This window comes from Bradyrhizobium sp. AZCC 1588, from assembly GCF_036924735.1.
Taxonomy (GTDB): Bacteria; Pseudomonadota; Alphaproteobacteria; order Rhizobiales; family Xanthobacteraceae; genus Bradyrhizobium.
This window is the reverse complement of sequence record NZ_JAZHSC010000001.1, coordinates 6,767,601-6,823,361: the sequence shown is the minus strand read 5'-3', so window position 1 is coordinate 6,823,361 and position 55,761 is coordinate 6,767,601. Positions and strand designations below refer to the sequence as shown.

54 protein-coding genes, 4 pseudogenes and 2 riboswitches (1 of these 60 cut by a window edge) are annotated in these 55,761 nt (G+C 62.1%); of the genes and pseudogenes, 41 read left to right on the top strand and 17 right to left on the bottom strand.

The window, feature by feature from the left end:
* The first annotated feature begins 541 nt into the window (after positions 1-541).
* From V1277_RS31850 to V1277_RS35140, 4 genes are all read left to right on the top strand, one after another.
* Positions 542-1,210: a class I SAM-dependent methyltransferase gene (locus V1277_RS31850; RefSeq protein WP_334419684.1), complete on the top strand. Its 669-nt coding sequence runs from the start codon at positions 542-544 to the stop codon at positions 1,208-1,210.
* A 252-nt stretch (positions 1,211-1,462) separates the two neighbouring features.
* A complete protein-coding gene (gene msrA / locus V1277_RS31845; protein ID WP_334419683.1) occupies positions 1,463-2,008 on the top strand; it encodes a peptide-methionine (S)-S-oxide reductase MsrA in 546 nt (181 codons plus the stop codon).
* Positions 2,005-3,645 (top strand): acetolactate synthase large subunit, encoded by a 1,641-nt coding sequence (locus V1277_RS31840; RefSeq protein WP_334419680.1) that lies wholly within the window; start codon positions 2,005-2,007, stop codon positions 3,643-3,645. Before msrA ends, V1277_RS31840 begins: the two co-directional genes overlap by 4 nt.
* Before the next feature lie 298 nt (positions 3,646-3,943).
* A complete protein-coding gene (locus V1277_RS35140; RefSeq protein WP_442894543.1) occupies positions 3,944-4,654 on the top strand; it encodes a phosphatase PAP2 family protein in 711 nt (236 codons plus the stop codon).
* Here the strand turns inward: V1277_RS35140 and V1277_RS31830 are convergent.
* The 3 genes from V1277_RS31830 to V1277_RS31820 are packed head-to-tail and all read right to left on the bottom strand — an operon-like array spanning position 4,546 to position 6,274.
* A complete protein-coding gene (locus tag V1277_RS31830; protein WP_334419676.1) occupies positions 4,546-5,325 on the bottom strand; it encodes a succinate dehydrogenase iron-sulfur subunit in 780 nt (259 codons plus the stop codon). The genes V1277_RS35140 and V1277_RS31830 overlap by 109 nt on opposite strands.
* A gap of 26 nt (positions 5,326-5,351) precedes the next feature.
* Positions 5,352-5,915 carry a uracil-DNA glycosylase gene (locus V1277_RS31825; protein WP_334419675.1) on the bottom strand — a complete coding sequence of 188 codons (564 nt, stop codon included), beginning with the start codon at positions 5,913-5,915 and terminating at the stop codon, positions 5,352-5,354.
* 35 nt (positions 5,916-5,950) lie between these two features.
* A complete protein-coding gene (locus V1277_RS31820) occupies positions 5,951-6,274 on the bottom strand; it encodes a rhodanese-like domain-containing protein (protein ID WP_334419673.1) in 324 nt (107 codons plus the stop codon).
* A gap of 290 nt (positions 6,275-6,564) precedes the next feature.
* Here V1277_RS31820 and V1277_RS31815 point away from each other — a divergent pair, with 290 nt between their 5' ends.
* The 8 genes from V1277_RS31815 to V1277_RS31780 all read left to right on the top strand — a co-directional run bounded on the left by V1277_RS31815 (position 6,565) and on the right by V1277_RS31780 (position 13,579).
* Positions 6,565-7,944 carry an MmgE/PrpD family protein gene (locus V1277_RS31815; protein WP_334419672.1) on the top strand — a complete coding sequence of 460 codons (1,380 nt, stop codon included), beginning with the start codon at positions 6,565-6,567 and terminating at the stop codon, positions 7,942-7,944.
* A gap of 29 nt (positions 7,945-7,973) precedes the next feature.
* Complete coding sequence (locus tag V1277_RS31810) at positions 7,974-8,795, top strand: phosphosulfolactate synthase (RefSeq protein WP_334419670.1); 822 nt, start codon at positions 7,974-7,976, stop codon at positions 8,793-8,795.
* 258 nt (positions 8,796-9,053) lie between these two features.
* Positions 9,054-9,500, top strand: coding sequence for a DNA polymerase ligase N-terminal domain-containing protein (locus tag V1277_RS31805; protein ID WP_334419669.1), 447 nt, complete (start codon positions 9,054-9,056; stop codon positions 9,498-9,500).
* Positions 9,501-9,505: 5 nt separating this feature from the next.
* Entirely contained in the window at positions 9,506-10,399 is an 894-nt protein-coding gene (gene ligD, locus V1277_RS31800; RefSeq protein WP_334419668.1) for a non-homologous end-joining DNA ligase, read from the top strand.
* A complete protein-coding gene (locus V1277_RS31795; protein WP_334419667.1) occupies positions 10,396-11,118 on the top strand; it encodes a DNA polymerase domain-containing protein in 723 nt (240 codons plus the stop codon). Before ligD ends, V1277_RS31795 begins: the two co-directional genes overlap by 4 nt.
* Before the next feature lie 378 nt (positions 11,119-11,496).
* The gene (locus V1277_RS31790; RefSeq protein ID WP_334419666.1) at positions 11,497-12,324 is read left to right on the top strand and encodes a CheR family methyltransferase; all 828 of its coding nucleotides are present in this window, start codon (positions 11,497-11,499) and stop codon (positions 12,322-12,324) included.
* Between the two features lie 95 nt (positions 12,325-12,419).
* Entirely contained in the window at positions 12,420-12,734 is a 315-nt protein-coding gene (locus V1277_RS31785) for a GYD domain-containing protein (protein ID WP_334419665.1), read from the top strand.
* Positions 12,735-12,805: 71 nt separating this feature from the next.
* The gene (locus tag V1277_RS31780) at positions 12,806-13,579 is read left to right on the top strand and encodes an MBL fold metallo-hydrolase (protein ID WP_334419664.1); all 774 of its coding nucleotides are present in this window, start codon (positions 12,806-12,808) and stop codon (positions 13,577-13,579) included.
* A 100-nt stretch (positions 13,580-13,679) separates the two neighbouring features.
* On the opposite strand, the pseudogene V1277_RS31775 reads toward V1277_RS31780, so the two are convergent.
* Positions 13,680-14,221 (bottom strand): annotated as a pseudogene (locus V1277_RS31775) (SOS response-associated peptidase family protein).
* Positions 14,222-14,371: 150 nt separating this feature from the next.
* Between V1277_RS31775 and V1277_RS31770 the strand changes: the two are divergent.
* The gene (locus V1277_RS31770; RefSeq protein WP_334419663.1) at positions 14,372-14,722 is read left to right on the top strand and encodes a hypothetical protein; all 351 of its coding nucleotides are present in this window, start codon (positions 14,372-14,374) and stop codon (positions 14,720-14,722) included.
* Positions 14,723-15,077: 355 nt separating this feature from the next.
* Here V1277_RS31770 and V1277_RS31765 read toward each other — a convergent pair.
* A pseudogene (locus V1277_RS31765) lies at positions 15,078-15,365 on the bottom strand (LysR family transcriptional regulator); the annotation flags it as partial.
* Between the two features lie 709 nt (positions 15,366-16,074).
* Between V1277_RS31765 and V1277_RS31760 the strand changes: the two are divergent.
* Positions 16,075-16,446, top strand: coding sequence for a hypothetical protein (locus V1277_RS31760; RefSeq protein WP_334419662.1), 372 nt, complete (start codon positions 16,075-16,077; stop codon positions 16,444-16,446).
* A gap of 264 nt (positions 16,447-16,710) precedes the next feature.
* Here V1277_RS31760 and V1277_RS31755 read toward each other — a convergent pair whose 3' ends face one another.
* Positions 16,711-16,887, bottom strand: a complete 177-nt coding sequence (locus V1277_RS31755; protein WP_334420554.1) for a hypothetical protein — start codon at positions 16,885-16,887, stop codon at positions 16,711-16,713.
* 450 nt (positions 16,888-17,337) lie between these two features.
* On the opposite strand from V1277_RS31755, the gene V1277_RS31750 reads away from it, so the two are divergent.
* Positions 17,338-18,108, top strand: coding sequence for a protein-L-isoaspartate O-methyltransferase family protein (locus V1277_RS31750; RefSeq protein ID WP_334420506.1), 771 nt, complete (start codon positions 17,338-17,340; stop codon positions 18,106-18,108).
* Positions 18,109-19,035: 927 nt separating this feature from the next.
* On the opposite strand, the gene bluB is transcribed toward V1277_RS31750, so the two are convergent.
* The 3 genes from bluB to cobU are packed head-to-tail and all read right to left on the bottom strand — an operon-like array spanning position 19,036 to position 20,959.
* Positions 19,036-19,668 carry a 5,6-dimethylbenzimidazole synthase gene (gene bluB / locus V1277_RS31745; protein WP_334419661.1) on the bottom strand — a complete coding sequence of 211 codons (633 nt, stop codon included), beginning with the start codon at positions 19,666-19,668 and terminating at the stop codon, positions 19,036-19,038.
* Positions 19,668-20,456 (bottom strand): adenosylcobinamide-GDP ribazoletransferase, encoded by a 789-nt coding sequence (gene cobS / locus V1277_RS31740; protein WP_334419660.1) that lies wholly within the window; start codon positions 20,454-20,456, stop codon positions 19,668-19,670. The genes bluB and cobS overlap by 1 nt, the downstream gene beginning before the upstream one ends.
* Positions 20,456-20,959: a bifunctional adenosylcobinamide kinase/adenosylcobinamide-phosphate guanylyltransferase gene (cobU, locus tag V1277_RS31735; RefSeq protein ID WP_334419659.1), complete on the bottom strand. Its 504-nt coding sequence runs from the start codon at positions 20,957-20,959 to the stop codon at positions 20,456-20,458. The genes cobS and cobU overlap by 1 nt, the downstream gene beginning before the upstream one ends.
* A 145-nt stretch (positions 20,960-21,104) precedes the next feature.
* Here cobU and cbiB point away from each other — a divergent pair, with 145 nt between their 5' ends.
* A complete protein-coding gene (gene cbiB / locus V1277_RS31730) occupies positions 21,105-22,028 on the top strand; it encodes an adenosylcobinamide-phosphate synthase CbiB (RefSeq protein WP_334419658.1) in 924 nt (307 codons plus the stop codon).
* Between the two features lie 11 nt (positions 22,029-22,039).
* The gene (gene cobD, locus V1277_RS31725; protein WP_334419657.1) at positions 22,040-23,005 is read left to right on the top strand and encodes a threonine-phosphate decarboxylase CobD; all 966 of its coding nucleotides are present in this window, start codon (positions 22,040-22,042) and stop codon (positions 23,003-23,005) included.
* A gap of 4 nt (positions 23,006-23,009) precedes the next feature.
* On the opposite strand, the gene V1277_RS31720 is transcribed toward cobD, so the two are convergent.
* Together V1277_RS31720 and cobO are read right to left on the bottom strand one after the other, a co-directional pair.
* A complete protein-coding gene (locus tag V1277_RS31720) occupies positions 23,010-24,458 on the bottom strand; it encodes a cobyric acid synthase (protein ID WP_334419656.1) in 1,449 nt (482 codons plus the stop codon).
* An 11-nt stretch (positions 24,459-24,469) separates the two neighbouring features.
* Positions 24,470-25,123, bottom strand: coding sequence for a cob(I)yrinic acid a,c-diamide adenosyltransferase (cobO, locus tag V1277_RS31715; RefSeq protein WP_334420505.1), 654 nt, complete (start codon positions 25,121-25,123; stop codon positions 24,470-24,472).
* A 43-nt stretch (positions 25,124-25,166) separates the two neighbouring features.
* Positions 25,167-25,383, top strand: a riboswitch (cobalamin riboswitch).
* Positions 25,384-25,477: 94 nt separating this feature from the next.
* Between cobO and V1277_RS31710 the strand changes: the two genes are divergently transcribed.
* Genes V1277_RS31710 through cobJ form a run of 7 tightly spaced genes read left to right on the top strand, consistent with a single transcriptional unit; the run spans position 25,478 to position 33,397 of the window.
* The gene (locus tag V1277_RS31710; RefSeq protein WP_334419655.1) at positions 25,478-25,852 is read left to right on the top strand and encodes a DUF1636 domain-containing protein; all 375 of its coding nucleotides are present in this window, start codon (positions 25,478-25,480) and stop codon (positions 25,850-25,852) included.
* Positions 25,849-26,898 (top strand): cobalamin biosynthesis protein CobW, encoded by a 1,050-nt coding sequence (gene cobW, locus V1277_RS31705; protein WP_334419654.1) that lies wholly within the window; start codon positions 25,849-25,851, stop codon positions 26,896-26,898. Before V1277_RS31710 ends, cobW begins: the two co-directional genes overlap by 4 nt.
* Positions 26,898-30,143: a cobaltochelatase subunit CobN gene (gene cobN / locus V1277_RS31700; protein ID WP_334419653.1), complete on the top strand. Its 3,246-nt coding sequence runs from the start codon at positions 26,898-26,900 to the stop codon at positions 30,141-30,143. The genes cobW and cobN overlap by 1 nt, the downstream gene beginning before the upstream one ends.
* The gene (gene cobG / locus V1277_RS31695) at positions 30,140-31,303 is read left to right on the top strand and encodes a precorrin-3B synthase (protein WP_334419651.1); all 1,164 of its coding nucleotides are present in this window, start codon (positions 30,140-30,142) and stop codon (positions 31,301-31,303) included. The genes cobN and cobG overlap by 4 nt, the downstream gene beginning before the upstream one ends.
* Positions 31,303-31,932 (top strand): precorrin-8X methylmutase, encoded by a 630-nt coding sequence (locus V1277_RS31690; protein ID WP_334419650.1) that lies wholly within the window; start codon positions 31,303-31,305, stop codon positions 31,930-31,932. Before cobG ends, V1277_RS31690 begins: the two co-directional genes overlap by 1 nt.
* Positions 31,933-31,934: 2 nt before the next feature.
* A complete protein-coding gene (locus V1277_RS31685) occupies positions 31,935-32,666 on the top strand; it encodes a precorrin-2 C(20)-methyltransferase (RefSeq protein ID WP_334419648.1) in 732 nt (243 codons plus the stop codon).
* Positions 32,663-33,397, top strand: a complete 735-nt coding sequence (gene cobJ, locus V1277_RS31680) for a precorrin-3B C(17)-methyltransferase (RefSeq protein ID WP_334419647.1) — start codon at positions 32,663-32,665, stop codon at positions 33,395-33,397. Before V1277_RS31685 ends, cobJ begins: the two co-directional genes overlap by 4 nt.
* Here the strand turns inward: cobJ and V1277_RS31675 are convergent.
* On the bottom strand, positions 33,373-34,119 hold the full coding sequence (locus tag V1277_RS31675) for a cobalt-precorrin-6A reductase (RefSeq protein ID WP_334420504.1): 747 nt from the start codon (positions 34,117-34,119) through the stop codon (positions 33,373-33,375). The two genes, cobJ and V1277_RS31675, sit on opposite strands and share 25 nt — an antisense overlap.
* Between V1277_RS31675 and cbiE the strand changes: the two genes are divergently transcribed.
* From cbiE to cobT, 8 genes are all read left to right on the top strand, one after another.
* Positions 34,118-35,299, top strand: coding sequence for a precorrin-6y C5,15-methyltransferase (decarboxylating) subunit CbiE (cbiE, locus tag V1277_RS31670; RefSeq protein WP_334419645.1), 1,182 nt, complete (start codon positions 34,118-34,120; stop codon positions 35,297-35,299). The genes V1277_RS31675 and cbiE overlap by 2 nt on opposite strands.
* Positions 35,296-35,664 (top strand): cobalamin biosynthesis protein, encoded by a 369-nt coding sequence (locus V1277_RS31665; RefSeq protein WP_334419644.1) that lies wholly within the window; start codon positions 35,296-35,298, stop codon positions 35,662-35,664. Before cbiE ends, V1277_RS31665 begins: the two co-directional genes overlap by 4 nt.
* Positions 35,661-36,443, top strand: a complete 783-nt coding sequence (cobM, locus tag V1277_RS31660; RefSeq protein ID WP_334419643.1) for a precorrin-4 C(11)-methyltransferase — start codon at positions 35,661-35,663, stop codon at positions 36,441-36,443. Before V1277_RS31665 ends, cobM begins: the two co-directional genes overlap by 4 nt.
* Positions 36,443-37,753, top strand: a complete 1,311-nt coding sequence (locus V1277_RS31655; RefSeq protein ID WP_334419642.1) for a cobyrinate a,c-diamide synthase — start codon at positions 36,443-36,445, stop codon at positions 37,751-37,753. Before cobM ends, V1277_RS31655 begins: the two co-directional genes overlap by 1 nt.
* Entirely contained in the window at positions 37,750-38,481 is a 732-nt protein-coding gene (gene cobA, locus V1277_RS31650; RefSeq protein ID WP_334419640.1) for a uroporphyrinogen-III C-methyltransferase, read from the top strand. Before V1277_RS31655 ends, cobA begins: the two co-directional genes overlap by 4 nt.
* A 102-nt stretch (positions 38,482-38,583) precedes the next feature.
* Positions 38,584-39,261: an energy-coupling factor ABC transporter permease gene (locus V1277_RS31645; protein WP_334419639.1), complete on the top strand. Its 678-nt coding sequence runs from the start codon at positions 38,584-38,586 to the stop codon at positions 39,259-39,261.
* 46 nt (positions 39,262-39,307) lie between these two features.
* Positions 39,308-40,057, top strand: a complete 750-nt coding sequence (gene cobF, locus V1277_RS31640; RefSeq protein WP_334419637.1) for a precorrin-6A synthase (deacetylating) — start codon at positions 39,308-39,310, stop codon at positions 40,055-40,057.
* A 49-nt stretch (positions 40,058-40,106) separates the two neighbouring features.
* Positions 40,107-41,162 carry a nicotinate-nucleotide--dimethylbenzimidazole phosphoribosyltransferase gene (cobT, locus tag V1277_RS31635; protein WP_334419635.1) on the top strand — a complete coding sequence of 352 codons (1,056 nt, stop codon included), beginning with the start codon at positions 40,107-40,109 and terminating at the stop codon, positions 41,160-41,162.
* 7 nt (positions 41,163-41,169) lie between these two features.
* On the opposite strand, the gene V1277_RS31630 is transcribed toward cobT, so the two are convergent.
* Positions 41,170-41,742: a histidine phosphatase family protein gene (locus tag V1277_RS31630; RefSeq protein WP_334419633.1), complete on the bottom strand. Its 573-nt coding sequence runs from the start codon at positions 41,740-41,742 to the stop codon at positions 41,170-41,172.
* 130 nt (positions 41,743-41,872) lie between these two features.
* A riboswitch (cobalamin riboswitch) is annotated at positions 41,873-42,073 on the top strand.
* Positions 42,074-42,188: 115 nt separating this feature from the next.
* On the opposite strand from V1277_RS31630, the gene V1277_RS31625 reads away from it, so the two are divergent.
* The 8 genes and pseudogenes from V1277_RS31625 to V1277_RS31590 form a co-directional block, all read left to right on the top strand.
* Positions 42,189-44,552, top strand: coding sequence for a TonB-dependent receptor (locus V1277_RS31625; RefSeq protein WP_334419631.1), 2,364 nt, complete (start codon positions 42,189-42,191; stop codon positions 44,550-44,552).
* Positions 44,553-44,565: 13 nt separating this feature from the next.
* The gene (locus V1277_RS31620) at positions 44,566-44,967 is read left to right on the top strand and encodes a hypothetical protein (RefSeq protein WP_334419630.1); all 402 of its coding nucleotides are present in this window, start codon (positions 44,566-44,568) and stop codon (positions 44,965-44,967) included.
* Positions 44,968-46,121: 1,154 nt separating this feature from the next.
* Positions 46,122-46,490, top strand: coding sequence for a VOC family protein (locus tag V1277_RS31615; RefSeq protein WP_334419628.1), 369 nt, complete (start codon positions 46,122-46,124; stop codon positions 46,488-46,490).
* A 245-nt stretch (positions 46,491-46,735) separates the two neighbouring features.
* Entirely contained in the window at positions 46,736-46,897 is a 162-nt protein-coding gene (locus V1277_RS31610) for a hypothetical protein (protein ID WP_334419627.1), read from the top strand.
* A 138-nt stretch (positions 46,898-47,035) separates the two neighbouring features.
* On the top strand, positions 47,036-47,524 hold the full coding sequence (locus V1277_RS31605) for a hypothetical protein (protein WP_334419626.1): 489 nt from the start codon (positions 47,036-47,038) through the stop codon (positions 47,522-47,524).
* A gap of 64 nt (positions 47,525-47,588) precedes the next feature.
* A pseudogene (locus V1277_RS31600) lies at positions 47,589-48,022 on the top strand (hypothetical protein).
* A gap of 417 nt (positions 48,023-48,439) precedes the next feature.
* A complete protein-coding gene (locus V1277_RS31595; RefSeq protein ID WP_057855957.1) occupies positions 48,440-48,622 on the top strand; it encodes a hypothetical protein in 183 nt (60 codons plus the stop codon).
* A gap of 1,054 nt (positions 48,623-49,676) precedes the next feature.
* Positions 49,677-50,844: pseudogene (locus tag V1277_RS31590) on the top strand (IS1182 family transposase); the annotation flags it as partial.
* Between the two features lie 241 nt (positions 50,845-51,085).
* On the opposite strand, the gene V1277_RS31580 reads toward V1277_RS31590, so the two are convergent.
* On the bottom strand, positions 51,086-51,835 hold the full coding sequence (locus V1277_RS31580) for a cupin domain-containing protein (protein ID WP_334419625.1): 750 nt from the start codon (positions 51,833-51,835) through the stop codon (positions 51,086-51,088).
* Positions 51,836-52,473: 638 nt separating this feature from the next.
* Between V1277_RS31580 and bfr the strand changes: the two genes are divergently transcribed.
* Complete coding sequence (gene bfr, locus V1277_RS31575) at positions 52,474-52,956, top strand: bacterioferritin (protein WP_334419624.1); 483 nt, start codon at positions 52,474-52,476, stop codon at positions 52,954-52,956.
* A gap of 273 nt (positions 52,957-53,229) precedes the next feature.
* On the opposite strand, the gene V1277_RS31570 is transcribed toward bfr, so the two are convergent.
* The 3 genes from V1277_RS31570 to V1277_RS31560 form a co-directional block, all read right to left on the bottom strand.
* Positions 53,230-54,684 (bottom strand): acetamidase/formamidase family protein, encoded by a 1,455-nt coding sequence (locus tag V1277_RS31570; protein WP_334419623.1) that lies wholly within the window; start codon positions 54,682-54,684, stop codon positions 53,230-53,232.
* A gap of 537 nt (positions 54,685-55,221) precedes the next feature.
* The gene (locus V1277_RS31565) at positions 55,222-55,605 is read right to left on the bottom strand and encodes a hypothetical protein (protein ID WP_334419622.1); all 384 of its coding nucleotides are present in this window, start codon (positions 55,603-55,605) and stop codon (positions 55,222-55,224) included.
* A 62-nt stretch (positions 55,606-55,667) separates the two neighbouring features.
* Positions 55,668-55,761, bottom strand: partial view of a hypothetical protein gene (locus V1277_RS31560; RefSeq protein ID WP_334419621.1) — the 3' portion only. The gene runs 692 nt beyond the window's last position; the window shows 94 of its 786 coding nt (coding positions 693-786); its start codon lies beyond the right edge, outside the window — the gene reads right to left on this strand; it ends in the stop codon at positions 55,668-55,670.

Sequence of the window (55,761 nt, the reverse complement as noted above, 5' to 3'; positions counted from 1 at the left end):
GGATTGCCGTTACTCATTCTCTCAGAGGAAGGTCGATAGTCGTTGGCGGTGACTTTACCCAATCTTCCGAGTGAGCCGAACGCCGAGCGTGAGAGTCTGCCTGCTTGGCTCTCGGCGCAAGGCCGATCGGCAGCGATCCATTCGGTGGCGCGCTCACCCCAGCTAAATGTTTGCTCCGAGTCAACGAGTCCTTTTGGCCACGAGACTTCCGTTGTGGGTCAGCCGCGTCGTTCTGACGGCGCGCAGGCCACTTCCGGTCTACCTCAAAAAGCAGACATGTTTAGAGTCCGGAGGCACGTCTCAAAGGGGCCAGAAGGCGACTTCGCGGCCAACTGGGGTATCTGAGGCGCGGCATTAACCTTCAGATCGTCGTCGATTCCGTAGCCCTCTTGCTCGATGCGCTGCAGCACGCTTGGTCGCCCCTATTCAGAGACTTTCATGTGCTTGGCACCCGATCGACCATGGATTGCGATAGCTCGCGACAATTGTCTGAGGAACAAATAGACTCCTTGATCGGAGTCGGATCCGGTGGGTGAGCCATATGAGCAAAGAGACCAGCATCGACCACGTGGCGCAGAACATGGAGACGTACGATAGCATCGCCGAGCACTATTACGTAACTGCGACCCCTGAGCTTCGCGCATGGAAGGAAGAGTCGATGCAGCGCTTTGCCACCTTTCTGCCGGGAGCCCATGTCGTCGTGCCAGGCTGTGGCGATGGCCGCGACTCTCGGTTCCTGGCGTCCTTGGGTCTACAGGTCACATCGTTCGACCTGTCCGACGCGATGCTTCGCATTGCGCGAGAACGAGATCCATCGGGAAGCTATCTCAAGCTCGATTTCCGCGACATGATGAACCTTTGCGGACCGCTCGACGGCATTTGGGCCAGTGGCTGCTTGTACCATCTCACCAAGGCAGAATTCGTGCAGTGCGTAACGACGTGCAGATCTTTGTTGTCGGATTCGGGGGTGTTGTACGTGAGCATGAAAGAGGGACAGGGGGAACGTTATGAGGAGACGCTGGGGCCTCGCTACCCTGGGGGCGTTGAGGCCAGATCTCTTCTGCATGGTAGACGCTTCTATGCGTATTATGAACACGGTGAGTTACTGAAAGTACTCGATGGCTTCGCTTTGCTTACCGAACGGCGTGTCGAGCCCGCCGAGGGTGGATTTGAGTTGTGGCTGCGCAAGACTCGAGAGGCTGACGCATAGCCAAGCTCAGCTTCTCCATACCCTGCACCGGAGCTTGGTCCGGTTTGGATCACAAGCGGCGGTCGAAGGATCGCTGATGCGAAGTCCGGAGTGCCCTCAATACCAGACCAGCCGAAGGCGACGAAGTTGGTCGGCTTGGGGCGCAAAGCAGACGTTCTGGATCATTGCGCTTCTGCATCGTTCGGCCTCATTATGCGTCCTTGATAGAGTTCGGGAACGACGCCCGCAGCGTATCATCCAGGGAGGACGGACATGACAGTTTCGACGGAACGCGCAGTCCTGGCTGGCGGCTGCTTCTGGGGGGTGCAGGATCTGCTACGCCGCTATCCCGGCGTGATTTCAACCAGGGTCGGCTACACCGGCGGCGAGGTGCCAAACGCGACCTATCGCAACCACGGCAATCACGCCGAAGCGATTGAGATCACGTTCGATCCGCAGACCATCAGCTATCGCAAGCTGCTGGAGTTCTTTTTTCAGATCCATGATCCGTCGACGCTGAACCGCCAGGGCAATGACCGGGGCGCGAGCTACCGGTCGGCCATCTTCTATACCAGCGACACGCAGAAGCGGATCGCGGAAGACACCATCGCCGATGTCGATGCTTCCGGCCTTTGGCCGGGCAAGGTTGTCACCGAGGTGGCTCCTGCCGGACCGTTCTGGGAGGCCGAGCCCGAGCATCAGGATTATCTGGAAAAATATTCTGACGGCTACACCTGTCACTTCATTCGCCCGGAATGGACTTTGCCGCGTCGGGCGGAGAAAGCTGCAACAGGCGCGAGCGGAGTTTCGGCTGCGTGACAAAAGCCTCCGATCTGCTGGTGGCCGCCCTTGAGAGCGAGGGCGTCGGCTACATCTTCGCCATTCCCGGCGAGGAGAATCTCGACGTGCTGGAGTCGCTGCGACGCTCGAAGATCAAGCTGGTATTGACACGGCACGAACAGGCTGCCGGTTTCATGGCGGCCACCTACGGGCGCCTCACCGGGCGCGCGGGCGTCTGCCTGACGACGCTGGGTCCCGGTGCGCTCAATTTGACGACGGCTGCGGCCTACGCGCATTTGGGCGCGATGCCGATGGTCATGATTACAGGACAGAAGGCGATTCGAAGCAGCCGCCAGGCGCGCTTCCAAATCGTCGACATCGTTGCGACCATGCGGCCGCTCACCAAGATGGCGACGCAGATCGTCTCCGCGCAGAGTATTCCGACCCTGGTTCGCGACGCCTTCCGGGTCGCGCAGCAGGAGCGGCCGGGTCCGGTGCATCTCGAACTACCCGAGGATATCGCGGCCGACGAAGCCGCAGCCGACATCATTCCCCCGCATGTCGTCGAGCTTCCGGTGGCGCCTGCAGCGGCCATCGAGCGCGCCGCAGCCATGATCATGGGCGCCAGCAGGCCGCTCGTCATGCTGGGCGCCGCGGCGAGCCGCCCGCATCTCGCCGAGCCGCTGTCGGCGTTCGTGCGACGATGCAGGATTCCATTCTTCAACACCCAGATGGGGAAGGGCGCGGTCAATGCCGGCTCCAATCTCTATATGGGCACAGCCGCGCTGTCGGAGCGGGATTGGATTCACGAGGCTGTCGACCAGGCCGACCTGATTATTTCGATCGGCCACGACACCGTCGAGAAACCGCCTTTCCTGATGGGCCATGATGGACCGCAGGTTATCCATGTCGGCGCCACGCCGGCGACGGTGGAACAGGTATACTTCCCGCAGGCGGAGATCGTCGGCGACGTCGGCGTGAGCCTCACGAGCCTGGCCGATCGCCTCGAAGGCAAGCTCCCCAATGGTCAGGCATTGCTGGGTTTGCGGGAAGGGATCCTTGCCCACCTCGCCGAACGGTCGACGGAGGATCGGTTTCCGCTGACGCCGCAGCGCATCGTGCACGACGTCCGCCAGGTCATCCCGCCGGACGGCATCGTTGCCCTCGACAACGGCATGTACAAGATCTGGTTCGCCCGCAACTATCGCACCAGCGTCGCCAACACGCTGCTGCTCGACAACGCGCTCGCGACCATGGGGGCGGGTCTTCCTTCGGCGATCGCAGCGTCGCTGATCCATCCGGATCGGCGCGTGCTCGCCGTCTGCGGTGATGGCGGCTTCATGATGAATTCGCAGGAGCTTGAGACGGCCGTGCGGCTCAAATTGAATCTCGTCGTGCTCGTGCTCGAAGATCGTGCCTACGGCATGATCCGATGGAAGCAGGAAGTCGACGGATTTTCCGACTTCGGTCTCGACTTCGGTAATCCTGATTTTGTGGCTTATGCGAAGTCATATGGCGCCAAGGGCTCCCGCGTCGGGAAAGTCTCGGAACTCGCGACGACGCTGGGAGCGGCTTTCGCGGAAGGCGGCGTCCATCTCGTCGTAGTGCCCGTGGACTACAGCGAGAACATGCGCGTGCTCGTCAATGAGCTGCACTCGATAGCCCAGACCGGGTGACATTTTAAATCACCGCGTCAGGGCAAAATGCCACAGGCTATCCTCGGTGCTGCCATTTCCGGCACAGGGAAAGCAATGAGCAACGACGTCATCGCCAATGGCACCTTATCAGAAGACCCGAAGGCAATATTCGTGAAGACGATTTCCGCTTTGTAGAGAGAGCTCGATACCGACACCCGATCAGGGGTGGCCGTTTGGCAAAGCGCATTATCCGCATTGCCAATGCTCGCTTAGCCGCCAAACCTCACTTCGTATCTTTGGAGATTGATGGAAGTTGAACTCCCCGGAGGCGACGAAGATGAGAACAACTGAATCGCAGAATGCTGCCAGGCATCTGAGGTCTTGGGCTCCGACCTTGTTCGTCGCCGTTCTTCTGTTCGGTTTTGCGTTCATCGCTCTGAAAGTGACCGAAGGAGAGCCTATCGCGTTCGACCGTTGGTTGATGGTCGTCTTTCGTCACGCGTCCGACTTGTCGCGGCCAATCGGGCCGCCATGGTTGCTTGACGTTGTGCGAGACATCACCGCACTGGGCAGTACCGCGGTACTTGCACTGCTGGTCACGGTTGTGACCACGTTCCTTTTTGCCATAGGCAAACGTCACGCCGGTTTGTTCGTCCTGACGACGGTCCTGAGCGGCGCCATTCTCAATACCCTTCTCAAGCTTGCCTTTGCGCGAGCGCGCCCCGATCTCGTCGCTCAACTCACTCAGGTCTCTACGCTGAGCTTTCCGAGTGGGCACGCAGCGATTTCGGCTGTCTGCAATCTGACGCTCGGCTTGATGCTTGCTCAAACGCAAGCTTCCCGCTCTGTTCGCATCCATCTTATAATGACTGCCGCGACCCTTACCCTGCTGGTCGGAGTCAGCCGCATATATCTCGGCGTTCATTACATGCAATGCGGTCACACTTGTCGCTCGACGAGCATCTTTTTGATCTCCGCGATGGCCTTGGCGGGGTTGAGATCTTTCGGGCAGACCTTGGCGCAATTCATGATGGTGTGGCAGCGGTAGAGGCGGAACGGATCCTCAAGATTATCGAGCCGCTCGCCGCTTCCCTCGTCGCGGCTGTCCATGATCCAGCGGTGCGCTTGCAGCAGGGCTGCTGGCCCGAGGAAGCGCTCGCTGGTCCACCAATAGCTGGGACATCCGGTACTGCAGCAAGCGCAGAGAATGCATTCGTAGAGGCCGTCGAGCTTGGCGCGGTCGCTGGGCGATTGTTTCCATTCTTTTTCCGGCATCGGTGTGACTGTCTTGAGCCACGGCTCAATCGAAGCGTACTGGGCGTAGAAGTTGCCAAGATCGGGAACGAGATCCTTGATTACCGGAAGATGCGGCAGCGGATAGACCCGGACCACGTCCCTGATTGCGTCCGTCGCCATGGTGCAGGCGAGCGTGTTGGTGCCGTCGATGTTCATCGAGCACGAGCCGCAGATTCCCTCGCCGCAGGAGCGGCGGAAGGTGAGGGTCGGATCGATGACGTTCTTGATCCAGATCAGCGCGTCGAGCACCATCGGCCCGCAATCGTCGAGATCGACGAAGTAGGTGTCCATGCGTGGGTTCTTCCCATCGTCGGGATTCCAACGATAGATGCGGTACTCGCGTGGATTCCGTGCGCCCGCCGGCCGAGCCCACGTCTTACCTGCGCTGATCTTCGAGTTCTTGGGAAGTGTAAATTGGACCATCAGCGCCTCGTCGAGAGCTTCAAACGCTATTTGAATCTAGATAACCCCAATTCTTTCCAGGCTTGCCGTAAGTCGACGACCGCCTGACGCCAAGCGTCGCCGTTTCTCCCGCCGAAGCGGCGGACGTAGGCTGGGTGAAAAGTGATGCGCAGCGGATGGCCTTCAAATTGGCGCTTTGCCTTGCGGGCCATTCGAATCGACGGCGACTCGCCGAATAGGCGAGCCGCTGTGCTGCCAAGGGCAACGATCACGTCCGGCCTGGAACGTCGGATGTCAGTTAGCACCGCTGCACCATAGAACTGGATTTCCTCAGTCGTTGGGCTGCGATTGCGTGGCTTGTGGTCTTTGGAATGTTCGATGGGCCGAAATGGAATGACATTTGCCAAACGGAGCTGGCCAGGGTCGATCCCACTCTCCTCCAGCATCTTGCGCAATGCGTTGCCGGCCAGCCCGACGAAAGGCTTGCCCTGCGCGGCTTCCTCGCCGCCTGGCGCTTCACCAACCAAGTATAGCCGCGGTCGCCGGAAGAGACCTTCAGGCGCGACACGACGGTGATCGAGAAGTTTGTTTGCGGCACTTGTCTTGGCCATCGGTTCCGGCACTCGCCAAGCCAAAGGCACCTTGCTCAGCCGGCTTCGGTTCGCAGGCTCGCTTTCTGCCAGTCGGCTTTGCCGGCCTTGTAGTCGAATACTTTGGTGTAACCCAGCCGATCCAAATGTTCAGCAGCCTGAGGCGACAGCTGACACTCGCCATCAGCGCAGTAGACAACCACCGGGACATTCTTGTCGGGAATTGCATTCTGGATGTGCTCGTCGAATGCTTCATCGAAAGGAACGTTGATTGCCCCAGGCAGATGCCCTTTTCGAAAATTCGGCTCCGGAAGCACTTCGACGATGCTGGCATGTCGCCGCATCAGCGACCGTACCTGCTCACGAGAAATTTCCTGCATCGTTGCTCTCCTGGCACGCTCTTTTACGGGCAACTCGTCGCCAATAGAACCGTTCCGTCGCCGTTTGGAACTTCGCCGTCCACATAGCGATTGCGGGACTGGGGGAGGATGAGGAAGTAGCGCAGCGCAACGTCGGTGCGCCATGGCCATCGTTCGGGCGACCGCGATCAATGCTGCGATGGAACCCGACCTAGGGGCCTTCCGGGCCCAGCGCGATGAGGTCCTTGTCGAGCAAGTGTGGTTTGATCATTCGATCCTTCCATACCACATCTAAATCAAGGAGCCCGGCTATGACCCAGGTGCAGATACTGGCCGGTTTTGTCGAGCGCGCGCGTTTTGCCGACCTCAGCATTGCGGCCGTGGAGCAGCTGAAAATCCGCGTGCTGGACACCATTGGCGTCGCGCTGGGCGCACTTGACGCTGGCCCCATCGGCACCATTCGCAAGCTTACAGACGAGCTCGGTGGCCGCCCTCTATCGACCCTCATCGGCGGCGGCAGCACCGCTCCGGACCGGGCGGCCTTCTTCAACGGCGCGCTCAGCCGGTATCTCGATTTCATGGACAGCTATCTCGCTGAAGGCGAGACCTGTCATCCGTCCGACAACCTCGGCGCGGTTCTGGCGTCAGCCGAGATGCAGCAGGCAAGCGGCGCGGACTTCTTGACCGCGCTCGCAGTCGCATATCAGGTCCATACCCGTTTGAGCGATGTTGCTCCGGTGCGAGACAAGGGGTTCGATCACACAACCCAGGGCGCCTACGCGGCGGCGGCCGGAGCAGCCAAGGCGCTCGCTCTCTCGCGCGATCAGATTGCCAACGCAATCGCCATCAGTGGCACTGCGAACAACGCGCTACGCGTGACCCGCACCGGCGCGTTGTCGCACTGGAAGGGCCTCGCCTATCCGAATACAGCCATGGCGGCGACATATGCGGCGTTGCTTGCGGCACGCGGCATTACCGGACCGGCGGCGGTTTTCGAGGGCAATAAGGGATTCATGGACACGATCGCTGGGCCATTCGAGATCGATTGGTCAAAGGAGGACATGGAGCGGGTGCGCCGCACCATATTAAAGAAGCACAATGCCGAAATCCATGCACAATCTGCTATCGATGCTGCCCTCGATATTCGTGCGGATCCGCACTTTGCAGCCCGCGCGGTGCGGGCCGTGCGGCTCAAGACCTTTGCGGTGGCCCATCAGATCATCGGTGGTGGAGAGGAAGGCGATAAACGAATTGTGCGAACAAAGGAGGAGGCCGATCACAGCCTTCCTTATATGCTGGCGGTTGCCCTTATTGACGGCCAGGTGCAGCCTGAGCAGTACGCGCCCGATCGCATAGCCGCCACCGATGTTCAGCAGATGCTGCGCAACGTAACCATTATGCCGGAAGCACGGCTATCGGCACTGTTCCCGCAGCGCTTGCCAGCCGAGCTCGAAGTGGAGCTGGAGGATGGCACCGTCTTTTCCGTGCAGCGGGAAGCCTATCACGGCTTTCACACCAGCCCCTTCGATTGGACGGCCGCGCGAGCCAAGTTCGATCGCGTGAGCCGCACGCTGACCACCGCAGCGGAGCGCGCGGCGATAGCCGACGTGATCGCCACGCTCGACGAGCGTCCGATCGCCGAGCTCACGGAGCTGCTCGGCTGTATTCGCTGGCATATCGCTGCCACATGATTTTCTGCGCGCATAGAAGGACGAGATCGATGACCGAGACCACATTTTCTTTCATCCCCCGGGCGGCGCGCTCGGCAAAGCCGCGCAAGACCGGACTTACCGAAGTTCGGGGCCCCTATTACAGCGCTTATGGTCCGCGTCATCTCGCCGATGTCTTGGAGACGGTCGGCGCCTGGGTCGATGGGATCAAGTATGCGGGAGGGTCGTTCGCGCTGATGCCCGCGGACGCTGTGAAGAGCATAAACAGGCTGGCACACGATCATGATGTTTACGTGTCGACCGGCGGCTGGATCGAAAATGTGCTGCGTTTTGGGCCGGAAGTGGTTGATCGCTACATTGAGGAAGCCAAGGCCCTCGGCTTCGATGTCATTGAAATCTCGACCGGCTTCATCAGCTTGCCGACGGATAGCCTCCTAGGCCTGATCGAGAAGGTGAAAAGCGCCGGGCTGAAAGCCAAGCCTGAACTCGGCATTCAGTTCGGCGCTGGGGGTAGCACCCCGGCCGAGGAACTCGCAGCCGAGGGCACCAGGGATGTCGGCTGGCTGATCGCCCAGGCCGAGCGCGCGCTCGACGCCGGCGCCGACATCATCATGATCGAAAGCGAAGGTATCACCGAAAATGTGAGCGCATGGCGCACCGACGTGGTGGCCCGTATCATCAATCAGCTTGGGCTCGAAAAGGTCATGTTCGAAGGCGCCGATCCCGCAGTATTCGAATGGTACATCAAGAACTATGGAAATGAGGTCAATCTGTTCGTCGATCACAGCCAGATCATACAGCTCGAGGCGTTACGGTCCGGCATCTGGGGCACCAAGAGCACCTGGGGCCGCATTCAAAACCTTGCTCCATGAGTCGTGCACGATATTTTGCCGTTCCACAGCCGGCCGTGGGGAGATCCCCCTATTCATGCGAATCGCAGAAATGGGTGGCTGCAGGGGCCGTCCCCGAGTTGACCTGCGCGTGTTGCATTTGCACACTTGTGCTCGGATTGTTGACCTACGCGTAGCAACTTTGCCGAGCATAGCGCAGGAGGACTGGCAGCATTACTGCCCATTTTTCGGAACCAGTGGTCGCTAAGCGGCGTTTTCCCGGAACGAAAGCCGCGAATCATGATGGCGCTGACCGCCTATCGCAGGAAGCGTAATTTTCGGAAGACGCCAGAGCCGTGGGCGAGGGCGCATCGAAGGGCGAAGGAGCTGATCTTCGTCGTCCAAAAGCATCGCGCCTCGCACGTGCATCATGATTTTCGGCTGGAGCTGGACCGCGTGCTCAAGAGCTGGGCCGTCCCCAAAGGCCCGCCCAGAAGGTCTGCGGACAAGCGCCTCGCCGTGAAGGTTGAGGATCATCCCTACGCGTACAAGGATTTCGAGGGAACGATACCCGAGGGCGAGTACGGTGCCGGGACCGTGGAAAAATGGGACGCAGGAACCTACGCGGCGAAGGCGCATGAGCTTCATTCTCAATGGGAGCAAGCTCAGGGAAGCGTATTCGCTCGTGCGCTTGAAAAGCCCGAAGCAATGGCTGCTGATCAAGAAGCATGCGAAAGAGTGACCTGAGGCCAATGCTTGCAACCCTGATCGACGCGCCATTCGACGATAAGGAGTGGGTTTTCGAGACGAAATGGGATGGCTTCCGACTGGTTGCAAAAACCGGAGGCGGAGACGCTTCCCTGTATTCGCGCAATGGCAATGACGTGACCAGACGTTACGCCGCGATCGCCGAAGCGCTCCACATTATCAAGCGCAACGCCGTGATCGATGGCGAACTGGTGGCCCTCGACGCGCACGGCCGATCCCGGTTTCAACTGTTGCAGAACGCCCTGAAGGGCAAAGCGCGCCTCCGATATTACGTCTTCGATCTTCTCTTCCTCGACGACAATGATTTGCGCGGCGCACCACTGGTCGAGCGCAAGCAGCGCCTGCACGCTATTCTGGGCCGCCATCCATTGATCCGTTTCAGCGTCCATCGAAAGAAACACGGCCAAGCAGCATTCAACAAGGCAAAACGGGCGGGCGAGGAAGGTGTCATCGCCAAGCGTGTGTCCAGTCGGTATTATTCCGGCAAGCGCACGAGGGAATGGCTAAAGATAAAGACCGGCCACGAGCAGGAAGCTATCATTGTTGGCTTCACCGCACCGCGCGGCAGCCGCAAGCATTTCGGCTCACTGGTGCTGGGCGTTTACGAGAAGGGTAAACTCGTTTACGCCGGTCACAGCGGCGGGGGCTTTTCGACCGAAATGCTCGCGACGCTGCACGCCCGCATGGTGAAGCTGAAGACCGGCCAGCAGCCGTTCACGGACGTTCCGCACGAAGCCCAGACGACGTGGATCAAACCGCGGCTCGTGTGCCAAGTGAAGTTCACCGAATGGACTCGCAAGGGCGAGATGCGTCATCCCGTGTTCCTCGGCCTGCGCACGGACAAGCCTGCGCGGCAAGTCAGGCGAGAGCGAGCATGACCGCAAATTTTACCAATCTTGACAAGATTTTCTGGCCGAAGGAGCGGTACTCCAAGGGCGACGTGATAGCCTATTACGAGAAGATTGCGCCTTATCTGCTACCTTATGTCAAAGACCGGGCCGAAGCCCTCAATCGGTTTCCTGACGGCATCAAAGGCAACCATTTTTTTCAGAAAGACGTCGATCCCAAGCGACTGCCTCGATTCGTCAAGAGCGTTTCGCTGCGAGCCAAAAGCGCTGGAAAGACTGTGGACTACGTGGTCTGCAACAACAAGGACACTCTTCTCTATCTCGCCAACCTCGGCTGCATCGAAATCAATCCATGGTCTTCGCGCATCGCGCATCCCGACAAGCCGGATTTCATGATCCTCGACCTCGATCCGAGTAAAGGTGACGTTTTCGACGACGTTATCGCCGTTGCACAAACGGCGCGCCAGGTCCTGGAGGGGTTGCGCGTGAAAAGCTACTGCAAGACCTCCGGGAAGAAGGGGATCCATGTATTGGTCCCATTCGGCGGGAAATATACCTTTGCGCAAGTCCGTCACTTCGCGAAGCTGTTGGCTGAACGGATCGAAGCCGAAATACCCGCATCGTCCGCAGCCTTGAGAGGGACTCGAAGGCGCGCGCTCGCACCTCGCGACCATAAGCCAGGCCAAAGCGATCTCGCCCGGGCGCGCCCCGCCAGATTGCCGCCAGGAGGCCGCTCAAGAGCTCGCTGACAAAGAGCTGCTCGCCGGTATCGCCGCTGTCAGAGTTGGGAGAGGCGACTACGACGGTGAAACGTTGCTTTGCCAATCAGAGGCATCCGCGATCTCCCAGCAGGGATTCGCATGCGCCCCTAGGCTGAATTGGCATCCAGGACGAGTCGGGGCCGACGACGCCCTTGCCTAGTAGCGCCTAGACTGGATGCTCGACTTAACGAGCCCGGCTATCACTGATACTGCCATTGTCGGCGTTCCGGGACCCGCATCATCGCGTTTGCCGGCGCGGCTATTGCTGGTACTTTTGATATGTCTCTGCTGCCGGTGGCAACAACGGGTATTCGCCGCCGGCGAGCGGTCCGCCAGGCAGTTTGACCACGCTTGATCGGCAGTTCCATGGACGATCGAGATTGCACCGGTTTTCTCCAGTGGGCGCTCGCGCAGCGCGATTTCCGCTGGCCCGGTTTTCGTAGGGTGCGCCGCCAAGTCTGCAAGCGCCTGAACCGGCGAGTCCGCGAACTCGGACTTGCCGATTTTGCGGCCTACCGCCGCCGCCTCGAGGCCGATCCGGCCGAGTGGATGGCCTTTGATAATTGCTGCGTCGTGACCATTTCCCGTTTCTATCGCGACAGGAGCGTGTACGAGGCCTTGCGCGAACGCGTGCTTCCTGAGATCGCGGCGCGCGCCGTTCGCGAAGGAAGAATGGTCCGCATCTGGTCTGCCGGCTGCGCGTCTGGCGAAGAGCCATACACGTTGAAAATCATCTGGGACTACGATGTAGCGCGTGAGTTTCCCGATGCGTCGGTGTCAATCGTGGCGACCGATATCGATGAAACCGTTCTCGCAAGGGCGCGGCGAGGGTGCTTTGAGCCAACCAGCCTCGGCGAATTCCCGCCGCGGCTGATTGAGCAGGCATTCGACCGGGTCGGGCTCCTCTACTGCATCAAGCCGAAACATCGGGAAGGGATTGAATTCCTGCCTCAGGACTTGCGGAGAGGGGGACCAGCATGGACGTTTGATCTCGTTCTTTGCCGCAACATCGCGTTCACCTACTTCGCGGAACCGTTGCAACGTCATGTGCTGAGGGGCATCATGGATCGCCTTGCGCCGCACGGCTATCTCGTCATTGGCACGCATGAGCGGCTGCCGAGCGTCAAGCAGATGTTGAGACCCCTGTGTGGCGCGCCACAGATTTTCGAACGGACTGAGGTCGCCGAGCGTTGAGTTTCGTACCAATCCTACGATCGATTGCCGCAACTAGGCGCGCACCGGCGGATTGATTGAGCTGGCGGTCTCGTCCTTGCCAAGGAGATGGTGTCATGCCGACATTCATCATGCTCACCCGCCTAAATCCGGATGCCGTTCGTTCGCCGAAAGGACTGGAAGCCCTCGAACGCGACGCCATGAAACGCGTCCGCGAGCAATGCCCGGAGGTTGAATGGCTCAGCAGCTATGCTGTGCTCGGCCCGTACGACTACCTCGATATCTTCGTCGCAAGGGATATCGAAACTGCAGCCAAGGTTTCAACGCTCATCCGTACTTTTGGCCATGCCCAGACCGAAATCTGGTCGGCGACTGAATGGGACCGATTCAAGGAAATCGTCCGGACGCTTCCGGGCGCGGCCCGCGCATGATTCATGCCTGCCGGCCAAAGCGGCGAGGGCGACTGCTGAGGTGACGGCTGCCCAGGGCAGCGTCTGGTGACATGAAACTGACATTTCTTGGAACGCGCGGCGAAATTGAAACACGTTCACGCCAGCACGGACGTCACAGCGCGCTGCTGATTGAGCACGGTAGCTCGCGCATTATGATCGACTGCGGAACCGATTGGCTACATCGTCTTCGCGCAATCGGCCCGACGGCGATTTTCCTTACACATGCGCACGACGACCATGCGGCAGGCCTCGCCGATGGCGCCCCTTGTACAGTCTATGCGACTGCGGCAACCTGGAGATCGCTCCGTCGCCTGCCGATCGCCGAGCGGCAGAGGCTGCCGTTGCGAAGGGATGTGCGGATCGGCGACGTGCGCTTCAAGGCCGTCCCGGTCCAGCATTCGGTCCGTGCTCCCGCCGTCGGCTATCGGGTGTCGGCGCACGGCTGCTGCTTCTTCGTGCCGGACGTTGCCGAACTGCCCAGGCCTTCCGATGTGCTTGATCGGATTGACCTCTACATCGGCGATGGCGCGACCGTGAGCCGCTCAATGGTACGGAGCAAGGATGGTGCGCTGGTAGGGCATGCTCCCATTGTTCGTCAACTCAAATGGTGCGCCAAGGCGCACGTTGAACGAGCCATCTTCACACATTGTGGATCGCAAATCGTACGAACCGGCGCGCGGGCCGCCCAGTTTTTGGTGCGCCGGCTGGGCCGCGAGCATGGGATTGATGCACGTGTTGCTCGTGACGGAGACCGCCTGGCCTTCGGGTCTAGATCGGATAAACTGATGCACCGAAATCAACGCGCACGAGTTGACCGTAGCTGATTCTGCCGCAAGCGTTCGTTACTGCATAAAGGCTGCGCGCTTGGACGGGTGCTTTAGATGTGGTCGGCGATGTTCCGCAAGCGGAGCCATGCCTAGGTTGCTAGGTCGATCTGCTCGTCTTCATTCGAACTGCGGATGATCGCGGCCGCCTCCGTACGAGCAGGGTGTCCTCCTTGTCGCCGCCCCGCGCAACGATAATGGCCGCGTCGTCGGGCAATGGCCCGTGCAGCGCCTCGCCTCATCCCACAGCGCACGCATCCAGACGTCGCGTTCTTCATCCGTGGTCAGGATCACCGGCATTGCCTTGGGATGGATCGGCTCGACCACCGCGTTCGGCGAGGTCTTCAGAAAGCCTGTTGAAGGGCACAAGGCAGCGATTTTCTGGCTTGAGCCAGCCGCGCCAGTGGGGAGACGACCTATTGCGGACTTTGGTCACGGGCGGACCCCGGTCCGGGGAGGCGGCGGCATTCCCCAGCGCATCAGGGCCAACTCGCACTCAGCGCCCGCGTTGCGGATGACCGGCGCCGGATAATCCGGAAACACGCCGGGCATGCGCGGCAGGTTGCCGACGTATCGATTGACGACCCGAAATAGCTGACGGATGGCTTCCCTGTTGGTGGTGATTGAATAGCGATTGCACATTGACAAGGCCGTGGTGAGACCGAGCGGTTCGAGGCTACCACGCGCATTGCAACCGCATTCGTTCCGCTGAATGGCCACACGAAAATCAGACGCTAACCAAATTTCGCCGTTATGAGACTTGCTGGGCTTTCTACCTGGAAAGGAACCATCATGCGCATCCTAACGGCATCGGTCATCGTTGCAGCCATCTCGCTGGGGACGCCGGCCTTCGTGCAGGCACAGGGAGGCCCGTCGCAATCCGAGGCACCGGCTGCTCAGTCGAGCACTGTCATACGCGCCATACAGGTCGTCGACGTCAAGGAACTGCAACCGGCGGTTCGCTCGAAGGTCGAGGAGATTGCTGGGCAGGCCAGCGAGAAGGATATGCAGTCGCTCCGGGAGTCGATTGACGCGATGCCTGAGGCGGTATCCGCTCTTAAGTCCAAGGGCCTGAGTTCCTCACAGGTCGTTGCCATAAATATCGCCGACGGCGTTCTGACGATGTTCGCGAAGGCAGCTTGAGATCAGGATTGCCGGTGTGACAAGCGAGAAGCCGCCGAGCGCGAACCGGCGGGCGATCTGCGGGCGGGTGCCGATAATTCGTGTGTCCGCCCGCGCGCGGCGAACCAAATCAAAGCTAATCGGGGCCAGTGACGCTCCCTGGCGAAGGGCGATATGCGAACGAGGTCAACCGGTTTGCCACTTTTCCGAAGGCAAATTCGCGCATTGATACACATGGTCTTTTTCGGCTGTTGGCAAACTGCAAGGGAGGTAGCGTCGCGCGGGAATTGCCAATAGACGATTGCGGGCAACCGGGCCAGACACGCGAACTCCAAACACTTATATCCAGGCGGTGCGTCCGCATCAGATTCAGAGCTTAACGTTCCGCCACCAGCGAACCACGGTCTGACGGCAACCACGCATGAGCTGCATTGTGATCGTAGGAAGCATGCCACAGCAATGAAGCCGCTACCTCGCGCAACTCCACTGGAGGCGGACTGAGGCTGAGCCCGAGTTCGGTGGCGAACAGGCGAGCCAGTCGCGCGTGCATGGTTACGACGACGGGTGCGCGCGCCACCAGGGACGGGACCGTGAGGAAACGTGGCGTGGTCAGGATGACCGAGCGCCGCAATCCGAGCTTTTCCAGAGCCTCGTCGACCACGCCGCGCGGCGGGAAAGCACCCACGTTCCCATATACGAACTTATTGAACGTCCAGACAGAAAGACCGAGTGACAGAAAGTTAATAGTTTTACTCTGGCCCTTCTCGGGATCGCGGCATATTTCGTTATAGCCGTACGGATATTACGGTATCACCGCTCGGTGCTTGGCTTTCATCGTTGATGGGACCGCCAGTCGCGCTCCCGAATGGATGGAGCAGCGCATGCCAAGGCGTCGCCTTTTCAAACAAACTACATCGCTTAAAGAATGCCTTGCAAAGGAGGCAACGCAGTTGCGCAAGCAGGCTCAAGGCAACCCACCGGGGTTTGAGCGCGAGCTCCTGGTTCGTAAAGCCCGCCGAGCCGAGGCCGCTTCTCATATGATCGAGTGGCTGGCCTCTGCCCCCAAGCAACCAAGATAGGATCAAATAGGAATGGCTATTTATCGCCTATTAGAGAACTCTGCCTTAGGGCTGGGGCGAAAGAGGTTAACTGCATCATAGAGGCATACGAGCGAGCGCTGCACACCCTCTGCGTCAAGATGCGGCGCAGCTTTCGGCTCTGGCAATCAAAGAACTAAGCGTCCGCTAAAAGTCGCCGCATTTGGCGGCCTCGTATATTTCGAATGTCGCCTGTTGGCCCAATTGCGTGCTGTTCAGGCGGGAGCATCTGGAGAGCGGCGAAGCGAAACCACCCGCCCAAGAGGGAGCACCCTCATGAGATACGCGCTTCTGTTGATTGCTACCGTCTTGTTCGCAATTGCGGCCTCCGCCGAAGAGTATAAAAAGGGTCCCAACGGCGGCCTGATGCTCGACGTTGCCGGCGTCGATGCCGAACTCATGACCGCGGGGAATACGGTCACGATCAACGTCTTTGTTCTAAACGCCGCGAAGCCCGTTCCGACAGACGGTTTCACGGCAACGGCGCTTATGGTCAGCGGCAGTAATCGCGAGACAATCTCACTTACGCCGCAGGGTGAGAATTTGCTGAAGGGCGACGCGAAAAGCCCGATAGCGCCGGACGCTACGATCACCCTCACCATCAAAACGGCCGAGGGAAAATTGGGTCAGGTAAAGTTCAAGAAGTGATTGACTGCGAGAGCACCGGCTATCGTATTTTCGCCAAGAGCGGTCGGCACCTTCTGTGCGGAAGCGTTCTACCCATTTGGCAACTGTCTTCGCTGTGGTGCTGAATTGGCCTGCGGCGGCAGTCCTCTGCTCCAGCCTAGCGACGGCTTCTTCATGACTTGTTGGACATGCCAGTCGAAGATGCTGCCGTTGCCGGGTGCGCGCGCTTGGCCTGCACGATGCTACAGGTCGCGCGGCAGGCGGCGATGGATCCCGGAGACGGCGTCAAGCTCTGACATGGCGAAGAAACTCCGTCTCTCCGTCTATCTCGACGTTGCGGGAGAGCGCCTCGGCGCGCATCACGGCGGCGTTCGGATTGAAGCACTCGACGGCCTCGCCGGGCGCGATGCCGTCGTCGGCGGCGACGAAGGGCAGGGCGACGTAGTAGATAACCTCGGACATCTCAGTCGTCCCTTCGATTGGGTGCCTGCCGCCTGTCAGCTGCCGCTCCTTCCGGCGCGGGAAATCAGCGGGACCTTGAGGGCTTCTTCAAGCGTGGCCGCGGTCGCGCTTCGGGAGATTACTCTGTCGAGCTCGTCCTGCGACAGCGTCTGAAGCCGGTCGTTCAATTCGTTCGGTAGCTGCCCGAAGCGGGCGTGACCGCGCCAATATCCGAAAATGACCCGAGCGGAGGTTCCGAAGTCGTCGGGTGGTTGGCGGCAAACAAGAACACCCAAAGCACTGACAACGCTTGCCAGTGCAACGGAAGCAACAATGATACGTAGGATTGTATTCGCAATTCCCGGTGAGAGGTTTTCGCCAAATGCGCCGCTTGAGGAGGCCAAATGGTGGATGGGTCGGAAAAGTATCGAACGTTCTATGCCAACCTGATTTGCACCGCGGCCAAGCTTGATGATGCTCGCATTGAGGAAGCATTTTTGCTCGGTGGAACGCGAGCCCTTCGTCGGACTCGGGCCGTGGTGGCTAACCTTCGGAGGTCACCCATACGTGCAGACACCTGACGATGATCCGGCATTCATCTACCATAACCTGCTCCTCGCATTAGATCGCGAGCGCGGGATCAATATCGGCCAGCCCAGCGCTCACGCCTGGTGGCTGGGGGCCTGCAACATCAAGAAGGCGGAGACCGTGGTGCAGGTCGGGGCTGGCAGCGGCTACTACACGGCGATCCTAGCGCACTTGGTTGGCGAGGACGGCCGGGTGTACGCCTATGAGATCGATGAGGCGTTGGCGGCGCGAGCTCGCGAGAACCTCAGAGACCAGCGTCAGGTGGAGGTGCGAATGCAATCGGGCGTCGCGTCGGACTTGCCGCAAGCCGACCTGATCTACGTTTGCGCTGGCGCCGGGCAACCAAGCCGCATGTGGCTCGATGCATTGCGGCCCGGAGGGCGCCTGTTGTTTCCGTTAGCTCCCCAGGGTGTCTTTGGAGGCATGCTCCTAATCACGCGTCCCGACCAAGGCTCCGCGTGGCCAGCGACGTTTGTCACTCGCGCCGCATTCATCGGCTGCGAGGGTCTTCAAGACGAGGAGGCAGGTCGTCGGTTGACAGAGGCGTTTTCGAAATGTTGGGATCGCGTGCGTTCGCTCAGGCTCGACGGATCACCCGATGATAGCTGCTGGTTTGCGGGCGAGGGCTGGTGGCTTTCAACGGCGGAGGCCTGACGGGCAGCAAAGGCCGACGTCCCCTTGTGACCGATAGTGTTGAAAAAGTCTTTTTGGGGTGACGACCAAAATTTTTCAGGACCGCTGATGCCTTTCGCACGCGGCGATATGAGGGAACCACATCGTCTCACACAAAAACGACCACGGAGCTTCGTATGGGCGCTACGCAGTATTGCAGTGGTGGAGTCTGTGTATCGGCTCCGAACTTTGACCCCTATAGGCGTCCAACAGTGACCCCAGCCAACTGCTGCTTTCCTTCGCAGTACCAATAACTTCGAGGTGGGGTCTGCGTTGGACGCCGATTGGGGGTCAAACGGCTCGCCGATTTACAGTAAGACAAAAGAAAGATAGTCGGGCTCGGGTCGGATGGTAAGGCCTGTCTATGTCGAGACCTCGAGGTGCAGGCAGAAGGTGTTCGACCCGCTCGCTGATCGACCTCTCGGCGGTCAATGACCTGCGCAGGCGACCGGACAACCCGCACTGAGGGACAAAACCGACATCTCGGATGTCCACTTGTGGCGAATTGTGTTGATAAAGTCCTCTCTAGCTGATGAGTGAAAATTCTCTGGACCGCTGGTGCGTCTCTCTCTCTCTCTCTCTCTCTCTCTCGCTGCGAGGTGAGGGACCATATCAATTACCGCAAAAACTATCGTGGGCCCTCGTATCGATTCTACAGCGCCTTGCAGCGGCTGAAATCGCCAATGCGCTACATTTGCGAGATTTTCGGAGCCCGGCGATTTTCGAGTGTTTCAACAGTATCGGCGCAAACCGGACATACTTACGCGGTGTCGTCGGGCCTAGCGCATGTGCCTTGCGATGCGACCGCGTCACTTAATTTGGTGAAGTCCAACAGCACCGATATTGGCTGAGTCTGCCATCGCTGGCGCAATCGACCACGCTTCCTTTCGATCACCGTCGCGCGACGGGTTAGCGTCGGACCGTGAATTCGGTCGACGAGCGTCGATATTCCCAATTCGTTAGCTCAAGCTCGGGACGATCGAACGCCATCTGGGGATAGCCGAGGCAAAGATAAGCGATGAGTTTTTGAGAGCTCGGCACGTTTAAGATTTCCTTGATGCGCGCAGGGTTCAGGATCGAGACCCATCCAAATCCGATTCCTTCGGCCCGCGCAGCGAGCCACATCGAGCAGATGGCTGCGACGACGGAATACTCCAGCATTTCTGGCATTGTGGCGCGCCCAAGGTCATGACCCAAGTCGCTTGCCTTCTCCATAAAAACGGCGAGGTGACCGGGCGCTTCTTCGAGGCCCGCGAGCTTTAGCGTTGCGTACCGCGCCGCGCGCTCTCCTGAATAGGACGCCAGGGCGTCGGCATTGCAGGCCTTGAAGTCATCGATTACGGCGCGGCGCCGCGCCTCGTCCTCGACGATGACGAACCGCCAGGGCTGGCTCAGCCCGACCGATGGCGACAGGCAGGCGATCTCGATGAGCCGCTCAAGCGCGCCATCAGGAAGCGGATCGGTCCGGAATCGCCGCACATCGCGCCGCCAGATGAAGAGCTCGCGCAATTGGTGACGAAATTGATCGTCGAAGGCGACCATCAGAGTTGCAGGCTGGAGTGAAGGAGGGATGCTGCCATCAGCAGGATAGCGGTCTCGGCAAGCTGCTCGAACGCACCCAATATATCCCCCGTCTGCCCACCGATCTGTTTAATTGCGAGCCGGGCCATCATCAGTCCGATCAAGGCGAGCAGGGCCATTGCCAGGATCGCCTTGCCAGGCCCAAAGCCGAGAGCGAGCACGAGAGTGCCCAGGCCAAGCGCAATAGCGGCGTTTTGCGGTGCTGGCTGTCCCGCGCGTGCCGAAAGGCCGTCGGGCCGTGCCGGCGGCACAAACGCCATGAAGGTAGGCGCTCCTGCACGCGCGGCAGCGTGTGCGAGGAGGAGTGCGATCATGACCGATCGCGGCGCGGCGATCGCCGCCAACGCGCTCCAGCGCAGAGCCAGCGATATGATCAGCGCACACGCCCCATAGGTGCCGATCCGGCTGTCGCGCATGATGTCGAGCTTGCGCTCGCGTGTCCGGCCGCCGCCAAGTCCGTCCGCGGTGTCGGCGAGCCCGTCCTCATGGAGCGCGCCGGTCACAATGACCGTACTTGCGAGCGCCAGCATCGCGGCCGGACCCGGTGTCAGGCCAAGCGCATAAGCGATCGTGTACACCGTTGATCCCACCAAGCCGACGAGCAATCCTGCAATGGGCAGCGACCAGCTTGCGCGCGTAACTCCGCTATCGTCCAAAGCGTTGGGCGGACCGAAGGGAAGAATCGTGGCGAAAGAAATGCCGATCCTCAAATCGGCGAGAATGCTGCGGAGTTGCGCGACCTGAAACATTACTTGACCTTTATCGGCAATCCCGCGACCACGAATTCGACCTCGTCGGCCACCGCGGCAACGTTTTGGTTCAACAGACCGGCCGCATCGCGAAAGGAGCGCGCCAGCGCGTTGTCCGGCACAATCCCGAGGCCGACTTCGTTGGTCACGAGAATGACCGGGCTGCGTTGTCGGCCAAGCGCGGCAGTCAACAGGGCGGCTTCCTCCAGCCAATTGCGTCTGGCGTGCAAGAGGTTCGACAGCCAAAGTGTCAGGCAATCGACGAGGCGGGCGCCGCCGTTGTCCGTGTCGGTCAGCGCCTGCACGAGATCGAGCGGAGCCTCGCGCTCGATCCAGTCGTTGCCGCGGTGCGCGCGGTGCTGGGCGATCCGCTCCTCCATCTCCGCATCAAGCGCTTCGGCGGTCGCGATGTAGACAGGCCGGCCGGGATAGGCGTGCGCGCGCGCCTCGGCGCGCCGGCTTTTCCCCGACCTGGCGCCTCCCGTGATCAACACAATCGCCATCGAATTCTCCGTTCCGACCCCGCACTAACCATCAATCGCCGGTAAAGACAAAGCCGATTTCTCCTCTGAGGGCTTGCGTTCCGTTGCAATTCTTGCGCATCAGGGCGGGCGTAACAGGACACGACGCGTGGGTTTTGCCAGGGCAATGGCGGTGGCGATGATGGTGGACGCCCTCTTGGGGTGGCCCGGCGCGCTGTTCGCGCGCATCGGCCACCCCATGACCTGGCTTGGCCGGCTTATCAGTTTGCTTGACCGCAGCTGGAACCGATCCGCCGCCGGGCCGGCGATCCGCCGCATCGCAGGCCTCGCCGCCGCGCTTCTGGTGATCGGGCTGTGTGTTGCATTGGGCTGGATCGTGCAGGCCGCGCTGCCTCCGGGATGGGGTAGCGTCATGATCCTCGGAATCCTCGCGTGGCCCATGGTCGCGCTTCGCTCGCTTTATGATCATGTCGCGGCGGTGGCGCAGCCGCTGCAATCTGGCGATATCGATGCCGCGCGTCTCGCGGTCGCACAGATCGTGGGGCGAGATCCCGCAACGCTTGATGAGGCGGGGATCGCGCGCGCAGCCATCGAGAGTCTTGCCGAAAACGCGTCCGATGGCATCGTCGCGCCGGTGTTCTGGGGCGCGCTGTTCGGCCTGCCGGGAATTTTCGGCTACAAGGCCATCAATACGCTGGACTCCATGATCGGCCATCGTTCCGAACGTCATCTGTATTTCGGCTGGGCGGCCGCGCGCATCGATGATGTCGCCAACTTCATCCCCGCGCGTTTGACAGGCTTTCTTTTCGTGCTGGTCTCCGCGCGTGTCTCGGAGGCGCTGTCCTGTATGGTGCGTGACGCGAGCCGCCATCGCTCAATCAACGCCGGCTGGCCGGAGGCTGCCATGGCAGGCGCGCTCGGTGTGCGACTGAGCGGGCCGCGCAGCTATCATGGCACCATGACCGAGGAACCCTGGTTGAACGAGGGTGCACGCGATCCGCTTGCTGCGGATCTCCGGCAGGGCCTCAGGCTCTACGTCCGCGCGATGGCGTTGCTCGGCGGTTCGCTCGTGGCGTTGGCTCTGGCATGACGAGGCAGGCGATGCGCGAGCATGGTGGCAATCTCGATCGGGCAGTGCAGCGTTTCGGCGGGCGCGTGCAGGACTGGATCGATCTGTCGACCGGCATCAATCGGCAACCCTATCCGGTCGGCGAGATAGGACAGCTGCACTGGAGCGCGCTTCCGTCGCATTCCGATATCGAATCCCTGCACGAAGCCGCGCGGCAGGCCTATGGGATCAGTGCATCAATTCTGGCTATGGCCGGTGCGCAAGCGGCCATCCAGCTCTTGCCGCGGCTTGCGCCACATGGCCGAGCCCGCGTTCTCGCGCCGACTTACAATGAATACGTTGCGGCTCTCTCGGCCGCCGGTTGGGACGCGGCCGAAGTCCCCACGCTCGATGCGTTGGCCGGAGCCGACCTCGCCGTGGTCGTCAATCCAAACAACCCCGACGGCCGACACCATGACAAGGCTGAGCTGCTCGCGTTGCTGACACGCGTGGGTCGTCTCGTCATTGACGAAAGTTTTGCCGACGCCACGCCCGAACTGTCGCTGGCAGCGGAGGCGGGACGACCTGGTCTCCTGATCCTGCGCTCGTTCGGAAAATTTTATGGGCTCGCGGGCCTGCGTCTCGGCTTCGTGCTCGGTGGGGAAGAGGACATCGCGGCGCTTTCCGCGATGGCTGGCCCGTGGCCAGTTTCCGGCGCCGCGATTGCGGTCGGACGGCGTGCCTTGCTCGATCGCGATTGGGCCAAGGCGACTGCGACCCGCCTTGCGCGCGATTGCCTGCGGCTCGATGCCGAAGCGAAACCACAGGGGTGGCGTCTCGTCGGCGGCGCTCCGCTTTTCCGTCTCTATGAGACCGAGGACGGGCGTGCTGCGCAGGAGCGCCTCGCCGGCGCGCGTATCTGGTCGCGCGTCTTCGAGCAACAGCCGGGGTGGTTGCGGCTAGGCCTGCCAGGCGACGAGACCGAATGGGCGCGCCTGGCCGCCGCTCTATCGCGCTGATCCCTCAACGCGCAAGCGCAAGCAGTCCTTCGACATCTAGATGCGCCTCGATGTGATCGGCGAGCGCATCGAGTGCACTCTCTACTCTTACGCGGTACTGCTGGCCCGTGACCGGAATGTCCAATTGCCCGAGAAACAAGCTGCGAAAGTTGTCGGAGGCGAACAGGCCGTGCAGATAGCTGCCGTACACGCGGCCGTCACGTGAGATCGCTCCTTCCGGCGCGCCATCGAGCATTGCGAATGGACGCGCGCGATCAGGCCCATCAGTTCGCCCGATATGGATCTCATAGGCATCGATCGGTTGCCTCGTTTCCGCGTGCTGCGCGGTGACGCGGGTGAGCGTCTTCTCCCCGGTCATCACCGTCGTTACATCTAGGAGCCCGAGCCCGTCCGTTTCTCCCGCCGGTCCCTCGATCCCTTCGGGATCGGCCACGCTGTGCCCGAGCATCTGGTAACCGCCGCAGACGCCGAGCACGTGACCGCCGCGGCGGTGATGCGCGAGCAGATCGATGTCCCAGCCCTGCGCGCGCAGGAAGGCGAGATCGCCGCGCGTCGACTTCGAGCCGGGAATGATGACGAGCCTGGCGTCGCCGGGAATGGCCTCACCGGGGCGGACCATCACGAGGTCGATACCGGGCTCGAGCTTCAGCGGATCGAGATCGTCGAAATTGGCGATCCGCGACAATGCAAGAAACGCGATCTTGCATTGGCCGGGCTTGCGCGCTTCGCCGAGGCCCAACGCATCCTCGGCCGGAAGCTCGCTCGCGCGGGTGAAATAGGGCAGCACCCCGAAGCCGCGCCAGGATGTCCTGGCTTCGATCAGCCGATAACCGTCGCCAAACAGCGTGGGGTCGCCGCGGAATTTGTTGATCACAAAGCCTTGGATCATTGCGGCGTCTTCAGGATCGATCACGGTCTTGATACCGACGAGCTGAGCAATGACGCCGCCGCGGTCGATGTCGCCGATTAGCACCACCGGGACGGCGGCTTTTCGCGCAAAGCCCATATTGGCGATGTCGGCTTTGCGCAGATTGACCTCGGCCGGGCTGCCGGCGCCTTCGACGAGCACGAGATCGGCACGATCCTTCAGTCGCGCAAAACTCTCGAGCACCGCCCCCATGAGCGACGGCTTCAAAGAAGCATATTCGCGCGCGCGCGCCGTCGCGATGCGCTTGCCATGCACGATGATCTGCGCGCCGACATCAGTTTCCGGCTTAAGCAGGACAGGATTCATGTCGGTGTGCGGTTCGACGCCAGCGGCCAACGCCTGCAAGGCCTGCGCGCGGCCGATCTCGCCGCCGTCGACCGTTACCGCCGCATTGTTCGACATATTTTGCGGCTTGAAGGGGAGCACGCGCAAACCACGGCGCCTCGCGGCGCGCGCGAGTCCTGCGACAATGAGCGACTTGCCCACGTCCGAGCCTGCTCCCTGGATCATCAATGCGCGCGCCATCGAAATTGTCTTCAGAACTCGACGCCCGGCTGCGCCTTGATGCCAGAGCGGAAGGGATGCTTCACCAGTGTCATCTCGGTGACGAGATCGGCGATCTCGATCAACTCGTCCTTGGCGTTACGGCCGGTGAGAACGACGTGCGTCATCGGCGGCTTGTGTGCCCTCAGGAAATCGACGACCTCGGCGATCTCCAGATAGTCGTAGCGGAGCGCGATGTTGATCTCGTCGAGCACGACCATGCGCAAGGTCGGATCCAGAATCAGTTGCTTCGCCTTGTCCCAGCCGGCTTTCGCGGCGGCGATATCGCGGGCGCGGTCCTGCGTTTCCCAGGTAAAGCCTTCGCCCATCGCATGAAATTGGCAGAGATCGCCGAAATGGCCGGTGAGAAGGCGGCGTTCGCCGGTATCCCAAGCCCCCTTGATGAACTGCACGACCGCGCAAGGGAAGTCATGTGCGACACAACGCACGATCATGCCGAAGGCGGAGGATGACTTTCCCTTTCCCGCGCCGGTGTGGACGATAATCAGTCCCTTTTCGCCGCTCTTGGTCGACATGATCTTGTCGCGGGCGGCCTTTTTCTTCGCCATTTTCGTTGTATGGCGGGCGTCGGCCGAGGCCTCGGAGGCGACAATTTGCTCGCCTTCGGCGGCATCTTGTTCAGACATCATCTGACGTGGTCCTTCGGCTTGACAAGTCGCGGCCCAAAGCAAATGGTAGGCCTGCGTTGGTTCCTGTCCTACGACAGGCGAAGAGGGAATGCGATAGGGCTCAAATCGAGAGGTTTGGGTTCGAAAAGCAGCCGCCCCCGCGACCGTGACCGGAGAGATGCCCGAAGCCACTGCCCCAACGGGGTCGGGAAGGCGGGCATCGAAGGAAGAAATCCTGCTCCGCAAGCCGGGAGACCTGCCAGCGCAACGTTTTGGACCGGCGGACGGGGTGTTCCGCGACGGGGAAGCGAGCCTTCCTTCGGATGGGTTCGCGCGCCTCATCGCCTCCCGCTAATTATCCTGGAAGGGGCGATGACTGTCACACTTCACGTCTGCATTACCTGCCGTGCCGGCCAGACGCTGGCGGAGGGCGAGACCGCGCCCGGCAAGCGCCTGCATGCCGCCATTCTCGACGCCGGCGTGCCCGAAGGTGTCAGCGTGGTTCCCGTCGAATGTCTGTCCGCGTGCAGCCAGGGCTGTTCGGTCGCGCTCAGCGCGCCGGGACGATGGTCCTATGTCTATGGCCGCCTGTCGGATGCCAACGCACGCGATGTGATTGCCGGCGCATCGGCCTATGCGACGGCGCCCGATGGCATCGTGCCGTGGCGCAGCCGCCCCGAAATTTTCCGCAAGCAATCGCTTGCTCGCATTCCGCCCATTGCCGTCGTGCCGGAGGCCGCCGAATGAACTCCCTCGCCAAGGTCCCCGTCACCGTCGTCACCGGCTTTCTTGGATCGGGCAAGACGACGCTGATCCAGCATCTGATCACCAACGCCAACGGCAAGAAGCTCGCAGTGCTCGTCAACGAGTTCGGCAGCGAAGGCGTCGATGGCGAGATCCTGAAGTCCTGCGCCGATGCCAATTGTCCGGCGGAAAATATCGTCGAACTCGCCAATGGCTGCATCTGCTGCACCGTGGCCGACGATTTCATTCCGGCCATCGAGCAGCTGCTCGCGCGCCAGGTGAGGCCGGATCACATCCTGATCGAGACATCGGGACTGGCCTTGCCAAAACCGCTGCTGAAGGCGTTCGACTGGCCGAAGATCCGGTCGCGGATCACGGTCGACGGCGTAATCGCGCTGGCTGACGCGGAGGCCGTAGCTGCCGGTCGCTTTGCGCCGGATCCGGACGCCGTGGAAGCGCAGCGCGCGGCCGATGACAGTCTCGATCACGAGACGCCGCTGTCGGAAGTGTTCGAGGACCAGATCGCCTGCGCCGATATCGTGCTGCTCACCAAGGCAGACCTTGCCGGCTCGGCCGGGCTCGAAGCGGCAAAGGCTGCGATCGAGGCCGAGATGCCGCGTCGCGTGCCGATGCTGACGGTCGTAGATGGCGCCGTCGATGCGCGCGTGATCCTCGGTCTCGAAGCGGCCGCCGAGGACGATCTTGCCGCGCGCCCCTCGCATCATGACGGCGAGGACGAGCACGAGCACAATGATTTTGCCTCCATCGTCGTCGATCTTCCGGAAGTGACGGATATCGATGCGCTGGTTGTCGCGATCCAGCGGCTGGCGCGCGAGCAGAATGTATTGCGTGCCAAGGGCTATATCGCGATCGAAGGCAAGCCGATGCGGCTGCTGCTGCAATCGGTCGGCGAGCGCGTGCGGCATCAGTTCGACCAGCCATGGGGCACGCGGGCGAGGCAATCGAAACTGGTTGTGATCGGTGAACACGGCGACATCGATGAAGCCGCGATCAGAGCAGGACTTGGTATTGCGGGACTAGGCATCTGATGCACGTCGTTTTTCGCGAGAGCCGCGGCCTTGAGGAGACCGCGACGCCCAGAGACATCGGCCAGGACACGGCCGATCTCGTGGTGCTCTCGTTCTCGGACAGCGATCTTGCAGCCTTCGCGTCAGGCTGGCGGCGAGGGCGGCGGGCCGACCCGCCGTCGCTGAGGCTCGCCAATCTTGCGGAGCTGCGTCACCCGCTGTCGGTGGACACCTATGTCGAGCGAACGCTGTCGCAGGCGCGGGGAATCCTCGTGCGCCTGATTGGCGGGGAGTCCTACTGGTCGTATGGGCTCATGGCGTTGCATCAGCTCGCCAAGGATCGCAACATCGCTCTAGCGGTGCTGCCGGCGGACGGTCGCGACGATGAACGGCTGGATGCTTTCTCCACACTGCCGGTCTCAACGCTGAGGCGGCTCAAGGTTCTCTGTGACAAGGGCGGTCCGGTCGCCGCACAAGCGGCGATCGCGCAGCTTGCGCTGGCGTCGGGCCTTTATGCGGGACCTGTCGTCGGTGAGATCGATATTCCCGAGATCGGTTTCTATGACCCTGCTCGCGGTGTTGTGGCAGAGCCGACAGGAGATGGACGGCCGCGTGCGCTGGTTACGTTCTATCGCTCCTATCTCACGGCCGCCGACACAGGTCCGGTCGACGCGCTGATCGCAGCGCTGCGGCAGACGGGCTTTGACGCATACGGTGCATTCGTCACCTCGCTGAAAGCGGTGGGCGTCGCGGATTGGTTGCGTGCGCATTTCGCGCAGCATCCTCCGGCGGCCATCGTCAACGCGACCGCGTTCTCAGCAATCGGTGACGACGGCACGACACCATTCGATGCTGCTGCGTGTCCGGTGTTCCAGGTCGCCTTGTCCACGGCCCGGCGCGAGGATTGGGCGGAGTCGCTTCGCGGCCTCCCGCCAGGTGACCTCGCGATGCATGTAGTCTTGCCGGAGGTCGATGGCCGGTTGTTCGCCGGTGTCGTGAGCTTCAAGTCGCCGGGCGAGCGCGATCCCGATCTGCAGTTCGCCCATCTCGCGCACAGAGCCGACGACGAGCGCGTGAGCGCCGTCGCTGCGCGGGTCGCGGCCTGGCATCGGCTCGCGAGCAAGCCGGCCAACGAAAAGCGGTTGGCGATCGTGCTCTCGAACTATCCGGGCCGTCCGCATCAGATCGCTCATGCGGTCGGGCTCGACGCGCTCGCCTCCGTCGAGGCGCTGCTCTCCGATCTCGGCGAAGCCGGTTTCGATGTCGAGGCGGCGGAGGCGCTTGGCGGTGTTTTGCTGCGGGAGCAGTTGACCTGGAGCGTCGCCGAGTACCGTACGGCGCTGTCAGGCCTGTCACGCCGGTTGCAGGATGACCTCGCGCGCGCCTGGGGCGCACCGGAGGAGGATCCGAGCTGCCGTGGCGGCGCGTTTCGCTTCGCCGCGATCCGCTGTGGCAAGGCCGTCATCGCGGTTCAGCCGGAGCGTGGCGAGGTCGGTCAGCGCGATGCTGACTATCATGATCTCTCGCGCACGCCACGCCACGCCTATGTTGCGTTCTATCGGTGGCTTAGACAGCAAGGCATCGACGCCGTCATCCACATGGGCGTGCATGGCACGCTCGAATGGCTGCCAGGCAAGTCCGTTGCGCTGTCGCCCGCATGCTGGCCGGAAGCGCTGATTGGCGACCTGCCGGTGATCTATCCGTTCATCGTCAACGATCCCGGCGAGGCGGCACAGGCCAAGCGGCGGATCGGCGCGGTCACAATCGGCCATCTGCCGCCGCCTTTGGCGAAGGCCGAACTGCCGGACGGCCTGCGTCGGCTGGAGCAGCTCCTTGATGAATACTCGACGGCCGACGGCCTTGATCCCGCGCGGCGTCAGCGCCTGATTGCGGCCATCCGCGATGAAGCGCGTGCCGCCGGGGTGGAAGATGATCTGGGCCTTGGCGCTTCGGATGGACCAGCCGAAGCCATTCCTTTGATCGATCGCTTCGTCTGCGATCTCAAGGAAAGCCAGTACGGTGACGGCCTGCATGTGTTCGGCCGCGGCGCTTGCGGCGAGGCGGAGAAGGCGGCGCTGCTCGGGGCACTTGCCGGAAGGCGCGTTGCGCCGGGGCCGGCGGGCTCGCCATATCGCGGGCGCCAGGACGTGTTGCCCACGGGCCGCAATCTGTTTGCCGTCGACCCCCGCGCCGTACCCACGCCGTCGGCGCATTCGCAAGGCATCAAGCTCGCCGAGGAATTGCTGCGCCGTCACTTGCAGGATCACGGCGACTGGCCGAAGGGGCTCGTCGTCGATCTCTGGGGCTCCTCGACCATGCGTACCGCGGGCGAGGATTTTGCGATGGCCCTGCATCTGGCGGGCGTCGCGCCGCGCTGGGATCACGGATCGGGCCGCGTGACGGGTTACGACATCATCGCGCCAGCCGAGCTCGGCCGTCCCCGTACCGACGTCACGCTGCGCGTATCCGGCCTGTTCCGCGACGTCTTTGCCGGTCTGGCGCAATTGTTCGAGGCCGCGGCCGAGGCGCTCTCCGGGCGCGAGGACGAGGGCGAGGAAAATCCATATCGTCATCGCGCGTCACGCGTGTTCGGACCGCCTCCCGGGCAGTATGGCGTCGGCTTGTCGTCAATACCTGACGTCTTCACGCAGGAATCGCGCGATGCGGCCGGCGAGGCCTGGCTGTCGGCATCGTCCTGGGCCTTCTCGTCCGATGGCGCGATGCAGCCCGACCGCGCGGGTATCGAGGCACGGCTCTCTGCCGCCGATGCCTTTGTCCATACGCAGGATCTGCCGGAGACAGACCTGCTGCTCGCCGCTGATTATGCGGCGCATGAGGCGGGCGTTGCGGCGGCCGCGGCGCGGCTCGGCACGGCGGTGAAGCTCTATCATCTCGATGCCACGCGTCCCGATCAGCCGGGGGCCCGCAAATTGACCGAGGAGGTATCGCGCGTGGTGCGCGCGCGGGCCGCCAATCCGGACTGGATCGCGGGCATGATGCGCCACGGCTTTCGTGGCGCGGCCGAGATCACGGCGACGCTCGAGCATATGGCCGCCTTTGCACATCTTGCCGATGCCGTGCCGCCGCATCTGTTCGACCTCTACTACGACGCGACGCTGGGCAACGACGATGTCCGCGCCTTCATGTCGCGCGAGAATTCGGCAGCGCTCGCCGCGATGGAGACCTGCTTCACCCGTCTGCATGAGGCGTCGCTGTGGAAGACGCGCCGCAATTCGATCGCGGCCGCGCTGCGCGAGGCGTCATGAACGCGGTTGCGATCAAGGGGTGGTGCCCTGGCGCCTTGCGGCCGATGCTGTCAGGCGATGGGCTGGTGGTTCGCGTGCGGCCCTTTGGCGGGCGGCTCGATGCAAGGCAGGCGGCCGGCCTTGCTGATCTGGCCGAACGTTACGGCAACGGCCTGATCGATCTCACCAGCCGCGCCAATCTCCAGGTCCGTGGTGTGAGCCATGACTGTCATCTGCCTCTGCTCGACTGGCTCGCGCGCTTGGAACTGCTCGATTCAAATACGGAGACCGAATCGCGGCGCAACATTTTGGTGACGCCGTTCTGGAGCGCCGGCGATGATTCATCTTCGCTTGTCATCGAACTCGAGCGAGCGCTTGCCAACAGCGCACTCGATCTTCCAACCAAGTTTGGCTTTGCGGTTGATGACGGGAAGGAGCGTGCGCTCACCACCGCGTCGGCTGATGTGCGCATCGAGCGCGATCCCGCGGGCGGACTCATCGTGCGCGCCGACGGTGCAGAACTCGGTCGCTCCGTTACACGGACGGAAGTGGTCAGTGTCACGCTTGCGCTGGCCGAATGGTTCGTGACGTCGGGCGGAGCAAAGGGCGGGCGAGGGCGGATGGCGGCCCATCTTCGTGCCGGCGCGCGGCTGCCCGAGGCGCTACGCGGCCATGCCAGACCCACATCAGTGACCGTCGCACCGCTGCCCGACCTTTATCCGCAGGGTGCACTGGTCGGCGCGACGTTCGGACAATTAACTCATTCGGCGCTTCGTCATCTCGCCGGTTACGGGCAGGCGCTTCGCATGACGCCGTGGCGGATGATGCTGGTCGAGGGTTTGCGTGAGATGCCTCGCCGCGACGACCTCATCACGCAAGCCGATGACCCGGCGCTTCGTGTGGTCGCTTGCAGTGGTGCTCCGCGCTGTCGCGAGGCGCATGCCGATACGCGCGTGCTGGCGACGGAACTCGCCCCGCACATCGCCGCCGACGCCCGGCTTCACGTCTCCGGTTGCGCGAAAGGCTGCGCCCATTCCGGCCCGGCGTCGATCACGCTGGTTGCGACCAGCGAAGGATTTGATCTTGTCCGTGACGGCTCGACGCGGGACACGCCTGTCAGGTCTGGCCTGAGTGGCGCAAGAATCGTCGAAAGTCTCTGCGTCTTGGCGGGAGCACGCTGATGCCGCATGTCTATGAGACTGACGGTGTGGCGATCTACCGGCAATCCTTTGCCACCATCCGGGCCGAGGCGGATCTTGGCCGCTTCACGGCCGACGAGGAGCCGGTGGCCGTGCGCATGATCCACGCTGCCGGCATGGTGGGTCTCGAAGCGCATATCCGTTTCACGCCCGGCATGGCGAGGACCGCGCGCTCCGCCCTTGAGAACGGCGCGCCCATTCTCTGCGATGCGCGGATGGTGTCGGAGGGAATTACGCGTGCGCGACTGCCGGCCGGCAACGCGGTCATCTGTACGCTCGGCGACCCCACCGTTCTCGCGCTCGCGCAGTCCATGCGCAATACTCGTTCCGCCGCGGCGGTGGAGCTGTGGCGGCCGCACCTTGAGGGCGCGATTGTCGCGATCGGCAATGCGCCAACCGCGCTGTTCCATCTCCTCAACATGCTGGAGGACTGCGATTGCCCGAGGCCGGCGGCGATCATCGGTTGCCCCGTTGGTTTCGTGGGCGCGGCTGAATCAAAGGCCGCGTTGATGGCCGATCCGCCCGTGCCGGCGCTGACGGTCGAGGGTCGCCTCGGCGGCTCGGCGATCACAGTTGCCGCCGTGAATGCGCTGGCGAACCGGAGCGAATAGCGATGGGGCGTATCATCTGCTGCGGGCTCGGGCCAGGCGATCCGGACTTAATGAGCGTACGCGCCGATCGCGAGGTGCGCGCGGCAAAGCATGTCGCCTATTTCCGCAAGAAAGGGCGGCCCGGCCAGGCGCGCCGCATCGTCGAGGGGATGCTGGCGGCGGATGTCTCCGAGTATCCGATGGAATATCCGGTTACGACGGAGATCGCCTTCGACAGTCCGGAGTACGTTCGCCTGCTCTCGGGCTTCTACGACGAATGGGCGGAACGCCTGGCGCGGCTTTCGCGTGCCGTCGATGTCGCCGTCCTCTGCGAGGGCGACCCCCATTTCTACGGCTCCTTCATGCATCTGCACGCACGCTTGCAGGGACGGGCCGAGATCGAGGTGATCGCCGGTATTCCCGGCATGGCGGGCTGCTGGAATTCGGTCGGCCAGCCGATCGCCCTTGGCGACGACGTGACGACCGTCTTGATGGGCACGCTGGCAGAGGATGAACTGGAGCGGCGGATGCTCAGTTCCGACGCGCTCATCATCATGAAAACCGGACGCAACCTGACAAAGGTGCGTCGCGCGCTTGCCTCCGCAGGCCGTCTGGCGGACGCGTGGCTGGTCGAGCGCGGGACGATGCCGGGCGAGCGCGTCGCGCGACTGATCGATGTCGACGAAGCCGACTGTCCCTACTTCGCGATCGTGCTGGTGCATGGGCAGGGGCGGCGCTTGGTTTCAGCCGAATGACGGGCACGCTGACCATAGCTGGACTTGGGCCGGGCGACGACGCACTGGTCACGCCGGAAGTCACAGCCGCGCTTGCGGCTGCCACCAACATCGTGGGCTATGCGCCCTATGTCGCGCGCGTGCGGCCGCGCAACGGGCTGACGCTGCATCCGTCCGACAATCGCGTCGAATTGCAGCGCGCGGGTGAAGCCTTGCGGCTTGCATCCGAAGGCCATCATGTTGTCGTGGTGTCCTCCGGCGATCCCGGCGTCTTCGCCATGGCCTCTGCCGTGTTCGAGGCGCTCGAAGAGAAGCCGCAATGGCAGGGGCTTTCCATCCGCGTTCTGCCCGGCGTGACCGCGATGCTGGCCGCGGCCGCCCGCGCTGGCGCGCCGCTCGGCCATGATTTCTGCGCGATCAATCTCTCTGACAACCTCAAGCCGTGGCCGGTGATCGAGAAGCGCCTGCGGCTTGCCGCCGAAGCCGACTTCGCAATCGCGATGTACAATCCGCGCTCGGCGAGCCGGCCAGAAGGCTTTGGGCGCGCGCTGGACATCCTGAACGATGCAGGCTGCGGCGAGCGCATCGTTGTCTTCGCGCGGGCGGTCAGCGCGCCCGACGAGCGGATCGAGACGGTCAGGCTGGGTGACGCTAGGCCCGAGATGGCTGACATGCGGACGCTCGTGATCGTCGGCAATTCGGCGACGCGCCGCGTCGGCCGCTGGGTTTATGCACCGAGGCATACCCGATGACCGAGCCATTGCATGACCTCGGCGACGCTTTCTACCCGCAATCGGTCGGGCAATTGCGGGCGCGCGAGCATGATGACGGGAAGACCGAGCGCGCGCGCGGCATCGATCTTGGCGTGGGCACCACTTCCCCCGGAATTGCGGGCGACGATCCATTCGATGCCGTGCGCTTGCATCATCTCCAGTTCGGCGTCGAGGGTGAACGGCCCGCGCGACACGATCACGTCTGCATCGAACGGAAGCGCGCCCTCGGGCGGATCGACGAACCTCAATGTGTAGGCGTGCTGCGGCCTCGCACCGAAAGGCGCGATATGCTGCCGCCCGATGGCGAGAAACACCCGAGCGCGGTGTTCTGGCAAAGCCGCCACAGCAGAAGCGATATCGGCAACCTCGATCCAGTTGTCGTCGGACGTTCTGGCCCAGGGTGCGCGTTCGAGCGCAATCAGCGGCGTTCCGGTTTCTGCGCATGCCGCAGTCGCGTTGTGGCTCATCTCGGCGGCGAACGGATGCGTTGCGTCAACCACATGCGTGATGCCCTCGCGACGGATGTAGTCGGCAAGGCCACTCGCGCCGCCAAAGGCGCCGATACGGGTCGGCACCGGCTGGTTCGCGGGTGCACGGGTGCGACCGCCGTAGGAGTAGATCGCGTCGAATCCGGCGCGTGCCACCTTGTCCGCGAGCAGATTGGCGTCGGCGGTTCCGCCCAGGATGAGGGCGCGCATCATGGCTAGTCCCTGGTTGACCATCATCGGCATCGGCGAAGATGGCCTTGCTGGGCTCTCCGAGGCAAGCCGAAAGGCGCTTGCCCAGGCCGAAGTCGTCTTTGGCGGCGAGCGCCATCTCGCACTTGCAAGCGTTGGCAACCGCGGCCGCCCTTGGCCGGTGCCGTTCGATGCGGACGGCGTGCTGAGCTGTCGCGGTCGTCCGACCGCGGTGCTCGCGTCGGGCGATCCGTTCTGGCACGGCGTCGGCGGAACTCTTGCGGAGAAGCTGGAGGCAGGCGAGTGGATCGTGCATTCCGCGCCTTCGACATTCTCACTCGTGGCGGCGCGACTGGGCTGGCGTCTCGAATCTGTCGTCTGTCTCGGACTCCACGCCGCGCCCTTCGAACGGCTGGTGCCGCATCTGGCGCGCGGCGCGCGGGTCATTTGCCTCGTGCGCGACGGCAAGGCGGGCGGCGATCTCGCAACATGGCTGACGGAGCACGGCTGGGGCCAGTCAATGATCTGGGGCCTCTCGGCCCTTGGCGGCCCGCGTGAACGCGTCAGGCTGCATCGCGCCGACAGTTACGCGGCCGAGTCCGGCGACGGTCTCGTAGCGGTTGCGCTGGAGGCGAGGGGATCGCAGGGGATCGCTCGCAGCTCTGATCTCTCGGATGATCTCCTTGCGCACGACGGCCAGATCACCAAACGGCCGATGCGCGCGCTTGCGCTTTCGGCGCTTGCGCCGCGGCCTGGCGAACGATTGTGGGACATCGGCGCAGGCTCCGGCTCGATCTCGGTCGAATGGGCCTTGTGCGGGGGAACGGCGATTGCGATCGAGGCACGCGAAGATCGTGTTGCAAACATCCGGAGCAATGCAGCGGCCTTTGGCCTGACGCATCGGATCACTGTCAAGGAGGGAACGGCGCCTGGCATCCTTTCGGGCTTTGATGCGCCGGACGCAGTGTTTATCGGCGGCGGCCTAAACACGGCGATGTTCGATTCCGTCTGGTCGCGCCTAAAGACAGGCACGCGATTGGTAGCGCATGCCGTGACGCTGGAGACCGAGGCGCTTCTCACGGACCTTCATCAACGCCACGGCGGCGAGCTAATGCGCGTCGAGATTGCTCATGCCGCTCCACTGGGTCGGTACCGTTCCTGGGAGGCGGCACGACCGGTCGTGCAATGGAGTGTGGTCAGATGAAGGTCGCAGGCCTGGGATTCAGACGCGACGTGACGCTTGCCTCGCTGCGCGAGGCGCTCGTCGCCGCCGGCGGCCGCGAGGGCATCGCTGCGGTCGCGACGGTGAGCGACAGGGCGGAATCGGATGTGCTGAAACTCCTGGCGCGTGAGCTCGGTGTGCCAATCAAGGCCGTTCCGGCGGATGTGCTGGCTGGTATTGCGACGCCGACGCAATCCAAACGCATCAAGGAAAGAGTTGGCACGGGGTCGGTCGCCGAAGCCGCAGCGCTTGCGGCCGCCGGGCGCCGCGCGCGCCTGATTTCGACGCGGGTGGTTTCGCAGGATCGAATGGCCACCGCGGCGATTGCCGAAGGAGAGGGCAAATGACGGTGCACTTCATTGGCGCCGGCCCGGGTGCCGCCGATCTACTCACCCTGCGTGGGCGCGATCTGATCGCCGCCTGTCCCGTCTGCCTCTACGCCGGCTCGCTCGTGCCCGAGGGTGTTCTTGCGCATTGCCCGCCCGGTGCGCGGATCGTCAACACTGCGCCGCTGTCGCTCGACGGGATCATCGCCGAGATCGCTGCCGCGCATGCGGAAGGCAAGGACGTCGCGCGGCTGCACTCTGGCGATCTCTCGATCTGGTCGGCGATGGGCGAGCAATTGCGCCGCCTGCGCGCGCTTGGCATTTCCTACACGGTCACGCCGGGCGTGCCGGCTTTCTCGGCCGCAGCCGCAGCGCTTGAGGCCGAGCTCACGCTACCGGGCCTTGCCCAATCCGTCGTGCTGACGCGCACACCGGGCCGGGCGAGCGCGATGCCGGAGGGCGAGCAGCTTGCTGCCTTTGCCGCGACCGGCGCGGTGCTCGCCATCCATCTGTCGATCCACCTGCTCGACAAGGTCATCGCGGAACTTACGCCGCATTATGGCGCGGACTGCCCCGTCGCGATCGTCTGGCGCGCGAGCTGGTCGGATCAGCGCATCGTGCGCGCCACACTCGCAACGGTCGACTCGGCCATCGGCACCGAGCTCGAACGGACCGCACTCATTCTGGTCGGCAAGACGTTAGGCTCGGAAGAGTTTGCCGACAGCCGCCTTTATGCGGTCGACTATGACCGCCGCTACCGGCCGGTCGGAGCGGCACCGCGCTTTCCGGAGGTGTCGTGATGGCAGCAGGCCTCGTCATATCGGCGCCCGCATCCGGGGTCGGCAAGACGACGCTGACGCTGGCGCTCGCGCGCGCCTGGCGCGGTCGCGGGCTGACCGTGCAGTGCTTCAAGAGCGGTCCCGACTATATCGATCCGGCGTTTCATGCGGCCGCAACCGGGCGCGCCTCCGTCAACGTCGATAGCTGGGCCATGGATCGCGAGACGGTCGCGCGCCTGGTCGGCCGCGGAGCGGATGCGGATATCGTGCTCGCCGAGGGCTCGATGGGTCTGTTCGATGGCGTCGCCGCGCGCGGTGTCACAGGCACCGGTGCGACCGCAGACATTGCGGAGATGATGGGTTGGCCTGTGCTGCTCGTGATCGATCCGTCCGGTCAGGCGCAGACGGCCGCGGCGATCGCCGCCGGACTGCGCGATTTCCGCGCGGGCGTCCGGCTTGCCGGCGTGGTCCTCAATCGCGTCGCGAGCCCGCGGCATGAGGACCTCGTGCGGCGTGCGATGATGGACGCCGGCATTGCGGTGTTCGGTGCGCTCCCCCGCCATGCCGAGATTACCTTGCCGAAGCGGCATCTTGGCCTAGTGCAGGCGGAAGAGCAGGTGGAGGTGAGCGGCTTGATCGCCGAGGCTGCGCGCTTCGTCAGCGAGCGCATCGATCTCGATGCCGTGCTGCAATCCGCTGGCGCCTGGTCGTCGTCGACGCCGGCGCGCGACTTGAAGGTTTCTCCGCCGGGGCAGCGCATTGCGCTCGCGCGCGATCCGGCGTTCTCCTTCGTCTATCCGCACATGCTGGAGGCCTGGCGCGCGGCGGGCGCGGAGATCTCGCCCTTCTCGCCGCTGGCCGATGAAGGGCCTGATGCGAGCGCCGACGTGTGCTGGTTGCCCGGCGGCTATCCCGAACTGCACGCGGGCCGAATTGCGGCTAACGCGCGGTTTCGCGGCGCATTGCGTGCATTCGCCAGGACGCGTCCTGTGCATGGCGAGTGCGGGGGCTATATGGCGCTCGGCACCGCCCTGACCGATGCCGACGGCGCACGCCACGAGATGGTCGGCCTGCTTGGCCTTGAGACGAGCTTTGCCCGGCGTCGCATGCATCTCGGCTACCGGCTCGCGGAGCTTGCTGCGCCGATACCCGGGCACAAGGCCGGCGCACGCCTGCGCGGCCATGAGTTTCACTATTCGACGATCATCGCGCAGCCCGATACGCCGCTCGCGGTCGTGCGTGATGCGACAGGCGCGGTGGTCGCAGAGACGGGCTCGCGGCGCGATAACACCTCCGGTACGTTCTTCCATCTGATCGCGGAGGACCGGTGAGCGGGTTCGTGTCCTTCATTTCCGCCGGTCCCGGCGATCCCGAGTTCCTGACGCTGAAAGGGGCCGGTCGGCTACGCGAGGCCGACGTCGTGCTCTATGACGATCTGGCCTCCGGCGCGATCCTCGATCTTGCTCGCCCCGGCGCCAACCTCGTCGCGGTTGGCAAGCGCGCCGGTCGCTCCTCGACCAAGCAACCGCACGTCAACCGGCTGCTCATCGATTATGCGGGAACCGGCGCACGCGTGGTCCGGCTGAAATCGGGCGACGCAGGCATCTTCGGCCGCCTGGAAGAGGAGATCGACGCACTCCGCGCGGCGGGCATCGGCTACGAGATCATCCCCGGCGTCACCTCGGCCTGCGTCGCCGCGGCACAGGCCGGCATTCCCCTGACCCGGCGTCACACGTCACGCCGGGTGCAGTTCGTGACTGGCGCCGACGTCACCGGCGAGTTGCCCGCGAACCTGAACTGGGCGGCGCTCGCCGATCCGGACGCGACGACGGTGGTCTATATGGGCCGGCGCACATTTCCGGCTTTGGCCGCCAAGCTGATCGAGCACGGCCTTGCGCCGAACACGCCGGCGCTGTTTGCGGAATCCCTGGGCCGCGCCGATGAGCGGCTCGTCCGCACGACGATCGCACAGCTTGCGGACCAGCTTGCAAGAGGAGGCGCCGCGACGACGGCCGCCGTAATCCTGTTCGGTGCCTTGGCGGGAGAGTCTTCGTCATGACGCCGCTGCTGAGCCTCGCTCGCCCCTTTACGCATGCTCTTCCGAAGGGGCAATTTTTTTCACCAACGCCGTCGGATGTGACGGCAGGAAGGACGTAAGGCCATGCATATCGAACCGGAAATCGTGACGGGCGCAAAACTCGTGCTGAGCTATGCAACGGGAATTGCCGCGGGCGGTGTTGCGCTCAAGCTTGCGTTCGATGCCGTGCGCGAGCAGGGCGTCGCTTCGTTCGTTGTGCGTACAATTGCGACGACCGCGCTGGTGTTCTCATTTTTCGAGATCCTTCCGCACTTCCGGGTCGGAGTCTCCGAGGTGCACTTCATCCTCGGCTCCACACTGTTCCTGCTGTTCGGTGCCGCACCCGCCGCGTTTGGGCTGGCGCTCGGTCTTCTGCTGCAAGGCCTGTTCTTTGTACCGGCGGACCTGCCACAATACGGCATGAACGTGACGACGCTGCTGGTGCCGCTGTTCGCGATCCAGGCGCTGGCCCAGCGCGTTATTCCCCGCAACACCGCCTATGTTGATCTCCAGTATCGCCAGGCGCTGGCGCTTTCCACCGCCTATCAGTCCGGCATCGTGGCATGGGTCGCGTTCTGGGCGCTCTATGGTGCGGGCTTTGGCGCCACCAACCTCGCCAACATTGCGACCTTCGCGGGATCCTACGCGGTGGTCATCGTGATCGAGCCGCTGGCGGATCTCGCCGTGCTCGCGCTGGCAAAGTCACTGCGCGGCGTTACGGCCGATGGCTTTGTTACGCCGCGCCTGCACAACGCTGCATAGAGACGACGTGAGGGGCGGTCGTTTACGGCCGCCCTTCGCTGAAGGCATGCTGACGCTCTCCTTGATAGGCATCGGCTGCGGCGATCCCGGGCAGCTCACGCTTGCCGCGATCCGCGCGATCAACGCCGCCGATCTCGTCCTCATCCCGCGCAAGGGCACCGCGAAATCCGATCTCGCGGAATTGCGGCGGACGATCTGCGCCGACGTGCTCACCAACGACAAGACGCGCATCGCGGAGTTCGACCTGCCTGTGCGCGACGCCGGTGAGGCGGATTACCGCAAGGGCGTCGACGACTGGCACGATGCCGTCGCCGCGACCTGGTCGCAAGCGATCGCGGGCGATCTTGGAAGCACGGGACGCGTTGCGCTGCTGATCTGGGGCGACCCGTCGCTCTACGATTCCAGCCTGCGGATCGCGCGACGGCTTGACCCGTTCCCGACGGTCGAGGTCGTTCCGGGCATCACGTCGATCCAGACGCTGTGTGCAGCGCATGCGCTGCCGCTCAACGACATCGGCGAGCCCTTCCTGGTCACGACAGGCCGGCGGTTGCGCGAAGGCGGCTGGCCTGATGGCACCGATACCGTGGTCGTGATGCTCGACGGCGGCGCGGCCTTTCAGTCGCTGGAGCCGAAGGGACTGCACATCTGGTGGGGCGCCTATCTCGGCATGCCCGATCAAATCATCATCTCCGGTGAGCTCGCCGAGGTGGGGCCTCGCATCGTCGCTGCGCGGCAGGAGGCGCGCGAGCGGCAAGGCTGGATTATGGATAGCTACATTCTCAAACGCGGGTCGTGACGCGGCTGACCGGCCCGCGCGAACGCAGATCATTCAGAGGCAGGACAACATGCTCCCCGATTGGGTTTACCAAAAATGCCCCGGCGTCTCGGCCGTGCATCGCGAGGCGGCGTTGGCCCGCCAGGCGCAGCTGACAAAACCGATCGGCGCGCTCGGCCGGCTCGAGCACATTGCGATCGAACTTGCCGGCTTGCAGCAGACGGAGCGCCCGCGGGCGGGGGGCGTGCGGATCGTCATTTTTGCCGGTGATCACGGGATCGTGGCGCAGGGCGTGTCGGCCTATCCACAGGAGGTGACCATCGCGATGATGGCGAACTTCGCCGCGGGCGGCGCCGCGATCTCGGTTCTGGCGCGCGAATTGGGTTCGAGTCTCGAGGTCGTCGACGCCGGCACGCTGGCGGAATCGCCGCTGGCGGGCATTGTCACCGACAAGCCGCGCTGCGGCAGCCGCGATTTCAGCGTGGAGGCGGCGCTTGAGCCGGCGGAGTTGGCCTTTGCGTTCGAATGCGGGAGGCGGGCCGTGTTGCGCGCGGAGGCCGGGCAGCCAGATCTTCTCATCTTCGGCGAGATGGGTATAGGCAATACCACGACATCGGCGGCGATCGCCTCGGCCTTGCTCGGCGTGAGCGCGGAGGAGGTTGCCGGCAGTGGCACAGGTGTCGATGCCGCCGGCCGGGTCCGCAAGGCGCGTTTGATCGATGCCGCGTTGGCGCGGCATGGTCTCACGGGTGCCTCTGCCGAAAGAATCCTGTGTGCGGTCGGCAGTCTCGAGATCGCGGCCATTTGCGGTGCAATCATCGCGGCCGCGCAGCGTCGCATTCCAGTCCTGATCGACGGCTTCATCGTCTCGGTGGCGGCCTTGACGGCGGTGCGTCTCAATCGGTCGTGTCAGCCCTTTCTTCTGCCCTCGCATCAATCGGCGGAGCAGGGACACCGCTTGGTTCTTGGGGCCCTTAATGTACATCCGCTGGTCAGTCTGGATCTCAGGCTCGGCGAGGGATCGGGTGCCGCGATCGCATTGCCGCTGGTGCGGCTTGCATGCGCCCTGCACAACGGCATGGCGACTTTTGCGCAGGCCAATGTGCCGGATCGTCCAGCCGGATGACGGCGGTTTAGCCAACGCGCTGATTGACCGACACCACCCGCCACCCCATCGACAGTCGGTCGATGCGGGTGAGGGACAATGGGTCGATCACGAAGCGCAAGGCGGACTCTGGCGTGAGGTCGAGCGCGATGCACAGCGCGGCGCGGATGGTGCCGGAATGGACGACAAGGGTTGCCGAACCCGCCGCGAGCTGGCCGAGGCCCCGCTGAACCCTGACGATCTGGTCTTTAAAGCTCTCGCCGCCCGGCGGCCGCGAACGTGCGGGGTCACTCCAGAATCTTGCGTAGCCTTCGCCGCCGGCGGCCGCGAGGTCGTCATGGCGTTTTCCGGTCCAGTCGCCAAAATCCTGCTCCCGGAGTTCGCTCACCAGGATCGGATCAAGCCCCAGCGCGCGGGCCGTATCGACGGTGCGCCGCGACGGGCTTGCGTGGCTCGCAGCGCCCTTCGGGAGATGTTGTCGCAGCGCGTCCAGTTGCGTCCGGTCGCTGAGATCGGCCGGAGCGTCCGAAGCGTGAATCGTCCCTGCGATGCCGTCGACGACGGCATGCCGGACCAGCCAGAGGAAGGATTCACCTTCCATTCAACGTCTCCAGGGATGTCTGAACTGCGATGCCTGCGATAGCACTTTTGGCTGAGCCGTTGTCAATGCAGGCCGTCGCTCCATACGAACGTCGCACCGGCGACTGCACATTGACTCTGCGTTCGACTTAATCCTAGATGGTTCCGACGGTTTCCCCTTACGGGGATGAAAAGGGAATGCGGTGCGAGGAGGTTTCCTCAATGCCGTAGCTGCCCCCGCAACTGTGAGCGGAGAATCTTGCGTCACGCGCCACTGGGCATCTCGGTCCCGGGAAGGCGACGCAAGGTAACGACCCGCAAGCCAGGAGACCTGCCGTCAGCCGTGGTCACACGCGAAAATGTCGGTCGGGGAGTACAGACATTCGGCTTCAGCTGAGGCCTCACAGGCCGAAGGTTGAGACCTGGTTCGCTGTGACGTGCCACTGACGTCATACCGAGGTCTCAGCCATGTCCTGTCTCCGTGCCGCGCGGCCGCGCAAGTTCCTGCTCGCGTCCGGCGTTCTCTCTTCTTTTGCTGCCTTCGACATCTCCGCGGTCTGCGCGCAACAGGCGGGCTCCCGCGAGCCATTGCCACCGGTCGAAATTTCTCCGCCCACCGACCAGAAGCGCAAGCAGGCCAAGCCGTCCGGCCGCGACGAGCAGGGCGCGCGCCGCGCGGCGGCAAATAGAGCTGCTTCGCCAGCGACCGCACCGAAGCCGACCGGGGATACGACGCAGACACCGCTCAACACGAACGCCATCGCCGCAAGCGCGTCGCGCCTCGGCCTAGCTGTGCGTGAAGTGCCTGCGACCGTGGAGGTGATCTCGGCCGAGACGATCCGCGAGCAGGGCTATCGGACCGTGTCGGAAGTGGCGCAAGGCGCGGTCGGCGTGACGTCCGGCGACAATCCGGCCGAGCCATCGGCCTTCTCGATGCGCGGCTTTACCAACAGCCAGATCAACGTGCTCTACAACGGCATCAAAATCGGCCCCCAGAACATGACGTCGCGTATCATGGACACGGCCAATCTCGAGGCCGTGGAGTTTCTCAAAGGTCCGGCTTCGCTGCTGTCGGGCGAGGGGGCCAGCGGCGGCGCGATCAATTTCGTCACCAAGCAGCCACACACCGGGCCGATCCGGAACGAGGCCCAATTCTCCTATGACTCGCTGAACTCGTTCCGCAGCTATTATGGCTCCGGCGGTAGCACCAACGTTCAGGGGCTCGACTACCGGTTCGACATCAGCCGCTCCTCGCTCAACGGCTTTGCCGATGATACCAACACCAAGACGCTGGATATCTCGGGTCAGCTCAACTACCGCATCTCCGACAATCTCAAGGTCTGGGGCGCGATCGAATACCGGGAGGATCGCGGCAAGGCCTATTGGGGCGTACCGCTGGTCCCGGTCGCCTTCAGCGGATCGCATGTCACGACCGGCATCGTCTCGGGAAGCTACGTCTCGAACTACAATGGATCGAACCTCGGCCCGGTTACGATCGACGATCGCACCTTCAACACCAACTACAACGTCCTCGACAATCGCAATGTCGCGAGGGAGGTGTGGCTGCGCGGCGGCTTCGAGCTCAAGCTCGCGCCCGGCCTGACGCTGAGGAGCCAGGCCTACGGCTATGGCGCAGAGCGGGAGTGGTTCAACAACGAGGTCGAGGCGTTCAATGCCAATGTGAACCTGGTCGACCGGGAACGCTTCTACGTGGCGCACAGCCAGAAGCTCGCCGGCAACTTCACCGACCTGACCTGGGATACGAACATCGCCGGCATGGACAACCGCCTGGTGACAACAGTTGCCGCAAGCGGCCTTGATTTCGTCCGACCGGGGGCCGCCAATTTCCCGCACGATCAGGTCACGCTGGTCGATCCTGCCCGCGGGTACTACGGCCTGCTGACGACGCAGCAACAGGCGGCGCGGATTGACAATGAATCGCTGTCGTTCGAGGATCGCCTGAAGATCACGCGGACATTCGCGCTGGTCGGTGGCCTGCGCATGGAGCATATCGGGCTCGATCGTAACTCGACCGATGTGAATGGCGTGGTGAAGGCGGGCTTTCCCTTCTCCAAGTCCTGGACGCCGGTGACGGGGCGCATCGGTTACACCTGGGAGGCGGTCCCGGGGCTGACCTTCTTCAGCCAGTACGCGACCGGCGCCGACGTCTCAGCCAACAACATCTTCCTGCTAGGGCCGCGCCAGCCGCTCGACCTGACGACGTCGCAGACCTACGAGACCGGCGTGAAGCATCTGTTCTGGAATAGCAGGGCGGAGTGGTCGTTCTCGGCGTTCGACATCGAGCGGAAGAACGTCTATGCGGCCGCCGGCGGCATGCAGCTCAACGTTGCAGGCCGGCAGGAATCGAAGGGCGTCGAACTCGCGGCTGCCGTGCGCGTCACGGAGGCATTGCGGGTCTGGGGCAACGTCGCCTATGTCGATGCGCGGTATGCCGACTACAACTTTGCCGGCGGCTCGTTCTCCGGCAATACACCGCCGAACGTGCCGCGCGTCGTCGCGAACGCCGGCGCAGCGTACCGATCCTTCACGCCCTGGCTGATTGAGCTTGGCGTCGTCGGCCGTCACGTCGGCGATCGCTATAATACCGATGCCAACACAGTGACCATGAACGCCTATACCGTCGCGGACCTCTATGCCTTCGTCGACATACCGAAATCGGTGTTCAACGCCGTCGACCAGACGCGGCTGACATTCCGGGTGCGAAACGTCACCGACAAGCGTTACGCGATCTGGGGCGATCCGTTCTATCCCGATCAGATCCTGTTGGGGGCCCCGCGCACTTATGAGATCTCCGCTGCGTTCAAGTGGTAGGGGCGTAACCCGCATGATGGGCGGAATAGTCCTGTTGCACCGATGGCTCGGTGTCGCGTTCTGTCTCCTGTTCGCGATGTGGTTTGCGACCGGCATCGTCATGTATTTCGTTCCGTTTCCGTCCCTGTCGGAAGCGGAACGCTTTGCCGGCCTTGCACCCGTGGACAGCACGCGTGTGACCATCAGTCCGTCAGATGCCGTCAGGGCCAGCGGGATCGAGGATGCCGCGCGTGTTCGCCTGATCCAGCGGAGCGACGGGCCGGTGTACGTCGTATCAGGGTCGTCGCAATGGCAGGCGATCCGTGCGTCGGACGCGACGAATGCCGCGGTGAAATCTCCCGACATTGCTCTCGCTGCGGCGAGGGGGTCATGCAGGCGGGCCCGGCCTGGATATCTCGCGCGCGTCAGTCGTTGAGCTCGCGGATTATGATCAATGGAGCGTGCCGAACGGCTTTGAAGATTTCGATTTTTCTGTTGTCGATTAGGCGACTGCGACAAACGGGTGTTCTCCTTCGTTCGAGGATAGTTGCGTACTCAATGCCCGCGAAAGCTCTTCACCCCTCGAATAGGTCGGCGCTGATGAGGATGACCGGCTCGGACGAGGCAGGCATCGCAATCAAAACCGACGCGCGTGTCTATTATATTGCATGATTTTGTTACATCTCGTTTTGTTACATCTCGTTACGGCAGTTGCGGCCTTCTTAGGCACAATCATAAAGAGAGCGCAGGTTTTATGGCAGCAGCACTGTCTTGAAGTCGCCTCGCGACTGCACCATGTTGGGGTGGTCGATGAGACGCGTAGGACTTATCGACATCACGGTAGGCAACGCGGTGCGCCTCGGCGCATTGCAACGTTCCGCCACGCGACGCTGCGCGTCGCAACACATCGCTACGCAACGCTTGAGCCGCTGGGGAAGCCCGGCGGCTCCCGCGCGTTTAGCGCGGACGCTCCCCTCAATCGCCTGTGGCTCCGAGACGCCTACCGCAGCCAGCCGGAGGCTGAAACCGAGGATATCTGACAACGAGGGCGCGAGCTTATCCGCCGGTTCATGCCGGCGAGCCTTATTTCGGTGAGTGCAAATCGCCTTGAAGCCAGCGTCCAAGGCCCTTGGACTTCATGGGGTCTTCGAACGCGGCAAAGCTCGTAAGTACCTGATTGCAGACAGCGCATTCAAACGTTTGCAAGTCGACGCCCCGGGCGCGTGCTGGCTCGATGCTAACGAGCATCATCTGGGCCTTGCACTTCGGACAGGCGGGGCGCTCAATTGCAGCGAATGGAATGACGGACGAGAGGCGTTGAGATTGGGGCATGATGCTTCCCTCGAACAGGCGGGAGCGCAACACTCTCTGTCACCGGTAATGCCTAGGAGGCGGAGCGGTGATTGCCTGAGTATGCGCCTGAGGGATCGCAAACGCGAGTTAATTCGCAGATATTTGGAAGGAAGGTAAGCGCCCCGCGGAAGTTGCGAAACCGGAAGCTCCCGCCCGATGCGGCGAGCGTCCGCCGCCAGCTGCCGGTCTGGGGCCTGTGGCAACGGCGCGGGGAAATGAAACGGGAGAGTTCTGTCCATGATCGAGGGGATCAGCGCGGTTACACTCGGCACCCACGAAATGGCACGAGCCGTCCGATTCTACTGCACGCTGGGGTTTGAGGTCCTGCACGGCGGCGAAGATTCGTCATTCACCAGCTTTCGAGCGGGAACGAGCTATCTCAACCTCATCACCCAGCCTAACGAGCGGCGCTGGTCCTGGTGGGGGCGGGTCATCTTCTACGTTGCCGATGTTGACGCACTTTACGACCGTGCACTCGCAGCGGGATACCAGCCAGCTACCGTGCCCAAGGATGCCGAATGGGGTGAGCGCTTCTTCCACCTAATTGACCCCGATGGCCACGAACTCAGTTTCGCTCGGCCTTTGCTCCCGGCTTCCGGCCAATAGCAGCTCGAAGCAGGATTTCGCCACACTCGGTCGAGGCGATACTCCAGAAAATGCTGTCGAATTGTGGATGAAAGAGGCTCCTCGGCTAATCCGTTTCACTTACCTCGATGCGACCGAGCATGCCGGGACCGTCCAAGAGTACAAGATCATGTCGACCCCGGAATCGTTATCACTTACACGATCCGAAGCTCCTCGATAAGCGGAAGCACAAAGGAATTGGCAAGTTCGTCGCATTTGAGGTTCCAGTGTCGCTCGCTAGGGAGCGCTACGGCGGGCATTTTCAAGCAGTCGAGAGCGATCTGCACGAGACCGATGATTTGAGAGTGCTCGACTTTAATGGCCAGCGGGTGTTTCAGCTCTTTCGTTTCGATGAACTCGGTGCACCGATTCTTCAAGAACAGCGGTGATCCGGTTTTGTCTTAAAGCATGATCCGAAAGCAGCCTGGGAATTTCCTGTTCAGGTGCGAAAAGCCGACTCGCCATCTCATTCGATCACCTCATCGGCGTGGGCAAGCAGCGACGGCGGGATGACGAGGCCAAGTGCCTTGGCATTCTTAAGTCTTAAGGTTGATAACCAGCTCGAACTGGGTCGGCTGCTCGACGGGCAGCTATTCCACGACGTAGATGGCAAGCACGTTCGTGGCCTGGTCCCCGACCTTAACTTCGTGCACGGCGCCGGGGCACCGAAATCTAAAATTCAATTTAATGGTGTCGGCGGATTGCTAACCTACATCAGCTTCGCGTCCGAGCTAGGTCCGTTCATCCCCGATAACGGACATCGCAGTACGGCTTCTGCACGTCCGCTTGGTGCCATTGTCGAACTCCTTGAGGCGCTCGTTGACGGCTCTCAGTTCTTCCGGTCTGCCCTCAACAGCGGACCTTGGCGAAAGCGTGGGCGAGTCCGGTTCGTGCCGTTAGTCGGATTAACGATGCCGGCCGGCAAGCCCTTAATTTGGTCCAGCGCGCTTGGCGGCTTCGGCGCCAGGGCAAATCCTGGCGCGCCAAGCCAGCGCGAGGTCAACCGAGATACCTAAGCGAACCGTCCAAAGATAGCCAAGAAAGCCGGCGAGTTTGGGCGGGCGAACCAATCGGACCACCATGTCCTCTAACTCCAACGCCAGTATCGTTAAGAAAGCTCGCACGAAAGCCGAGGCGGATTTTGCCACTTGGCTCATGATGGCCAAGCTCGGTGGTTTCGATGACCTTCCGTCAAACGCACAGGGCTTTCTGACTAACTATCGAACCCGACTCGAGACGATGAGCGAGGCCGAGTCCACGGCCCTGGCCGTTCGCGAGGTCTACAGCGCTTATTACAGCGAGATGGGAGGCGTGGGCGCGGCGCCGGAACCAAAGGCCCGCACACAACGACAGAGGGCAAAGTCGTGCGCTTCCAGAGACGGCCTAAACCTCAGCCCGCTCCATCGGCTGCCCGCCATTCGACGAGGCCAATGATCCGAAAATCCCTCTCGGCACTGCTGATTTTCGCGAGCATGGTGGCTCTGATTGTCGCATATAGATATCTGACGCAGTAAAACCGCCCGCGGATTGTGTGCGGGGAAGAAATGCGCTCACAGCAACCGCGCGGAACCTGGGCGGCTCGCCAAGCTTCTCTACCGCGCCCGCCACGCCACCTCTAGCAGCGGCCCGCCTCGTATGACCTCCGCATCTACACAAACGCGATGTCCGCGACGTCCGCTTTTCCGCTGATAGCGACCAAATAGCGGAAAGCGCGCACTGCCAACAGCGGTCATTCCGCAACCGCGTAGATGAGTGCCGCCCTCACCGGGAAGCGAGGCGGCGCGTCGGGTGGAGCGGGCACAAACGCCACAAGCCATTTGAAGCCTCGCCTTTACGCTTTCGGTACACAGGCTTGACCTTGACGCCCGCGCGTCGCAGGTTTCGGGGCGCTGCGCGCGGCTCGCGCGCCCAACAGGCAGGATCGATCCTTCATGGCATTCGTGCAGTTCACGCAACCGGACGATCAGCCCATCGTCATCAACACGGATAGGATCGTGACCGCCACACCACTGCCCGACGGACAAGGCACGCGCATCACCTTCAACAACGGTGGCCATCAGGACGTGAAGCAACTCATCGCTGACGTGCTGCGGCAGTTGAACATAAGCGCGTAGGCTCAGGACATCGCCGCCTGGGCGAATCATTCCGCCGATCAAGTGAGATCGTGCACTTTCTGGAGTGCTGCCCAGTGTCGCAGATTGGGTCATTTCCAGACTTGGAAGCGGCTCCAAAGGAGGTCCGCTCTGCCCCGACAAGCCGACATCGGCTGCCGGTTTGCGCGCTTGTCTGAGATCATTAGTCAATCTCAGCACCATTCCGCAGCACAACAGACAACGCCATCATGACATCGCCTAGGGCAACCTCGACAGGTTAGCGGCACGATAGTCCGGCCTCTATTTCGGTCCAAAAGCCGCAGTGCGTCCGAGAATCTGCATGCCGTGGTGGGTCGAGTGGAGCAGAAGCCCAATCGTGACCGCCACCAATGCGACAGAAGCGACGAAGATACGTAGCATTGTTTATGCGCAGTTCCCGGTAACGTGCTCACGCAGAATGCGCGCTCGTTTATCTCAGCTTCGGCGGTACGAGCCCATCTTTAGCGGAGGACGAAGGGGCGCGACCGCCTAACTCTCGCGCTTCGGTGCGTTAGTCAGGTTCGCGCTGTAACGCAGTGTCGCCAAAAGCTAGGAAGCCCTCGGAGAGATCATCTCCGGGGGCTTCTTGGATCGTCAATTGGGTACATCCGCCAATTCAACGATACTGCTGTCGCAATCTTGCCACCTGATCATGTGCAGTATGTGGCAGCGGTGCGTCGCCAGCGTGATCTTATTCCGCCAGAAAGGCGCGGGCAGACAGCTCGCGACGCGTCTACACCGTTGAACAGTTCGCCAAGACAATGGTGGATGAGATATGGTCAGTTCCTCTTAAAGGTTCTGGCGTTCTCCAGACGCCGCTCCCAGTCGCGGCGACGCTCCCGTTCAGCCGCCCGATCAAAGCTGTGGAACGTCCGCTTGTGTGACGTCTGAGACGTGCTGACGTACCCTGCGAATGTCCGCTGATCGGGGTGGACCGGAAGTGGCTGACCGACCGCCAAAGCGACGCGATTGACCCTGGCTGTGTGAAAAGCCGCGAGTCGGCTACGATTCCTCCGTTTCCTGATGGGGGATACGGATGGGATGCTTCGTTGAAGGCGCGGACAGATCCCAGCTGACGCTCTTGCCGGAATGTTTGGAGGATTGGGTAGGCGAGGACAACGCGGTCCATGTGATCGATGTGTTCGTCGAGGCGCTCGACCTGCATGGAATGGGGTTTGAGCGTGCGATCGCCAAGGAGACGGGCCGGCCCTGCTATCATCCGGCAGTCCTTCTGAAGCTTTACATCTACGGTTATCTCAATCGGGTGCAATCCAGTCGCCGCCTGGAACGTGGGTCGTGCCGCAATGTCGAGGTAATGTGGCTGATCGGGCGCCTGGCTCCCGATCACAAGACGATCGCCGATTTCCGGAAGGACAATGGCGCGGCGATCCGGAAGGTTTGCGCGAAGTTCGTTGCGCTATGCCGGCAAATGGGCCTGTTGCAGACCCCAAGCGTCGCAATCGACGGCAGCAAGTTTAAGGCGGTGAACAACCGCGACCGCAACTTCACACACGCCAAGATGGCGAGGCGGATGGCGCAGATCGAGGAAAGCGTCGGTCGATATCTTCGTCAACTCGATAGCGCCGATCGGCAGGAGCCATCGGAAGCGATCAGCATCAAGACGACGAGGATCAAAGAAAAGATCGCTCGGCTGAAGCAGGAGATGAGCCGCCTGGAAGCGCTCGACGCGCAGATGCGCAACACGCCGGATCAACAGATATCGCTCACCGATCCGGATGCCCGTTCGATGGCCACCAGCGGACGCGAATCGGGCGTCGTCGGCTACAATGTCCAGGTCGCCGTGGACACCGAACACCATCTGATCGTTACGCACGAGGGTCATCAACGTCGGCAACGACCGTGGACAGCTTGCTCGGATGTCGAAGCAGGCCAAAGAGACGCTCGACGTGGACAAGCTCGATGCAGTCGCAGACCGTGGCTACTTCGACGGACAGGAGATACTGGCCTGCGAAGAGGCTGGCGTGTCAGTCACCTTGCCCAAGCCGATGACGTCGGGCGCGAAGGCGGAGGGCCGGTTCGGCAAACAGGACTTCGCCTATCTGCCTGAAGAGGACGTCTACCGCTGCCCATCGGGCCAGCTGCTGCCTTATCATTACACCAACGTCGAGCATGGGATGACGCTGCGCCGTTACTGGTCGACGGCAGCTTGCCAAGGCTGCGCGATCAAGAGCCAATGTACGCCGTTGCCCCTGATCCGGATGCCTTGACGCGATCCGAACGGGAAATCCGCGAGAGCGCAGATGCCGAACGATGCGGCGGCCGAGAAAGCCGGTTCCGCCGAACACGGTGACGGTGCGACCGTTCGTTGCCATCCTTTGATTTTCTCGGTGCTCAGAGAGACCGTAGCATAGCCCCAGCCGAAGCTGATGTCAGGATGACGGCCCTTCTGTCTCAGCAAGCCCCCCAACTTCCTGAACAAAGTCGCTATTGATTTGCAGGCGAGCTCGGAAGCACGGCTGCCATACCTTCCGGATTGATGTTGAAGGCCAGGAATATCAACGGCTCGTTGCCTGGGTTTCCCCATTGGTGCACGAGGGCGTACGGTTCATAGATCAAGGAACCCGGTCCCCTTGCTTCCGTCTTGCCATCGACCGTGTTGGCCCCGGTGCCGGAGACGATAAAGTATAGCGCCGCGCCCGACCGATGGTGTGGCGGGTTGGAGGGCATCCCCGCCGGAAATATGACTCGCGTGAGATTGAGATCATAACTACCTGGCTTCAGGTCGGGAATTGGGTTCGCTGAGCGATATAATTCTGTCACGGCCGCAGGTGCCGCTTCGGCAGGCCGATCCAGGTCTGCGGCGGCAGCGAGCAAGAAGTGAAGGAAAGTAGATGGCCCGTTGGCGCCTGCCCTTAGCGCCGCGATCTTTCCGCGGGCGATAAACAGCCCCTCACCGGGGTTGAGCCTTTTGGCCCCACCATCGAGCGCGACCTGGGTCGTACCTGACATCTGGTAGAGGATGCCGTCGGCCGCCGAGATGGCGCTCATCGCGTCCGGTTGAAGGGTGACGCTCACCGCTTTGAAATAGAGCGGCACCTCCGTGACGGTCGCCAGTTTGGTTGCGGCGACCACCGTTCGTGTAATTGCCGGTGGAGCAGGGGTGGTTTGTGCGCTCCCGGAGGCGGGAAGCGCCAATGCGCCGAGCAACATTAGTCCGATTGTCCTGAATTGCATGATTGCCTCCCAGGGTCAGCGGAAAATCGGAGCACCATACGCCCTCCCGGCGCCTCTTGGAATGGCGGGTCGCTTTGGGCTGCTATTGGACGGAATCCGGGTGCAAAGGCCGAGCGAAACTGAGTTCGTGGCCGTCGGGGTCGACGAGGTGGAAGACGCGCTCACTCCATTCGGCGTCGCTGGGCACGGTAGCTGGCTGCAATCCCGTACGAGCGCACGGTCGTAAAGTGCGTCAACATCGGCAACGTAGAAGATTACCCGCCCCACCAGGACCAGCGCCGCTCGGTAGGTTGGGCGATGAGGTTGAGATAGCTCGTCCCGCTCGAAAGCTTGTGAATGATGACTCCTCGCCGCCATACAGGACCTCGAACCCTAGCGCGCGGTAGAACCGGACAGCTCGTCGCATTTCGCGGGTGCACAGTGTGACTGCGCTGATCCCCTCGATCATGGACAGAACTCTCCTGTTTTTCCTGCGCCGTTTGTAGTCGATACTTTTCCCTGCGAAAGCAGGGATCCCGCTGAACGGCGAGCCGGTGCGAGGCGGCCGCGTCCGCTTTCCCGATTTTTGAGCCTGCCGTGTGTGGTAAGCTAGAGCGTGGATAAATCACTCAAAGTCGCACCCGCGAAAGGAGCAGAGTATGAAGAGCGATAAAGACGTTATCGAGTACCTCAACAAAGCGCTGCGCCACGAACTCACCGCGGTGAACCAGTACTGGCTGCATTACCGTCTGCTCGACAATTGGGGCTACAAAGAGCTCGCCAAGACATGGCGCAAGGAATCCATTGAAGAGATGCAGCATTCTGACAAGCTCATCGAACGCATCATCTTCCTCGATGGATTTCCCAATATGCAGACGCTGGAGTCCCTTCATATCGGGAAAACCGTGAAGGCTGTGCTCGATAGCGACTTGAAGGCCGAGTTGTCAGCGCACTCCCTCTACGCTGAAGCCGCGACCCATTGCCATTCGGTCAAAGATTACGGGACACGAAGCCTGTTTGAGACCCTGATGCACGATGAGGAAGAGCACATCGACTTTCTGGAATCCCAGGTCGATCTCGTCACGAAGATCGGCCCCGAGCTCTATGCCCAACATCATATCGGAGAACTTGGCGAAGACTGAGGTGTTGAGGTCGATACGTGCGAGCAGCCAAGCCAGACTCGGCCAACTATCGATAGCTCTCGCGAGCCAGAGCCAGATGAGGAATGTCCGTTGTTGGCACCTTTGAGACATGCCGGCGGACACTGAGGATGTCTGTTCATCGGGGTAGACCGGAAGTCATCGGCGCACAGCCAGAACGACGCGCTTGACCCGAGACGGACCTCAGCGCGGTTGCCCCGAATGCAGCGCGACGCGACCAGCTCCCGCCGAAGCCGACCGCGTCGGTGTTACGGATCAGGTCTCGCCGCCGGCGAAGATATCCTTCTTGATGACTGCGTGGACGCCCCAATTTCCATCCACCACTTGGGTGATGCCGAAGTCGACGCCAATCGTAATCAAAGAGATCGCCTCATCCTCGGTGAGCTTCTTGGTCGTCATCAAAAATTTGCGCATCTTCCGGAACGCATCGCGCAAAGCAAGGTCAACCGACGATTTCGAGTAAATGTCCGACTGTGCCTTGTCCCCTAATTCGGTGAGATAGTTGGCGAAGCTGAAGCCGTGCACCAGCCACTCGTCCTTGGTTTCCAGCATCGGATAGTCCAGAGCTTCGAGAGCCGTACCGACGAGATCGTTTTTCTTGTGCAGGATGATCTGGAAGGTGCCGTTCAGCGAGCATTCGATTGCCGTACCGCACAGCTCGGAATCTCCCTGAGAAGCGTGCGAGTCGCCAACCGATAACAAGCCACCTTCGACCGCAACGGGATAATACATCGTCGCGCCCTTGCCGATCCGCCAATTATCGATGTTGCCGCCGGTATAGCTCGGCGGAATCGAGTCGACGATATCAGCCTCCTTGGGCGCCAAGCCTATCACGCCGAAATGTGGGCGTATCGGAATGCGCACATTCTTCAAGATGCCGTGGTTCTCCTTGATCGTAGAGTGATCGACTGGAACGCCAGGATAGTCGATGGTTTTGTGAACTACGCCGGAGGGGTCCGTCTGTGGAGTCCATCGGAAATTATACACGGCTTTCGCCCAGTTGCGTTCGCCGGTGGCGTCGACTTCGTAGATCGTGACCACTTCGCGCGGCTTTGGCTCGGTGAGCAGGTCCTTATAGTGAAAGCCCCACCATGCGGCCGCGTTGCTGCCGAAAGCCTTTCCGGGATAGTGCGGATTGGCGCAAGGCCGGGGCGTGACGTCGATAATGCGCAACTCGATCACGTCCCCCTCCTGGGCGCCGCGTACGTAGACCGGGCCGGTGCAGATGTGCACGCCAAGGCCCTCGCCGGCGCCACGCCCGAACAGCGAGGCATCCATCGGTCCTGCGCCGCGTCGGTTTACGCCCTTCTTCTCCTTGGTCCACAGGAACACGCTTTCGGCGCCGGGATCGCCCTTCACCATGCGCTCGGCGTCGTCGTTGGCATGGTGGGTTAACGCCTCGATGGTGATGAAGTCGCCGGAATCGACCTCGACCTGCGGTTTCAATTTCTTGCTAAAATAGCCCCAATGCACTGTGTCGGCATTCGCCGGCAAATGGTGGTAGGACCGCTTAGCTGGTTGGTTCTTCTCGGCGGCAGCCGCCATCTGCGGCGTCACCAGAGAAATGCCGGCCGCGGACATCGCCGCCGCGCCCCCGGCCGCGGCGAAGCTGGACCTCAAGAACGACCGGCGTTCCCGATCGAGCGTTTCCTTGAACTTGCGGTGGTGCAATTCGAATTCCGGACAGTTCTTGTCGTCACCCGCGCACATCGGATCTCTCCTGGTTTGAACGTGCATTTTACGCGCACCTTCATCCCATCGCAGTTCATCGGAACAGTCAAACTTGTGCGTCATGTCAGTTCGACTGTTGGGCGAAGGCCGCGTCGCCGCATAACGAAGCCAAGCATAATTAGACGCTCGCCTATTGCTTAAGCATTGTGTGCTCAAACTTTGAGAAACACGGACATTGCTTGAGCGCTAAGGGTGTCCACCGCTGCCATGCAACAAATTCTCAGCAATGGTGACTCTGAAGACCGCGAAAATGACAGGTATTGAAGTTCTGACATCAATACTATTGCGCGCTGATAACGTGGTCGAATGATGGGCGATGTCTGTCATTGGCCCTTCTGAGACGTTCGGGTCCGGCCGAATGTCCGGTTTGCGCCATAAGCGGTCGTTCGCCTGACATCAGCTTTGTGACCCTGGCCGGACCTCCCGCGATTTCCGCTTTTCCGTCGCTCGTGGGAGCTAAGCAGACATCACTTAGAGATTGCAGAACGGTGGCGATTTGTGAGTACGCGCCATCCGCTAATTCAGTTTGCCCTTTTGGGTATCGGACGATGGATGTGTGGCCTTTGCCGAATTGCGCGCCTCCATCCGGTCTGCCAGCATCCGAAGCTCATCCGCAAGAACGGTCCCTCTCGGAACCGGATAATCATGCGAAATGCGATCATTCATATAAACGCGGAACACCACTTCTTCCGCAGTCTCAACGATCCGCACTCGTTCAATGCCGGGAAGGGCCATGCTGTCTGCGGCCGGACTTCCAATCGCCTCCTCTAACGAGGTCCTCAACGCACCGATAAGGTCTGCCGTCTCTACTGTGCATAGAGCGATTTCGTGTTTACCGCGCTCATCGGTGAACCCAATAATCACCCTTCCATCCCGTGAATCCGTATAGGTTAGTTTCATAACCTTGGCTCTCGTTAGGACCACTTAGCAGCAGCGCGATCCGCCTAAGCTCTCATGAGTCTTCAAGCGCTCGAAACCAGTGGGATGACGGTGCGGCACTTTCCGGCGGAAGATGGAACTGGCGGTTCGGCGGCCAACTCAACAGACACGTGACCA

Coding starts and splice junctions, on each gene's coding strand:
- V1277_RS31850 (WP_334419684.1), top strand. CDS start 542: ATGAGCAAAGAGACCAGCATCGACCACGTGGCGCAGAACATGGAGACG.
- msrA (WP_334419683.1), top strand. CDS start 1,463: ATGACAGTTTCGACGGAACGCGCAGTCCTGGCTGGCGGCTGCTTCTGG.
- V1277_RS35140 (WP_442894543.1), top strand. CDS start 3,944: ATGAGAACAACTGAATCGCAGAATGCTGCCAGGCATCTGAGGTCTTGG.
- V1277_RS31830 (WP_334419676.1), bottom strand. CDS start 5,325: ATGGTCCAATTTACACTTCCCAAGAACTCGAAGATCAGCGCAGGTAAG.
- V1277_RS31825 (WP_334419675.1), bottom strand. CDS start 5,915: ATGGCCAAGACAAGTGCCGCAAACAAACTTCTCGATCACCGTCGTGTC.
- V1277_RS31820 (WP_334419673.1), bottom strand. CDS start 6,274: ATGCAGGAAATTTCTCGTGAGCAGGTACGGTCGCTGATGCGGCGACAT.
- V1277_RS31815 (WP_334419672.1), top strand. CDS start 6,565: ATGACCCAGGTGCAGATACTGGCCGGTTTTGTCGAGCGCGCGCGTTTT.
- V1277_RS31810 (WP_334419670.1), top strand. CDS start 7,974: ATGACCGAGACCACATTTTCTTTCATCCCCCGGGCGGCGCGCTCGGCA.
- V1277_RS31805 (WP_334419669.1), top strand. CDS start 9,054: ATGATGGCGCTGACCGCCTATCGCAGGAAGCGTAATTTTCGGAAGACG.
- ligD (WP_334419668.1), top strand. CDS start 9,506: ATGCTTGCAACCCTGATCGACGCGCCATTCGACGATAAGGAGTGGGTT.
- V1277_RS31795 (WP_334419667.1), top strand. CDS start 10,396: ATGACCGCAAATTTTACCAATCTTGACAAGATTTTCTGGCCGAAGGAG.
- V1277_RS31790 (WP_334419666.1), top strand. CDS start 11,497: ATGGACGATCGAGATTGCACCGGTTTTCTCCAGTGGGCGCTCGCGCAG.
- V1277_RS31785 (WP_334419665.1), top strand. CDS start 12,420: ATGCCGACATTCATCATGCTCACCCGCCTAAATCCGGATGCCGTTCGT.
- V1277_RS31780 (WP_334419664.1), top strand. CDS start 12,806: ATGAAACTGACATTTCTTGGAACGCGCGGCGAAATTGAAACACGTTCA.
- V1277_RS31770 (WP_334419663.1), top strand. CDS start 14,372: ATGCGCATCCTAACGGCATCGGTCATCGTTGCAGCCATCTCGCTGGGG.
- V1277_RS31760 (WP_334419662.1), top strand. CDS start 16,075: ATGAGATACGCGCTTCTGTTGATTGCTACCGTCTTGTTCGCAATTGCG.
- V1277_RS31755 (WP_334420554.1), bottom strand. CDS start 16,887: ATGTCCGAGGTTATCTACTACGTCGCCCTGCCCTTCGTCGCCGCCGAC.
- V1277_RS31750 (WP_334420506.1), top strand. CDS start 17,338: ATGATGCTCGCATTGAGGAAGCATTTTTGCTCGGTGGAACGCGAGCCC.
- bluB (WP_334419661.1), bottom strand. CDS start 19,668: ATGGTCGCCTTCGACGATCAATTTCGTCACCAATTGCGCGAGCTCTTC.
- cobS (WP_334419660.1), bottom strand. CDS start 20,456: ATGTTTCAGGTCGCGCAACTCCGCAGCATTCTCGCCGATTTGAGGATC.
- cobU (WP_334419659.1), bottom strand. CDS start 20,959: ATGGCGATTGTGTTGATCACGGGAGGCGCCAGGTCGGGGAAAAGCCGG.
- cbiB (WP_334419658.1), top strand. CDS start 21,105: ATGGCGGTGGCGATGATGGTGGACGCCCTCTTGGGGTGGCCCGGCGCG.
- cobD (WP_334419657.1), top strand. CDS start 22,040: ATGCGCGAGCATGGTGGCAATCTCGATCGGGCAGTGCAGCGTTTCGGC.
- V1277_RS31720 (WP_334419656.1), bottom strand. CDS start 24,458: ATGGCGCGCGCATTGATGATCCAGGGAGCAGGCTCGGACGTGGGCAAG.
- cobO (WP_334420505.1), bottom strand. CDS start 25,123: ATGTCTGAACAAGATGCCGCCGAAGGCGAGCAAATTGTCGCCTCCGAG.
- V1277_RS31710 (WP_334419655.1), top strand. CDS start 25,478: ATGACTGTCACACTTCACGTCTGCATTACCTGCCGTGCCGGCCAGACG.
- cobW (WP_334419654.1), top strand. CDS start 25,849: ATGAACTCCCTCGCCAAGGTCCCCGTCACCGTCGTCACCGGCTTTCTT.
- cobN (WP_334419653.1), top strand. CDS start 26,898: ATGCACGTCGTTTTTCGCGAGAGCCGCGGCCTTGAGGAGACCGCGACG.
- cobG (WP_334419651.1), top strand. CDS start 30,140: ATGAACGCGGTTGCGATCAAGGGGTGGTGCCCTGGCGCCTTGCGGCCG.
- V1277_RS31690 (WP_334419650.1), top strand. CDS start 31,303: ATGCCGCATGTCTATGAGACTGACGGTGTGGCGATCTACCGGCAATCC.
- V1277_RS31685 (WP_334419648.1), top strand. CDS start 31,935: ATGGGGCGTATCATCTGCTGCGGGCTCGGGCCAGGCGATCCGGACTTA.
- cobJ (WP_334419647.1), top strand. CDS start 32,663: ATGACGGGCACGCTGACCATAGCTGGACTTGGGCCGGGCGACGACGCA.
- cbiE (WP_334419645.1), top strand. CDS start 34,118: ATGGCTAGTCCCTGGTTGACCATCATCGGCATCGGCGAAGATGGCCTT.
- V1277_RS31675 (WP_334420504.1), bottom strand. CDS start 34,119: ATGATGCGCGCCCTCATCCTGGGCGGAACCGCCGACGCCAATCTGCTC.
- V1277_RS31665 (WP_334419644.1), top strand. CDS start 35,296: ATGAAGGTCGCAGGCCTGGGATTCAGACGCGACGTGACGCTTGCCTCG.
- cobM (WP_334419643.1), top strand. CDS start 35,661: ATGACGGTGCACTTCATTGGCGCCGGCCCGGGTGCCGCCGATCTACTC.
- V1277_RS31655 (WP_334419642.1), top strand. CDS start 36,443: ATGGCAGCAGGCCTCGTCATATCGGCGCCCGCATCCGGGGTCGGCAAG.
- V1277_RS31645 (WP_334419639.1), top strand. CDS start 38,584: ATGCATATCGAACCGGAAATCGTGACGGGCGCAAAACTCGTGCTGAGC.
- cobF (WP_334419637.1), top strand. CDS start 39,308: ATGCTGACGCTCTCCTTGATAGGCATCGGCTGCGGCGATCCCGGGCAG.
- cobT (WP_334419635.1), top strand. CDS start 40,107: ATGCTCCCCGATTGGGTTTACCAAAAATGCCCCGGCGTCTCGGCCGTG.
- V1277_RS31630 (WP_334419633.1), bottom strand. CDS start 41,742: ATGGAAGGTGAATCCTTCCTCTGGCTGGTCCGGCATGCCGTCGTCGAC.
- V1277_RS31625 (WP_334419631.1), top strand. CDS start 42,189: ATGTCCTGTCTCCGTGCCGCGCGGCCGCGCAAGTTCCTGCTCGCGTCC.
- V1277_RS31620 (WP_334419630.1), top strand. CDS start 44,566: ATGATGGGCGGAATAGTCCTGTTGCACCGATGGCTCGGTGTCGCGTTC.
- V1277_RS31615 (WP_334419628.1), top strand. CDS start 46,122: ATGATCGAGGGGATCAGCGCGGTTACACTCGGCACCCACGAAATGGCA.
- V1277_RS31595 (WP_057855957.1), top strand. CDS start 48,440: ATGGCATTCGTGCAGTTCACGCAACCGGACGATCAGCCCATCGTCATC.
- V1277_RS31580 (WP_334419625.1), bottom strand. CDS start 51,835: ATGCAATTCAGGACAATCGGACTAATGTTGCTCGGCGCATTGGCGCTT.
- bfr (WP_334419624.1), top strand. CDS start 52,474: ATGAAGAGCGATAAAGACGTTATCGAGTACCTCAACAAAGCGCTGCGC.
- V1277_RS31570 (WP_334419623.1), bottom strand. CDS start 54,684: ATGTGCGCGGGTGACGACAAGAACTGTCCGGAATTCGAATTGCACCAC.
- V1277_RS31565 (WP_334419622.1), bottom strand. CDS start 55,605: ATGAAACTAACCTATACGGATTCACGGGATGGAAGGGTGATTATTGGG.